Raw genomic sequence first — 46,599 nt, 5'->3', positions numbered from 1 at the left:
CACCAAAACTCACATCGCCCATAGTGATGAAGGGGTTAAGTTCCTGGGCGTGGTGATACATAGCAAGTACACCCGCATACAGGGAAAGAAGGTGGTCAGGCTTAAGCAGAAGCTGAAATCACTGACGAAGCGAAACCGGGGCATCGGACTCGCGGCCATTATACGTGAGCTGAATCCGGTGTTGCGGGGCTTTGTCAGCTACTTCCGGGTGGCGAACTGCGCGCGGGTGTTAAAGCAGGTGATGGGTTGGCTAAGGCGGCGCCTGCGCTGCATCCAGCTCAAGCAGTGGAAAAAGCCGAGTCGGGTGCATCGGAGGCTGAAACAGCTGGGTTACCAACCCCCGTTCCGGCATATCAAGATGCAAAGCTGGCGCAATGCAGCATCTCCACTGGCCAGTCTGGCCCTGCCCAACACCTACCTGCACAATGACCTGCAGTTGATGGATCTTGCGAAGGTCAAAACCGGCATCACTGTCCCCGAGTTCGGGGTAAGTTAATGGCATGAGCCGTATACGTGGCCCGTATGTACGGTTCTGTGAGAGGGATGAGGCGGTAACGCCTCACCCTACTCGCTGTTGGAACTGAGAATCTCTATCGATAACCAAAAGCTTTCGTGAAGTTATTATTAATCAATTTCAGCTAATGATATTGGTGGCGTATGGTTGAGTTGTTCCAGAAAACCAGGGAGTTGCGCCATGTCAGTATTGAGAAATATGACCCTTGTAGGATGGGATGAGTCTCTTGGCATTCTTGCGCTGTATTGCTGCGAGTATGCCATCGCCCAGTAACGGGCAGAGGCTGATTTGGCAATAAGGAACGCGGTGGACCTCTTATAGTCAGTCACTATGCTGCCATTAGGAAAGATTCAAGCAGGCAACTGAGAGTGATCTATATTAAGTGATGCCCTGGTCAGAAAATACCAAATGTGCTAACGACGCGAAGAACAGGAGAGTGCTATGACAGCTAATACGTCTGGTGGTAAGTGCCCGGTAATGCACGGGGCAAACTCCACCGAAAACCGCGATGTAATGAATTGGTGGCCGGAAGCCCTCAACCTCGACATCCTGCACCAGCACGACCGCAAGACCAATCCCCTCGGTGAAGATTTCGACTACCGGGAAGAAGTCAAAAAACTCGATTTTGAAGCCGTCAAGAAAGACCTGCACGCCCTGATGACAGACAGCCAGGACTGGTGGCCGGCAGACTGGGGTCACTACGGTGGTCTGATGATTCGTATGTCGTGGCACGCCGCTGGTACCTACCGTATCCAGGACGGCCGTGGTGGCGGTGGTACGGGTAACCAGCGCTTTGCCCCGCTGAACTCATGGCCCGATAACGTCAGCCTCGACAAGGCCCGCCGTTTGCTGTGGCCGATCAAGAAAAAGTACGGCAATAAACTGAGCTGGGCAGACCTGATTATCCTGGCTGGTACGGTGGCCTATGAGTCTATGGGCCTGCCGTCTTACGGCTTCTCCTTCGGCCGTGAGGACATCTGGCACCCGGAAAAAGACATCTACTGGGGTAACGAGAAAGAGTGGCTGGCACCGTCTGACGAGCGCTACGGCGACGTCGATAAGCCAGACACCATGGAAAACCCGCTGGCGGCCGTTCAGATGGGCCTGATCTACGTGAACCCGGAAGGCGTGAACGGTAAGCCGGATCCGCTGAAAACCGCCGAGCAGGTGCGTGAAACCTTCGCCCGTATGGCGATGAACGACGAAGAAACCGCGGCACTGACAGCCGGTGGCCACACCGTTGGTAAAACCCATGGTAATGGCGATGCCTCTGCCCTTGGCGCCGAGCCGGAGTCCGCTGACGTAGAGGAACAAGGCCTGGGCTGGAGCAACCCGAACATGAAGGGTAAGGCGGCCAACGCCGTGACCTCTGGCCTTGAAGGTGCCTGGACGACGCATCCGACCAAGTTCGACATGGGCTTCTTCGAGATGTTGTTTGGCCACGAATGGGAGCTGAAGAAGAGCCCGGCCGGTGCCTGGCAGTGGGAGCCGGTTGATATCAAAGAGGAAGACAAGCCGGTGGATGCTTCGGACCCGTCCAAGCGTCACAACCCGATGATGACCGACGCCGACATGGCCATGAAGATGGATCCGAAGTACCGCGCCATCTGCGAGAAGTTCATGGCAGATCCGGAATACTTCAAGGATTGCTTCGCCCGTGCCTGGTTCAAGCTGACTCACCGGGATCTGGGCCCGAAGAGCCGTTATATCGGCCCGGAAGCGCCGGCAGAAGACCTGATCTGGCAGGATCCGGTACCGGCAGGAAGCATCGACTACTGTGAAGAGGTGGTCAAAGAGAAGATTGCAGACAGCGGACTGAGCATCAGCGAGATGGTCAGCACTGCCTGGGACAGCGCCCGTACTTTCCGTGGCTCTGACATGCGCGGCGGTGCCAACGGTGCCCGCATTCGCCTGGCCCCGCAGAAAGATTGGGAAGGCAACGAGCCGGCCCGTCTGAGCAAGGTACTTAAGGTGTACGAGCAGATCTCTGCCGAAACCGGTGCCAGCGTGGCCGATGTGATCGTACTGGCTGGTAGCGTGGGTATCGAGAAGGCTGCAAAAGCTGCCGGTTATGATGTACGCGTACCCTTCCTGAAGGGCCGGGGCGACGCAACCGACGAGATGACCGATGCACCGTCTTTCGAGTATCTGGAGCCGGTAGCCGACGGCTTCCGTAACTGGCAGAAGAAAGACTACGTCGTGAAGCCGGAAGAGTTGCTGCTCGACCGCGCCCAACTGATGGGGCTGACGGCACCGGAAATGACCGTTCTGATCGGCGGCATGCGGGTGCTCGGCACCAACCACGGTGGCACCAAGCACGGTGTGTTCACAGACCGTGAAGGCCAGCTCACGAACGACTTCTTCGTGAACCTGACCGACATGGCCTACAGCTGGAAGCCGGTGGGTAACGGAACCTACGAGATCCGTGACCGCAAGACCGACCAGGCCAAGTGGACCGCAAGCCGCGTAGACCTGGTGTTCGGCTCCAACTCCATCCTGCGTTCCTACGCAGAGGTGTACGCCCAGGACGATAACGGTGAGAAGTTCGTGAAGGACTTTATCGCTGCCTGGACCAAGGTCATGAACAACGACCGCTTCGACGTACAGGCATAATCTGCCGGTAACGTTGTAAAACCCGCCGGGCATCCTGTTTCGGGATGCCCGGCTACCTATTTCCCCCCGAATTCCTTACAATCCGCTCCGCCTGATTTTTGATCAGCCGCATTCTGATTCACTTCTCTCAGTTTCTGGAGCTTTCATGCGAATCATCCTTGCCCCGATGGAAGGGCTGGTCGACGCACCCATTCGTGAAACCCTGACCAAGGTCGGCGGGATTGACCGGTGCGTGACGGAATTTATTCGCGTGACCCACGGCATGCTGCCGCCCCGGATTTTCTACAAGTACGCCCCGGAACTTCACAACAACGCGCTGACGGAAGTGGGCACGCCAGTGGCCGTTCAACTACTGGGCTCCAACGCTGAAATGATGGGCCGTCATGGTGCCAAGGCCGCCGAGCTGGGAGCCGGGCAGGTGGACATCAACTTTGGCTGCCCGGCCAAGACCGTGAACAAGCACAAGGGCGGTTGCGTCCTGATGCGCGAGCCGGAGCTGATGTATGAAATCACCGCGGCCGTTCGCAAAGCGGTGCCTGCGGATATTCCGGTCACCGCCAAGATGCGCCTGGGCTATGACGACCGCTCTATGGGCGTGGCCTGTGGCCAGGCGCTGGAGGCGGCCGGTGCCTCCGAGATTGTTATTCACGCCCGCAGCAAGGTGGATGGTTACAAGCCGCCCGCTTACTGGGAAGAAATCGCCAGGGTACGCGAAGCGGTCAAAAGCCACGTAATCGCCAATGGCGAAATCTGGACCGTGGACGATTACTGGCGCTGCCGGAAAGTCTCCGGTTGCGACGATGTCATGATCGGCCGGGGCCTGATCGCCCGGCCGGACCTGGCGGCACAGATCAAAGCCTCCCAGAACGGTGAAACACTGGAACCCATGACCTGGGCCGAGGCCGTTGTTCTGGTGCGGGAATACGCTGCTGCCCTGCAAACCCGCCTGGAAGACAAATACGTGACCGGCCGCATCAAGCAATGGCTCAACTACCTGCGCCAGGGTTTTGCCGAAGCCGAAGCCCTGTGGCCCCAGGCCCGTAAAATCCGGAAAGTGGCGCCGATGCTGGCTTGCCTGGATCAGCCGGTAGACCTCTCGCAACGCAGCACTAACGCCGCCTAGCCCTCGTTCTCCATCATGGGCGTGTAATCACCGGAACGGGCCAGGCCATTGAGTCTCGCCCGTTTTTTCATGGCCGCCTGTGATGCCCCGGCGTTCTCCAGTCTTCCGGCCCAAGCTTTCTGGGCGGGCTCCTGCAGCGCCCGGCCGTAGGAGAAGCTCAGCTCCCACGGGTGGTAGCCCAGGCTGTTCAGAGCGTTGAGGTTTTCGGTGGATTCTTCAGGTGTCTGGCCTCCGGAGAGAAAAAATATCCCGGGGACGGCCGCTGGCACCACTCGCCGGAAAACGCTGAGCGTCGCTTCGGCAACCTGTTCAGGTGTGGCTTTGCCGGATTCCTTGCCCGGTGTCACCATGCTGGGCTTCAGCACCGTGCATTCCAGGTTCACCCGGTGCCGATGCAGGGCCTTGAACACTTCAAGCAACACATCCTCGCTCACCTCTGACGCCCGTTCGATGGTGTGGTTGCCGTCAATCAGTACCTCCGGCTCGACGATCGGCACAATACCCATGGACTGACACACGGCGGCATAGCGGGCCAGCACCTCGGCATTGGATTTGATGGCCTGGAACGAGGGCAGGCTATCCGAGATATGGAACACATCCCGCCACTTGGCAAACCGGGCACCCATAGATTTGTAATGCTCCAGCCTTGCAGCCAGGCCATCCAGCCCATAGGTAATCTCGTCCCCCGGGGCATTCACCAGCGGGCCTTTACCCTGATCAACCTTGATGCCGGGCACAATGCCCTGACTGGCAAGCAGATTGGGGATGGCGACGTCATCCAGGCTCAGTTGTTCCAGGGTTTCGTCGTACAGAATCACGCCGCTGATGTGCTCGCCAAGGCCGGGCGTGGAGAAAATAATGCTGCGGTATTCCCGCCGTGTGGCTTCCGTGGATTCCACGCCGACCGCCTTGAAGCGCTTGGCGATGGTAGGGGTGCTCTCGTCGGCAGCCAGTATGCCTTTGCCGGGCTGCACCAGGTCGGCAATGGTGGTAATAAGGTCGCCCTGAATGGTCATGGTACCTCCGTGGAAGGATGTGGTGATCAAACGTGCTTTTCAGTGTAGCCGGTAATTTGCGCGGTGGTATTTGATCTGGGCTAAGGCAGCATAAGGCCCCAGCTTCTAGACTTGAGAAAGAACAAAACAACAGGGACAAAAACAGGGACAAGGCGCCATGAAAACCGTTGTCAGTGTCAGCCAGGGCTCATCCGAGTACGACTACGAGCTTGAAACCCGTTTTCTGGGCCAGGACTTCCGGGTGATCAGGGTGGGGAGCGATGGTAACCTGGACCGTGCCGAGGCCGTTCTGGATTCGGTGCGTGAACAGGCAGATGCCATTGGTCTGAGTATGATCCACGACCATTACCAGGTAGGGCGGGAGCAGCTTCAACACCCGGATACCTCACGGCTGGAAGCCTGTGTGCCGGACAAGCCCGTCACCACCGGTGCTGGCCTGCGGGGTATTCTGCAGGAATGGGCGGTGCGCCATACCCAGACCGAACTGGGCCATTTCTTCGACAATGCCCGCGTTTTGTTCCTCAACGGCCAGGCCGGTTTCCGCATTGCCAAGGCGCTGTCGGAACATACAGACAACCTGCTGTTCGCTGATCCTTACCTGGATTTCGGCGTGCCACGTCTGCTGACTTCCCTGAGCCAGCTGGAAGCCTACGCCAAGCTCACCGCACCGGTGATGTTCAGCCCCAATGCCGTCAAGGTCATCGAGCGACTACACCGCACTCCTATTTACCGGATGGGGGAGAAACTGATCAGCGGTTCCCTGCATGAATCGGTCAGGGACTGCCATGTGATTGTCGGGGCGATGGGGGATCTGGAGGCCTTCACGGAGAAAGAGCTGGATGGCAAAACCGTGATCACCTCCCGGGTGAGCGAATCTGCCCTGGACTGGTTCCGTTCCCGGAAAGTCGCCATGGTGGTGGACTACAGCCCCTGGCTGGAAGGTCGGCCACTGGGGGTGAACGTTATGGAGGCGATGATCAGCGCAGCGTTGTCACGAACTCCGGAGCAGCTGGGTGCGGATGACTTTCTCGATGTGATCGAGCGGCTCGGGGTGGAACCCCGGATTCTGTACCCCAATGGCTACCGCCGTATAAACCGGTTCGCCTTTGTAATCCATCCGCTGTCGCAACAGTATCTGACCAAAACCCCGCCCCTGGACTGGGTCGCCAGCGTATCGCCGCCGGCGGTGATGAACCTGGTGGAAAAAGCCATCGCCTATACGCCGCCATTTGTGTACTCGAAGGTCTCCGGCATTCAGTCACCCACTGGTGATGAAGTGGAAGGCTGGCTGATTACCGTGGGCGGCACCCCGAAAGAAATCATGGCCCACGACCCGGAGTTTACCTACAGCCGCTTGCTGGCTGCGGCAAAGCTGGCCAGGAAACTGGGCGCCCAGATTATGGGCCTGGGCGCGTTTACCAAGGTAGTCGGAGATGCCGGGATTACGGTGGCCAAGCGGGCACCGCTGCCGATTACTACCGGCAACAGCTACAGCGCATCTGGCGCCCTTTGGGCCGCCCATGACGCGGCGCAACGTATTGGCAGGGTGAGTATTGGCAAAAGCGGCAAGATGGCTGGCAAGGCCATGGTTGTGGGCGCTACCGGAGCCATTGGTTCCGTGTGTGCCCGGTTGCTGGCCAAGGCCGTGGATGAAATCTATATGGTGGCTCCGGAAGCGGCCAAGCTGCTGGCCCTGAAGGAAAGCATCGAACTGGAAACCCCGGGCGCTATCGTGCACGTGGCAGCCACCACCGATCGCGATCTTCCGGATATGGATATGGTGGTAACGGCCACCTCCGGGGCCGGCAAGCGCATCCTGGATATCATGAAGGTAAAGCCTGGCTGCGTGATTACCGACGTGGCCCGGCCGCTGGATATTCCGGCAGAAGATGTGGCCCGGCGGCCGGATGTGTTAGTCATCGAATCCGGTGAAATCCAGCTTCCCGGGCCGGTAAAGATGAAAGACATCGGCCTGCCCAAAGGCATCGCCTATGCCTGCCTGGCCGAAACCATCGTACTGGCGCTGGAAGCCCGGTTCGAGAACTTCACCCTGGGCCGTAATATCGAATGGGAGAAGGTGCGGGAAATCTACAAACTCGGCCTGAAGCACGGCATGCAGCTGGCGGCAGTGTCCGGGGTTAACGGTGTGTTCACCGAGGAGGACTTCGAACGGGTACGGGCGCTTGCTGCAGAGGCCACAGAGCCCGCCTGATTAGGAAATTGGCCCGCAATAACCTGACGCCCCCGCAAAAGGGGGCGTAGTCTGTAGGAAAGTATTCGAGCCCACAGGTTCAGGAGAGTTTGCTATGAACGCGCCAGCGACACAAATCAAGAAGTCCGCAAGGGGCTACCGGAGTGCGACACCGCCGGGGCTGGTACCGGAAGTGCGCAGTCCGGGTTTCGAGTTTCCGGAGGATCTCCCAAAATACTGGTGGGATAACGACCCGGTAAAAACCTTGTTGCTGGGGGCGTTGTCTGCCAGCTTCCCGCCCGGAGAAAAATTCTTCATTGATTCGGTCCGTCACTACCAGGACCAGATTACGGACCCGGAGATGAAGAAGGCGATCCGGGCATTTATCGGCCAGGAGGCTCATCACTCGAAAGAGCACAAACTGATGAACGGCTTCCTGGAGGAGCGGGGCGTTGGTCTGGGCCGGCTCGAGCGTGAAGTGCAGTGGTTCATGAACAAGCTGCGCAGGAACTTCACTCCGGAGCGCCAGCTGGCCCATACCGTGGCGGTTGAGCACTTTACGGCCCTGATGGCAGAGGAGTTTCTGCTCAAGTTTGATGCGCTCGAGGAAATGGACCCGAGGATCGCGCCAGTCTGGGCCTGGCACGCTATTGAAGAGTCAGAGCACAAGGCGGTGGCCTTTGATGTTTATAAGAGTATCGGCGGCAGCGAGTTTATCCGGGTGACGGAAATGATGGTTGTGAGTGTGATCTTCCCGTTCTTCAGCACGCTGCACGTGATTCAGCTGATGAAGGAAGACGGCCAGCTGGGGAACCTGAAATCCTGGGCCGGGGCCTTTAATTATATGTGGGGCAAGCCGGGTGTGTTCCGCAAGTTGATACCGTCTTACCTGAAGTATTACAGCCCGAACTTCCACCCCTGGAACAACGACGCCCGGGATCTTGTGGAGAAGGCTAAGAAGCGCTGGCTGCCAGCGTCACTTCAAGGTTGAGCAGGGCCCGTTTACGCTCGATGCCCCAGCGGTAGCCCCCGAGGCTGCCGTCAGACCGGACAACCCGGTGGCAGGGTATTACCACCGCCAGTTTATTGGCTGCGCAGGCCGTAGCAACGGCGCGCGTGGCTTTCGGGCGGCCCAGCATCCGGGCAAGTTCGCTGTAACTGACGGTGGTGCCTGCCGGAATTCGCAGAAGGGCTTGCCAGACTTCTTTCTGGAAGACAGTGCCTTTTGGTGACAGGGGTATCGGTAGGCTGCCAGCGGGGGTGTCGACAAACTGCCGCACGGGCTCAAGGATGTCGGCGTTGCCGGCGGTTGCGGGCTTGAGAGCCTGGCCGGGGAAATGGGCGTGAAGCAGGGCGACAAGTTCTTCATCTGTGTCGCCCAGCTCGATGGCGCAGAGGCCTTCTTCAGACCAGCTGGCCAGCAGCTGGCCCTGTGAGCATGGGGTGATGCCATAGTGCATCACCGCATTATCCTTCCAGTGCTTTGCGCATGTTATAGCGCAGGAACTGGGCCCCACGAACCGTGCCCCGCTGCTCGTCGACCACTTCAAAGCCGTGCCGCTCAAAGAACGGCCGTGCGACCACGCTGGATTCGGTTTTCAGCTCTTTCACACCCATGCCGATCAGTTGCTTTTCCGCCTCATGGTAGAGGGTGGAGGCAATGCCCCGGCGGGCAAAGTTGGGCGCGGTGAACACCAGGTCAATGGTGCCGTCCTTGTCGTAGGAAATGAACCCAGCCAGGTCGTCGCCTTCCTCGGCGACCAGGGTTTCCAGCGAGTCCAGCCGAGCGCGCCAGACATCCAGGTGAGGCGTACGGGAGGCCCAGGCATAGCGCTGGGTTTCATCATAGGCCCCAGCGGTCAGCTCATGTACGGAATCCGTAAACAGCCGAACCACCGGGCTCAGATCCTGAATCTGGTACTTGCGAATCGTGATAGACGTGATTGTGTTCATGTCAGCTCAGTGTGCACCTGTGTTGGATAGCAGGTTAAAACCGTTATTCCACTATACCCGCAGCATACCCCGTACAGCAGGAAAATCCAGCATTCATACCCACTCAAATTGCTTGACCCCATTCCCGGCACCCTTTAACATTCATTTAAAATGAATGTTAAGAAACCTTGATAGAGGAATACCTGATGGCATTGTCATTTCTGAACATTTTCAAGAAAGAAGAGAAAGAAACTGAAACCGCAAAGGTTGAAGGGTTTGACCCGAAAGCCAACGCGGAAGAGAAGAAGGAAGAAACCAGCAAAGGCGGCCATGGCGGTGGCACCTGCTGTGGTTCCTGTTCCTGAGACGCCTGGCGTTTATCTGTAATTGCCTGTAAAAAAGCCCGGTTGCTTGCGCAACCGGGCTTTTTTCAATTCGTCAGCTGATTACTTCAGCCGCACTTGCTGTCGCCGCAGGACAGGCAGGTAGCACAGCCATCCATCACGATCACAGCCTTGGTGTTGCACTTGCCGCACATAGTGGCGTTGGCAGGGTAGTCGCTGCCAGTGTCGTCGTTGGTGGCCTTGTCCTGACTGGCTTCAAACTCCGCACGCTTCTCGGCGAGGATGCGCTTGGTGGTTTCGCTCAGCTCGTCACTTTCCAGAAGGCCGATGGCTTTCAGGTGTTTCTCGATCACGGCTCCGATTTCGGCCACCAGTGATGGCATGAACACGCCGCCCTTCTTGAAGTAACCACCGTTCGGGTCATACACGCTGCGCAGCTCTTCCACCAGGAAGGTTACGTCGCCACCTTTGCGGAATACCGCCGAGATAACGCGGGTGAGGGCGATAACCCACTGGAAATGCTCCATCGACTTGGAGTTGATGAACACCTCATAGGGCTGGCGGCTCTCGTGGTCAGTGCCTTCGTTGAGCAGGATGTCATTGATTGTGATGTACATCGCGTGCTCGGCCACGGGCGGCTTAATCTTGTAGGTGGTGCCCAACAGGAAATCCGGCCGCTCGATGTACTCATTCATCTCAACCGGCTTGGTTTCAGCCTGTACCGGTGCCTGGTGTTCGTTCGGGGTTTCCGCATCGGCTTTCTTGACCCGGTAGCCGACGATTTTGTTGCTGATTTTGACTGTCATTTTGCTGTTCCTGTCTGTCGGTTTCCGGACTCAGTATTTTCCGTAGGTGCCTTCTTTGAGGGCGTCGAAAAGGTTGGCGGCGGTATGGACTTCGCCGTCGTACTCTACCTGTTCGTTGCCCTTCAGGGTGACTTTGCTGCCATCGTCCAGGGTGAACTCATACAGGGTATTCTCAAGGTCTTTTTCTTTAACCAGTACACCCTGGAACGCCTCCGGGTTGAAGCGGAAAGTGGTGCAACCCTTAAGGCCCATGTCGTAGGCGTACAGGTAGATGCCCTTGAAGTCCTGGTACTTGAAGTCCTGCGGTACGTTGGCGGTCTTGGAAATGGAGGAATCAACCCACTTCTGGGCGGCCGCCTGAATGTCTACGTGCTGCTTCGGTGATACATCATCGGATGTGGTGAAGTAGCCGGGCAGCTTCTTGTCGTCGTCATCGGAGAACGGCATGGCGCCCGGGTTGACCAGGTGGCGGTAGGCCAGCAGTTCGAAGCTGAACACGTCCACTTTCTCTTTGGTTTTCCGGCCTTCACGGATGATGTTCCGGGCATAGTGGTGCGAGAAGCTCGGCTCAATACCGTTACTGGCGTTGTTGGCCAGGGACAGGCTGATGGTGCCGGTCGGAGCAATGGAGGTGTGGTGGGTAAAACGGCCACCTTTCTCGGCCAGTTGCTTGACCAGCTCAGGCTCTACGTGGCCGATCTGCTGCATGTAGCGGCTGTACTTCGCGTGCAGCAGCTTGCCCTTGAGGATGTCGCCCACCTTATAGCCGTCTTTGGCCAGCTCGGGGCACTTGCTCATCATCTTCGGAGTCACTTCGAACTCGTCTTCCATGATCGGAGCCGGGCCTTTCTCTTCGGCCAGGGCCAGGGACTGGCGCCAGCCTTCAACGGCCATCTCCCGAACCACTTCTTCGGTGAACTCCACGGATTCATCTGAACCGTAAGGCATGCGCAGCATAGCCAGGGTAGAGCCGAGGCCCAGAATGCCCATGCCATGACGACGCTTGTAGGTAATCTCGTGGCGCTGTTCAGCCAGCGGCAGGCCGTTGATTTCCACTACGTTATCGAGCATACGGGTGAAGGTGCCAACGACCTTGCGGTATTTCTCGTAGTTGAAGCTGGCCTTGTCGGTGAGCGGGTAGTCCACGAACTTGGTCAGGTTGACCGAACCCAGCAGGCAGCTGCCATAAGGGGGCAGGGGCTGCTCGCCACAGGGGTTGGTGGCACGGATGTCTTCGCAGAACCAGTTGTTGTTCATCTGGTTGACCTTGTCAATCAGGATGAAGCCCGGCTCGGCGTAGTCGTAGGTGCTGGTCATGATGGTGTCCCAGATGAACTGGGCTTTCACCGTCTTGTAGATGCGGCAGGCGACCTTGCCTTCATCGTTAATAACGTAGCTGTCCTGAACCGGGAAGTCGCGGTACAGGAACTTGCTGATGTCTGTCAGGTCCAGGCCCTCTTCTTCCACTTCCTTTTTGGTGACCGGGAAGGAAAGGTGCCAGTCGTCGCCGTTACGCACGGCTTCGATGAAATCTTCGGTGATCAGCAGAGACAGGTTGAACTGGCGCAGGCGGCCATCTTCACGCTTGGCCTGGATGAACTCGATGACGTCCGGGTGGTGAACATCAAAGGTGGCCATCTGTGCACCGCGGCGGCCACCGGCAGACGACACGGTGAAGCACATGCGGTCGAAGATATCCATGAATGACAGCGGGCCGGAAGTAGTGGCGCCGGCGCCGGCCACATAGGCACCACGGGGGCGCAGGGTGGAGAATTCATAGCCGATGCCGCAGCCGGCCTTGAGGGTAAGGCCTGCTTCGTGGTTTTTCTCCAGAATGTCATTCATGGAGTCGTGGATGCTGCCGGACACGGTGCAGTTGATGGTCGAGGTCGCCGGCTTGTGAGCCTCGGCTCCGGCATTGGAGGTGATACGGCCCGCCGGAATGGCGCCGTTCTGCAGGGCCCACAGGAATTCTTTCATGTACTTGTCGCGTACATTCTTTTTCTCGACTTCGGCAAGGGCGCGGGCAACCCGTTCGTAGGTTGCGTTGATGTCCTTGTCGACCGGCTCGCCAGTCTTGGTTTTCAGCTGGTACTTGCTGCTCCAGATGTCGAGCGAAGCTTCCTGCATCGGAATCGTTGTGATTACTGCCTGTGCCTTAGCGTTCATTGCCACCCTCGGTTTCCAGTCTGTCTTTGGCTTTAACCCTATATATGGGCTTATTTTGAATGGAGTATAACAGGATATAGTGTTCTGTGAATAAGGTACGAACTATTGCCGGAGCGATGCCCCGCAAAGAAATTCAATGGAAAAAGGCTTGAAACTCCGCAACCCCGCATGAAACCTGCGTTTGCGGAGATCACTAGATGTAGTGGTTAAAAGGTGATCCTTGCCACAATTAACAAAACAAAAAAGCGGGGCCAGGCCCCGCTTTTCAGGTCAGGCTCTGGTTCGAATCAGCCGAGTAACAGGCTGTCGTCGTCTACCTGAAGCCCGCGCTGTTTCTCGAACAGTCCCAGAAGGTCTTTCACCTCCAGGCCTTCCCGATCCTTACCGGCAATGTCGAACACCACCTGGCCCTGATGCAACATCACTGTGCGACTGCCGACTTCCAGTGCCTGTTTCATGCTGTGGGTGACCATCAGTGCGGTCAGCTTCTGCTCTTCGATGATCTGTTCGGTGAGATCCAGCACAAAGGCCGCGGTTTTGGGGTCCAGCGCCGCGGTATGTTCGTCCAGCAGCAGGATGCTGGACGGGGTCAGGCTTGCCATCAGCAGGCTCACAGCCTGGCGTTGGCCGCCGGAAAGCAGGCCCATCGTGTCACCAAGGCGGCTTTCCAGGCCCAGATTCAGGGAAGACAGGCTCTCCCGGAACTGGCCCAGATACTGTCTCTTTACCGCAGAAGTGAGGCCACGACGCTGGCCGCGCTTGATGGCCAGAGCCAGGTTTTCTTCGATGGACAGGTTTTCACAGGTGCCCGCCAGGGGATCCTGGAAAACCCGGGCCACCCGCGCAGCGCGTTTGTAGGTCGGCAGCCGGGTTACGTCCTGGTTGTCCACGATAATCTGGCCGCTGTCGACCATCACCTCGCCGGCCAGGGCGTTCAGGAAGGTGGACTTGCCGGCACCGTTACTGCCGATAACCGTGACAAATTCACCCTGGTTTACAGTCAGGCTCATGCCCCGCAAGGCCGGGTTCTCCAGGGGAGTACCCTTACCAAAGGTGAGCCTCAGATCGGTTGCGCTGATCATAGTGCCTCCTCAGGCTTTCTTGCGGGTGAAGCGGTTGGCGATATTGGTGCGCACGCCCGGCAGAACAATGGCCAGGGTTACCAGCACTGCGGTGATCAGGTTCAGGTCCTGTGCCTGCAATCCCAGAATGTCGGCATTCAGGGCAAAGGCGATCGCGAGGCGGTAGATGATGGCACCAATCACGCAGGCCAGCAGGGCCCGGATAACCGTAGACGGTGTGATAACCGCTTCGCCGCCAATCAGCGAGGCCAGGCCGATAACGATCACACCAACGCCCATGGTCACATCTGCCGCGCCCTGGCTCTGGGCGAACAGGGCGCCGGCCAGGCCAACCAGGCCGTTAGAGAGAGCAACGCCGAGAATGATCATGCCGCCAGTCGCGATGCCCTGGGCGCGAGCCATTCGGGCGTTGGCGCCGGTGGCGCGCATGGCCAGGCCGGTTTCGGATTTCATGAAACGCCAGAGCAGGATCAGTGACACAAAAACCACGATCACGAACAGCAGTACCGGAACCTGGTGGTAATCCAGCCCCAGATCGTACCAGGGGGTCAGCACGGTTTCTTCGGTAAGCAGCGCAATATTGGGCCGCCCCATGATGCGCAGGTTCACCGAATAAAGCGCAATCATGGTCAGGATGGAGGCCAGCAGGTTAAGAATGTTCAGTTTAACGTTCAGGATGGCAGTCACCGCACCGGCGGCCATGCCTGCCAGGACGGCACAGCCTGTGGCCAGCCAGGGGTTCCAGCCTTCCAGCAGCAGTACGGCCGCTACAGCAGCGCCAAGGGGAAAGCTGCCGTCTACCGTCAGGTCGGGAAAGTCCAGAACGCGGAAAGAGAGATAGATACCAAAAGCAACCAGGCCATAAATGAGGCCGGTTTCGAGTGCGCCGTAAAAAGCAATTTCGCTGAGCATGGGTATGGATTCACCGTGAAAGAAAACGGGCGGGCCCTTTTGGGGTCCGCCCGTGTTGGTCAGGCGTTACTTGTCGTTCTTGACGACTTTTACTGCTTCCTGGATGAGGTCTTCAGACAGGGTAATGCCCATGCGCTCACCAGCTTCAGGATTCACATACAGGTCCAGCTCTTCCATGATTTCCACCGGCATGTCTGCGGTGGTGGCACCTTCAAGTACGCGGGCTACCATGGCGCCGGTCTGGCGGCCGTGGTTGTAGTAGTTGAAGCCCAGGGCTGCAACCGCGCCACGCTCTACGCTAGCGGTATCAGCGGCAAAGACCGGGATCTTGGCGCGCTCGCCCACGGAAATAACCGCTTCAGCTGCACTGATAACGGTGTTGTCGGTGGTCAGGTAGATGGCATCGGCCTTGCCAACCAGGGAGCGGGCAGCGCCCAGTACTTCGGAAGTCTTGGTGGCGGCACCTTTAACCAGCTCCAGTCCACGGGCACTCAGGCGCTCTTCCAGCAGTTCCACCAGGGCAGCAGCGTTGGCTTCGCCCGGGTTGTATACGGTACCGATACGCTTGGCATCCGGCATTACACGCTGGAGCATATCCAGGTGTTTTTCGATCGGCAGCATGTCGCTTACGCCGGTGATGTTAGCGCCAGGTGCTTCCCAGCTCTTAACCAGCTTGGCTGCAACCGGGTCGGTTACGGCAGAGAAGACAACAGGAATCTCCCGGGCGGCTGCGGCAACTGTCTGGGCAGACGGTGTGGCAATGGCCACGATGACGTCAGGGCTTTCACCCACAAACTTGCGTGCGATCTGGGATGCGATAGCCGAGTTGCCCTGGGCACTTTCGTGCATAAGGCGCAGGTTTTCGCCTTCACGGTAACCACGTTCGGCCAGCTCGTCCACCACGCCCTGATGGACGGCATCCAGTGCCGGGTGTTCAACAATCTGGGTGATGGCAACTACACGAGTGTCTTCTGCCTGAACCAGGCTTGCAGCGGCGAGCAGCGACGCGCCGATCAGCGTACGCAGAGTTTTCTTGGCCATATGCCGATCTCCGGGTCTTTTGCAGGTTTCCCCTTGGAACGGGGTGGAAAATTTTCAAAGTTCGCAAGTTTACCACAGGGTTGCGGGGTTCGGGGTAGCGATTGCGATGAACTTTATCGGTTGTTTTTCCTCAATGTATTGAACTGCAGATAATTTTGCATTCATCACGTTTTGACGAGTGAAGGTGTGTTCAAATAGGCTACTAAAGTCGTAATGGCTATTCAGGCCACGGATAACACTAAAAACGCAACTCTGAAAACTATAAAGACAAAGCAGGAAGGTCCATGGACACAGCAAAGAAACTTCCCCTGGAAATGGTTTACCACCGGGAGGCCACAATGGCGGACTCCCTTTATATGACCCAGCCCATCGGCGATGGCAAGGTGGTGCAATACACCTGGGGCCGGGCGGTAGACGAAGCCCGCCGGATGGCATCGTACCTGAAGTCTCTTAACCTGCCGGAAAAAAGCCGTATCGGCCTGATTTCCAAGAACTGTGCCCAATGGGTGATGACCGACTGGGCAATCTGGATGGCCGGCCATATCTCCGTGCCACTGTATCCCACCCTGAATGCCGATACCGTCAACTACATCCTCGACCATGCCGGGTGTGAAGTCCTGTTTGTAGGCAAGCTGGACGACTGGGACATGATGAAGCCCGGCGTGCCGGATTCCGTGCGCTGCATTTCCTACCCCCTCAGCCCGCCCAATGATTTTGAAACCTGGGACGATATCGTTGCCAAGTATCCGCCGCTGGAGGGCAAGACCGAGCGTGAGCCCGAAGAGCTGGCCACCATTGTTTACACTTCCGGCAGTACCGGCCGGCCAAAAGGTGTGATGCTGAGCTTCAATAACATGGCCTTTGCTGCCGCCGGTGGCATCGAAACCCTGGGCGTGGGCCCGGGTGAGCGGATGTTGTCTTACCTGCCGCTTGCCCACGTGTTCGAGCGGACCTTTGTGGAGCTTGGCTCACTGTACGCCGGGTTCGAGCTGTATTTTGCCGAGTCACTGGATACCTTTGTCCAGGACCTGCAGCGTGCACAGCCGACCCTGTTCCTGTCTGTACCCCGCCTGTGGGTGAAGTTCCAGCATGGCGTGCTGCAGAAGGTGCCGAAGCAGAAGCTCGAGCGTTTGCTGAAGATCCCCGTGGTCAGCAAGCTGATCAAGAAAAAAGTGCTCAAGGGGCTGGGACTCGACAAGGTCAAGCTGGCAGGCTCCGGTTCTGCGCCGCTGTCCAACGATGTGCTCGACTGGTACCGCAACTTCGGGCTGGAGCTGCTGGAAGGCTACGGCATGTCCGAGAACTTTGCCTACTCCCACATGAACAAGCCCGGCCGTACCCGGACCGGTTATGTTGGCGAGGCGCTGCCCGGCGTTGAAGTTAGAATCAGCGAGCAGGGCGAGGTGCTGGTGAAGAGCCCGGCCACCATGATGGGCTATTACAAGGACGAGGAGAAAACCCGGGAAACCTTCACCGAGGACGGCTTCCTGAAAACCGGTGACAAGGGCGAAATCGACGAAATGGGTCGTCTCAAGCTGACCGGCCGCATCAAGGAGATCTTCAAAACCAGCAAAGGCAAGTACATTGCCCCGGCACCGATCGAGAACCGCCTGATGGCTCACGATGCCATTGAGATGGTGTGCGTTTCTGGTGCCAACCAGACCCAGCCCCATGCGCTGGTGCTGCTGGGCGAGGAAATCCGTCCTCAGATGGCCGACGCCGGTTTCCGGAAGGAAATCGAGGAAAGCTTCAAGAAGCTGATTGCCGACGTGAACAAGACGGTGGATCCCCACGAGCAGCTGGCGTTCATCACGGTTGTCAGCGATGAATGGTCCATCGAGAACAGCTTCCTGACACCCACGCTGAAGCTCAAGCGTAACGTGGTGGAGGATGCCTACCAGGCGAAGGTGGATAACTGGTATGCCCAGAAGCAGCCGGTGATCTGGCAGTAACGGCTGCAGGATTGATGGTGAACGACAAAGGCCCGGCATATTGCCGGGCCTTTGTTTTTTGCGCCAGTTGAAAGCGGGCTCTAAGCCATGGAGCGGGAATTGGAGATGGAGCGGTTCATCAGAATAATCGGGATGATACCGGCCAGCACAATGATCAGCGCGGGCAGTGCGCTATGGTACAGCTGCTCGTCAGACGCAAACTGATACACGTAGGTGGCCAGGGTCTCATAGTTGAAAGGCCGCAGTATCAGCGTTGCCGGCAGCTCCTTCATGCAGTCCACGAAGACCACCAGTGCCGCCGTAATCAGTGTACCCCTGAGCATCGGCAGGTGGACTTTCACAAGGGTTTTGCCGGGGCTGTGGCCCAGTGAACGGGACGCCATATCCATGCTTGGGGTTACTTTCTGCAGGGCGCTTTCCACGCTGCCGGCTGATACTGCCAGAAAGCGGACGGTGTAGGCGAAGATCAGGGCAAAGGCACTGCCGCTGAGCAGCAGGCCGGTACTGACTCCCAGGTAATCCCGCATCAGGGAATCCAGCCAGTTATCAAACCCGGCCAGGGGGACGATCACACCGACTGCCAATACGGCACCGGGCATGGCATACCCCAATGAGGACAGGCGCATCAGCACCTGCATGCCACGGGTGTTGTGCAGCCGGCGGCTGTAGGCCAGGGTTACCCCGATTACCAGCGTGGTCAGGGCGGCCGAGCCGGACAGGAACAGGCTGTTCATGGTGTTGCGCAGGAAGTCGGGGTTCCAGCTTACATCGAAATATTCCCAGGCGTAGTAGCCGAGCGTTGCACCGGGAATGACAAAGCCCAGCACCAGTGGCACGGCACATACCACCACGCAAATCATCTGGCGCGGGAAAGACATGGTGAACCGGTGCAGCGGCTCACGGTTGTCCCGGGCGGCAAACTGTTGCTGCCGGCGGCGGGAATAGCGTTCCAGCGTTACCAGCAGTACCACGAACATCAGCATGGTGGTGGCAATCTGCGCGGCTCCCCCCAGATTGCCCAGGTTCATCCAGGTATCGAACAGGCCTGCGGTGAGCGTTTGTACCGCAAAGAAGTCCACGGTGCCGAAGTCGTTCAGGGTTTCCATCAACACCAGCGACAAGCCTACGGCGATGGCCGGGCGCGCAATGGGCAACACTACCTTGAAGAAGGTGCTCAGGGCAGAATGGCCAAGGCTGCGGCTGACCGCAAACAGCGATGGGGACTGTTCAAGAAACGCTGCGCGGCCGAGCAGGTACACGTAGGGGTACAGCACCAGCCCGATCATGATGGTCGCGCCGCCCAGGCTGCGTATTTCCGGAAACCAGTAGTCGGCGGCGCTTTGCCAGCCAAACCAGTCCCGCAGGGCAATCTGAACCGGGCCCGCGTAATCCAGCAGGCTGGTATACACATAGGCGATCACGTAGGCGGGCACCGCAAAGGGCAGCATCAGCGCCCATTCGAAAAATTTACGGCCGGGAAATTCGCACATGGTGACCGCCCAGGCCGTTGCCAGCCCGATGGCCAGTGTAATTACGCCCACACCGATCATCAGCTTGATGGTAGTCACCAGGTAGCGGGGCAGTGTGGTTTCCAGGAGGTGCGGCCAGATGTTCTCTTCCGGGAACAGGGCCAGGACAATCACCGACAGAACGGGTAAGGCTACGATGGCAGTGGTGACCAGTGCGCTGATCATCCATCGTTTGGAGGTTCGTTTGGCCAGCAATGGTTGCGATAGACCCGGGTTGGCGCTGGTAACGACCTCTGTCATGAGTGATCCGTTCTGATAGTGGTGATGAGAAGTGTTCCGATTTTAGATACTGAGCATGCTCCCTGCAATGATGCGGGTCATTTCCTTTTGTCCTGCTAAAAGAAAAGGTGCCCCGGAACCCTCCGGAGCACCTTTCGAGTCAGCTATAAAAGCTATCGATCAGTTACTGATGGATCAGCCGTCGTAATCCACGGTGTCGACCAGTTTTACTGCAGCGTTCCGGTTGTTGGCAATCTCCTGGAGAGACAGGCCATCAGGGTTGATCTCACCCCATTCAGCCACCAGTCCGGTGGGCTTCACCTCCGGGTTAGCCGGGTACTCGGTGTTTGCCTCGGCGTAGATACGCTGGGCGCTCGGCGATGACAGGAACTCCATCAGTTTGATGGCGTTGTCCTTGTTGGGAGCGCTCTTGGTCAGGGAGATACCGCTGATATTAACGTGGGTGCCGCGGCCTTCAGCGTTCGGGAATACCAGGTTCACCTGTTCGGCAATCGGGCGCTGGTTTTCATCCATCAGCATGTTGCCATAGTAGTAGCTGTTACCAATGGCTACGTCACATACGCCTTCGGCGATGGCTTTTATCTGGTCGCGGTCGCCACCTTGCGGTTTGCGGGCCAGGTTCTCTTTAACGCCTTCCAGCCATTCCCGGGTGGCTTCCTCTCCATGGTGGGCAATCATCGAAGAAATCAGGGCGATGTTGTACGGGTGCTTGCCACTGCGGGTACAGATGCGGCCTTCCCACTTGTCATCGGCCAGGTCTTCATAGCTGGCGATTTCACCGGCTTCCACGCGCTCTTTGGAGGTGAAAATCAGGCGACCACGGGTAGTCAGTGCATACCACTTGCCTTCCGGGTGGCGCAGGTTTTTCGGAATGTTCTTGTTCAGCGTGTCTGACTCAACACCGGCAACCAGGTCTTTCTCGACCAGCTCGTTAATGCGGGAGATATCGACCGTCATTACGATATCTGCCGGGCTGTTTCGGCCTTCACGCTCCAGGCGCTCTGCAAGGCCCTGCTTGGCGAAAACCACGTTGGTTTTGACGCCGGTTTCGTCAGTAAAGGCATTCAACAGAGGTTCAAGCAGGTAAGCCTGGCGGTAAGAATAGATATTCACTTCGCCGTCTGCAGAAGCGGTCAGGGGCAGGGCCGTCAGGGCGATGGCAGCGGTAGCGGCAAGTTTCATTCGCATAGTTTCGTTCCTTTGGACTTTGAGCCTGTATGGGGATGAATCTTACAAGCAACTATAAACGGCAACCATTCTCATTACTATCAGCATCGGAGTCAATAACCCTTTTGGAATAATTTGGTGCCGCAGAATGATGAGTAGTACGTAGATAAAAAAGGCAGGCCGTTGATAATGGAGTCAGTCAAGCAAGGAAGGTTTTTACTGATGAAATGCCCGTCGATCGCCCGAAGTGTTGTGATTTTTGGACTGCCACTCCTGCCCCTGCTCGGTTTGTCGGGGTGTGCCAGTTATTACACTCACTACGCCATGTTTCCAGCGGAGAATTCGGCCGGCGAAAGCCGCCAGGTAAGGGTGCACTGGGATAGCGCCGACTATCCTGACTGGTGGTTGCTGTCTGACAAGTCCACCACCATGAAGGTGGAAACGGAGTGCAGCGAGCGGGTCTGGCGGCTGGCTGATGACAGTCATGACCAGGCAGGGGAGTGCGGAGATGGCATCCGGGCCTGTGCAGATCCGGCCCGGGACACTGTGGCGGGTTCAGGCCAGCCGGCATCCGGCACCACCGCGTGTATGACAGTTTCATCCCCGGACGGAGCCGGGCGCATTGCGGAGCTGGGCGGCCAGTTTTCTTTGCAGGTTTCCTGCGAGCCTGCGCAGCGGCAAATAGTACGGGGTGACGAAGAAGTTAACGTCGATTACATCCGCTCCTCAGCGGTGGCTTATACCGTGTTCGCCAGGCGGGTACCCAGAGGCTCTTTGAGTGCGCGCTTGCCGGCCTTTGATGAATCGCTGTGTAAGGAGGAGTGATCAGCCAGGTGTAACCTGTGATGGCTGTCCCGCTGATACAGTTTGTTGCACAAAGATAAACTGCGTTACCTGAGGGCGATTTACAGTGACGGTTGGCTACTAAATTAAAGTGACGTTTATTTGTGCAAGTGACAAACTGTAAAATAGTGTCAAAAGCTTGAGCCGAGGTGCGTGGTGGGCGTAAGTCAGAGAAAAATAATGGTCCATGACCTCGAGATCGGCATGTTTGTGTCGGATCTCGATCGTCCATGGCACCAGACGCCATTCCCCATTCAGGGGTTCTACATTCGTTCCCAGAGTGATATCCGGACCCTGCATTCCCATTGCAAGTGGGTCAAGGTAGACGTTGCCGAAGCGCGGCAGAAGGTTGACCAGGAAGAGGGCAATGTCCGTCTGTTCAGCCAGCGGGCTTCCGGGCGGGGTAATGGCCGGAACGAGCTGAAACTGCCGCCACTGAGTATCCGCGAGCCGGTCAGCCACCAGGTTACGGTACCTCTGCGTAAAGAAATAAAGGCTTCGCGGGAACTTCTCGACGATGGCGAGGCGGCTCTTCAGAAGGTTTTTAATGCTATTCGCTCCGCCAAGGCCCCTGATTTGCGGCCGGTAGCCAATCTCACCCGCAAGATGGTCGCCAGTGTCGTTCGTCAGCCCAGTGCTCTGCTGTGGCTCAGCCGCACTCGCCACTATGATGATTTTCTTTACCAGCACGCCCTGAATACAGCGGTGTGGGCGTTGGTTTGTGGCCGTCAACTGGGCTTGAATGAAGGTTTGCTCAACCACCTGGCGATGGGCTGCCTGTTGTCCCAGGTAGGCAAGACTGCGCTGCCCAAAGACCTGGTTGAGCGTGAGCAACAGCTTTCCGCGGAAGAGTACGCGCAATACCGCAGTTATATCGAACGTGGTGCGGCGCTTTTGGAAAACTCGGGGCTGTCCCGGGCGGTGATGACGGTGGTTCAGAACCATCGAGAGCGCCATAACGGTTCCGGTTTCCCTCAAGGGCTGAAAGGCGACAGAATTCCGTTGCTGGCCAAGGTCGCCGGTATTGCCGAGTTTTTCGAATCGCTGATTACGCCCCGCGAAACCCGCGATTCACTGACGCCGGCGAAAGCGGTGTCGATGCTTTACGAAATGCGTAACATCGAGTTTCAGGATGACCTGGTCGAGGCCTTCATCAAGGCAATCGGGGTTTACCCCACCGGCAGCCTGGTGGAGTTGTCAGACGGGCAGCGGGGCATTGTGATTTCCCATTCGCCGGAACGGCGGCTGTGGCCCAGTGTCATGGTGATGCAGGATGCCGGTCGCCAGTCCCGTAAAACGGCAAAGATTATCGACCTGGCCAGCTATAACGAATCGAAATCCGGAGAGGCAATGCTTTCTGTCAGGGAGTGTCTGCCCCATGGTACGGAAGGGCTGGACCCGGCCGGCTATGATGTGACCGGAGCCGAGTCCCGCTGGTCGCTGGGCAAGCTGCTCAGTCGATAATTACCCGGATATCCTTGGTAATCCACCGGTAGGTGTCTTCGGGCCTGAAGTTGATCCGGATGTCGGATTCACCACCGGTGTCGCCCGCCACATAGTACTCTACTTCCGCCGTCTGCCAGCTCCAGGAGTGCACCGCGATATCATTCGGGCGGGCGCTGACTGCCTCGATTTCGGCTAACGCCGCCTCACCACCGATTTTTCGTACTTCAATGGTTTTGATGCCAGTGTCGCTGGCGGGATGGCGGGCAAGGTAGTCTTTCAGGAAGTAACGGCGGCCATAATGGTTGGAAATGCTCGCCAGCTCCCGCTCAAGGTAGTTTTCAGCCTGCTCACTGTCGACATCTTCCAGGGTTCTGACAGCTTCGCGGATTCGGTCGGCCAGGGATTGCAGGTCTTCTTTATAAACGGTGTTCGGGTCCAGGTCCTCGTCGTTTTCAGGGCGAGACGGTGCTGCCTCAATTTTCCGCTGGCTGGGCGGCTCGCCACAGAGGCGGTCATCCTCAGGGTAGAAGCAGATACTTTGCAGAATGCGGTTCGCTGGCGAATCTGCCGCGGAAAAATCCTGGGCGCTCACTTTGAAATCGAGGGTGTCAGGGATATCCGGATCGTTAATCGCTTCGTTAATCGCTGCATTCAGCTGCTCGATCACTCTCGGGCGAATGTCGATGCCTTCGCCTTCGCTCACGTTGCCGGACCAGTCCAGCGCCAGCAGGAACCGTGTGCGGTTTTGCAGCTCGGTGTTGTTCGGGATCAATCTGGCTTCCACCGGCCGGTGATCTTTCAGGCCGCGATCGTTCACGCTGGCGGTTTTCAGGGCTTCCCGCAGTTCCGGCTGGAAATCCAGGAAGCTGACAAAATCCTGTGCCGGAACGTTATTGATGACCAGTAACTTGCCCACTTTCAGTGACAGGGTTTCACCGGGATAGTAGCGGAACTCGCCGGCTTCGTTGGTTTCACCGCTCTGGCTGTTGGTGATGTAGGTCAGTCCGCTGAGGCCCTGGTAATTGATTCGCCCGATGCGGGTGTCGTCAGAGCCGGAGCCGCCGCTGTCCAGGCAGCCGGTGCAAACCACGGCAGCGGAAAGTGGAAGAAACAGGCGGGTAAGGTGAACGAGTTTCATGGTATGTCGTACAATCCCTTCGCGTTGACCTGATGCACCCGATGCCTGGTGACAGGTGTCTTGTAAGTTGTTGTAACGGCATTATAGGGACGGTGCCTGGAGTATATCGGGAATCCTGTCGCAGTTTGGGGGTTTGGCCTGCTGCCCGGGTTGTAATCCCCGGCCTTGAAATACCGCCTTTTGCCACAATTCAATAGCTCTCTACTTTTTAGCCTGGCTTGCCAGGCAAATTTCGGAAACGGTACGGTTTATGACCTTTGCACTCGAAATCGAAGGGCTGGAGAAAAGCTATGGCGATGGCTTCCGGGCCCTCAAGGGAATCGATCTGAAAGTCAGGGAAGGGGACTTTTTCGCCCTGCTGGGCCCCAATGGTGCCGGCAAATCCACGACCCTGGGCATAGTGTCGTCCCTGGTGAACAAGAGTGGCGGCAAGGTGAGGGTGTTTGGCCACGATATCGATACGGATCTCTCGGGCGCCAAGCTGAACCTTGGTGTGGTGCCACAGGAGTTCAACTTCAACCAGTTCGAGAAAGTCATTGATATCGTCACTACCCAGGCCGGGTATTACGGCATTCCCCTGAAGCAGGCCAGGGCTTCTGCCGAAAAATACCTGCGCAAGCTTGGTTTGTGGGACAAGCGTGACACCCCGTCCCGCATGCTGTCCGGCGGTATGAAGCGGCGCCTGATGATTGCCCGGGCCCTGGTGCATGAACCCAGGTTGCTGATTCTTGACGAGCCGACCGCCGGTGTCGACATCGAATTACGGCGCTCTATGTGGCAGTTCCTGGAAGAGATGAACCGCCAGGGCACCACCATTATCCTGACCACCCATTACCTCGAAGAGGCGGAAGCCCTGTGCCGTAACATCGCCATTATCGACCACGGCGAGATTATCCGGCACACCAGCAAGCGGGAACTGCTGCAGCAGCTGAACGTGGAAACCTTTGTTCTGGATACAGAACAATTGATGGATTCCGCGCCGGAACTGGACGGCTTCCGTAGCAGTCTTAACGAAGACGGCGCCCTGGAAGTCGATGTGGAGAAAGGTCAGAGCCTGAACTCCCTGTTTGTCGAACTGGAACGTCAAGGAATCAAAGTGGTGAGTATGCGTACCAAGGCCAACCGGCTGGAGGAGCTGTTTGTGCGAATGGTCGAAGACAATGCCCGGGCAGCCGAAAACGGTGCGGGGGTGAAAGCATGACCATTCAGGCCCTCTGGATCGCGTTCCAGACCATTGTCCTGCGGGAAATCCGCCGTTTCACCCGCATCTGGCCGCAGACGCTGTTGCCGCCGGCGGTCACCATGACCCTGTACTTCATCATCTTCGGTAACCTGATTGGTTCCCGGATCGGCGACATGGGCGGCTACGACTATATGCAGTTCATCGTGCCCGGTCTGATCATGATGGCGGTGATCACCAACTCCTACGCTAACGTGGTGTCGTCATTCTTTTCGATGAAGTTCCAGCGCAGCATCGAGGAGTTGCTGGTGTCGCCGGTACCCAACTGGACGATTCTGGCAGGTTATGTGGCGGGTGGTATGGCCCGGGGCCTGAGCATCGGACTGATTGTTACCCTCTTGTCCCTGGCGTTTACCCAGCTGTCTATCCACAACCTGCCCATGGTGGTGATTACGGTGTTCCTGACCTCGGCACTGTTCTCCCTTGGTGGCTTTATCAATGCCATGCTGGCCACCAAGTTTGATGACATCTCCATTGTGCCGACGTTCGTGCTCACGCCTCTGACCTATCTCGGTGGTGTTTTCTACAGCATCGACCTGCTGCCGGCGTTCTGGCAGGGGGCGTCGATGATCAACCCGATTCTGTACATGGTGAACGGGTTCCGCTACGGCATACTGGGTGTTTCGGACGTTAATCCGTTCATCTCCCTTGGTATGATTGTCGTCTTTATTGTCCTGTTGGCTGCCGTTGCACTGCGCATGCTGGCCCGGGGCAAAGGCATCCGTCACTGATCGGGGAATCTTTACGACATGGCATTGCATAACGCTCCGCTGGGTAAATCCAGCGTATACCCGGATCAGTATGATCCTTCGTTACTGTTTCCGGTCGCACGGGAAGAGAATCGGCGTCGCATCGGCCTGGAAGACGGTCGCTGGCCCTGGTTCGGGGAAGATCTCTGGCAAGCCTGGGAAATCTCCTGGCTTCGGCCTGGTGGCGTGCCGGCGGTCGCCTGGGCGGAGATCCGCTTTCCTGCCGCGTCACCGTCCATCATTGAAAGCAAATCGCTCAAGCTGTACCTGAATTCCCTCAACCAGGCCGTGTTCTCCACCGTCGAACAGGTGGAGGAAACCATTACTGCCGACCTGTCCAGTGCCTGTGGAGCGTCTGTGGATGTGCGTCTGCTCAGTGTGGATGAATCGGCGCCGGCTATCGGGCGCCCGGAAGGTTATGAGCTGATTGATGACGAGCCGGTAGATGATGTGGTGTACGAGTACTCGGCGGAGTCCCTGGCGGTGTCCGGTGAGGAGGTCAGCGAGCAGCTGTGTTCGCACCTGCTGAAAAGCAACTGCCCGGTCACCGGCCAGCCGGACTGGGCAACGGTGCTGATCCGCTATCAGGGCAAGAAGATAGATCGATCCGGCCTGTTGCGCTACATCGTCAGCTTTCGCCAGAAGCAGGACTTTCACGAGCACTGCGTGGAAACGGTGTTTACAGACCTGATGGCCCGCTGTAAACCGGAACACCTGACGGTGTGTGCACGCTATACCCGCAGGGGTGGGCTGGATATCAATCCGTGGCGCAGCACCAGCTCTGAGCAGGGTCCGGGGCCGCGGCTGGTACGGCAGTAAAGGCGGGGGTTATTCGCTGTCTCCCTCGATGCGCAGCCGGTCGGCGGCGTCTTCGAGGGCGGCCAGTATGGCCTTGCGCTCTCTCTCGGTAATCTTTTCCGAATCCATATACATGGCAAATCCGCTGTGCTCGTGTTCCATGAAGCTGCGGTGCGGGCCCATGTCCCGGCGGAAGTCCACCACTTCATAGATCGGCACCGGCTTGGCAAAGCCTTTTACCGTGATCTCGCCCTTGTCGCGGCACATGATGCGATCTTTCACCAGCGAGAAGGTTTCGTAGGAAATCAGGATTTCGCCGGAATCCGCCAGGGACTCCAGGCGGCTGGCGAGGTTCACTTCCTTGCCGATGATGGTGTAATCCATGCGATTTTCGGCGCCGAAGTTGCCTACGGTGGTGTAGCCGGTGCTGATGCCCATACGGATCTGTAACGGTGTCTTGATGCCCTGGCTTCGCCACTTCTGGCGCATGATCTTCATGTGCTTGCGCATCTTGATGGCCATGGATACGCAGGCAAAGGCATCTTCTCTCTGGCCCCGGCTGGTGGGGTCGCCGAAAAAGACCATGATGGAATCGCCAACGAATTTGTCGATGGTGCCGCCGTATTTCAGGGCCACTTCCGACATTTCGTTGAAGTAATGGTTGAGCAGTTCGGTCAGCGCTTCCGGCTCCATTTCTTCGGAGAGTTCGGTAAAGCCCTTGATGTCCGAGAAGAAAATAGCGAGCTTCTTGCGCTGGGTTTCAAGCCGGACATCCCGCTCGCCGGTAAAGATGGATTGCCAGACCTGGGGCGACAGGTATTTGGAAAGCTTGTGCGACAGGGCAATGGATTGCTCCCGCTGGTTCTGGATCTGGGTTTTGGCCAGGAGCAGGGCGCGGGCTTGCTGGTGGGAATAGTACGCGGTAACGCAAATGTAGGTGCCGGTTGCCAACACCGAGATCAGGCTGGTCAGCAGTGGCGACTGGAAGCTTTCGGCAACACCGAAGCTGGCAACCGACACAGCCGTGGCCGCGCCCATCAACAAGGTGCCTACCAGCCATTGGCGTGTGCCACCAACAATCAGGCAGCTGAACATCAGCATAAGCACGGTGGATACCGCAGGAATGGCGACTAATCCGATCATTCCGATAAAGCCACCGCCGATCACGCAATCCAGGAACAGCATTTTCTGCCGGATGCGGGGAGATCGTCTCAGAAAGGTGCGACGGGATATCAGGTGTGCGGCGTGGGGCCAGAGCATGGTGCCTGCGACCAGCCAGAGCATCCAGCCCGGGAAGACATCTTGCAGTACGCCGGTGATGATAATGGCAGTGTTAACGCCATACCCGAGAATCCGGTCGCTGTAATCCGGCATAGGCGGAATAGCCACGGTTTCGTGGCTGGAGAGGTCGCCATGCACAACTTTTCCGGCGGACCCGGTAGCGTTGCGTAATTCTGCCGGTGCGTTCATCATTTCAGAGCCTGGCCCCAAGCACAGATTCAGACACGGAGTTGCTAAAATTCTTTTGGTCGCTCATTGTGTGCTGCCGGTTTTTTGTAGTTTTGAAGTGAGCTAACACTGAAGGTTAGCAGTATTACGTATAAGCCACAATTCTTACAGGTGTCTATGAGCTCTGTTACCCGCTTTCTGCTTGACCGTGCCTCCGAGCCCCGCCTGGAGGCTCCGGCTCCGCCCAGGGATGTTCTCGAGCAGGCTTTCCAGTGTGCAGCAAGGGCTCCGGACCATGCCTTGTTGCGCCCCTGGCGCTACCTGGTGATAGAGGGTGAGGCGCTGGCAGCCCTTGGCGAGCTGTTCGCCTCTGCGTGCCCGGAAACCGCCAGTGAGCAGGAAGTCGAAAAATCCCGTAAAGCACCGCTGAGGGCTCCGATGGTGATTGTCGGGATTGCCTCACCGCAACATCATCCCAAGGTACCGGAAGTAGAGCAGGTGATGTCTGCTGCTGCCGGCATGGCATTCATCGGTCTGGCATTGCGCGATGCGGGTTACGGCGGCATGTGGCGCACCGGCCCGGTTACCTACCATGCACAGGTGCATCGTGGCCTTGGGCTGGCGGAAGGCGAATCGATAGTCGGTTTTCTGTATACGGGTACTGTGGTGCAGGAAAAGCCACCCGTGCCGCGGCCGGAAACCCGTGAATTTGTTGAAAATTGGCAAGCGCCGGGGCAGCTTGCATCCTGGGATGAATGATCGGTTGCTTTCAGAATCAGGGTCAGTATAATCCTCCCACTCTCCGATGGCGGCGTGGTGAAATTGGTAGACACGACGGATTCAAAATCCGTTGGGGTAAAACCCGTGGCGGTTCGAGTCCGCCCGCCGCTACCACTTATTGGCCGCAACCTGCGGCGTCGTGAATAGCCCGGCCCATGAACGTCTCTGATTTCCACTTTGACCTGCCGGACGAGCTCATCGCCCGTTACCCGCTCAAACAACGCAGTGCATCCCGTTTACTGAATCTCGATGGCCCTACCGGCCACACCCGGCACCTTCGTTTTACTGACCTGCCTGATCTGCTTCAGCCTGGCGACCTTCTGGTGTTCAACAATACCCGTGTTATTCCAGCGCGCCTGTTCGGCCAGAAGGAAACCGGTGGCCGGGTAGAGGTGCTGGTTGAGCGAGTGGTCGGTGAACACGAAATCCTGGCCCACACCCGTTCTTCAAAGTCTCCCAAGCCGGGGCAGCGGGTGTTGCTTGAGGATGGTACGGCCCTGCGCATGACCGGCCGGGATGATGCCCTGTTCCGCTTTGTCTGCGAGAGCGAAGAACCCATTCTTGATGTGCTCGAGCGCATTGGCCACATGCCGTTGCCTCCTTATATGGAGCGGGATGATGATCAGTCAGACCGGGAGCGTTACCAGACCGTCTACGCCAGGGAGGCGGGTGCCGTGGCGGCGCCTACCGCCGGGCTTCACTTTGACGACGATCTGCTGGGGCTACTGAAAGAAAAGGGTGTTGAGTTTGCCTACGTCACCTTGCACGTAGGCGCCGGTACCTTTCAGCCGGTTCGGGTGGATAACGTCAAAGACCACGTGATGCACAGTGAGGTTGCCCACGTTCCCCGGGAAACGGTAGATGCCGTGAACCAGGCCCGCGCCAGGGGCGGTCGGGTAGTGGCAGTGGGCACCACCTCGGTACGGTCGCTGGAATCCGCCAGTCACAACGGCGTGCTGTCGGCCTTTCGGGGTGAAACCGATATCTTTATCTATCCCGGCTACCGTTTTCAGACGGTGGACGCGATGGTCACCAATTTCCATCTGCCGGAGTCCACGCTGATCATGCTGGTCAGTGCGTTTTCCGGCTATGAACATATTATGTCTGCTTATCGTAAGGCGGTTCAGGAGCGTTACCGGTTTTTCAGCTACGGTGATGCCATGTTCCTGACCGGCCAGCAGTCAAGCCTTGGGCGCCAGGCTGCGTCTGGCCAAGCCGATACTGATCAACCGGAATCCCGTGGAGAATCCCTGTGAGTAATTCCTGTTTCATGAGCTTCGAGAAACTTGGAGAAGATGGCAAGGCCCGGCGTGGCCGCCTGACCTTCCCCCGGGGAACGGTCGAGACGCCGGCGTTCATGCCGGTGGGTACCTACGGTACCGTCAAGGGCATGCTGCCCCGGGACATCAAGGAAATCGGTGCGGAAATCATTCTGGGCAACACCTTCCACCTGATGCTCCGGCCGGGTACGGAAGTGGTCAAGGCCCATGGTGACCTGCACGACTTCACCCAGTGGCAGGGGCCGATCCTCACGGATTCCGGCGGTTTCCAGGTGTTCAGCCTGGGCGAAATGCGCAAGATCACCGAGCAGGGCGTAACCTTCCGTTCACCGGTGGATGGCTCGAAAGTGGAGTTGTCGCCGGAGATTGCCATTGGCGTGCAGCGGGACCTGGGATCCGATATCGTCATGATTTTTGACGAGTGTACGCCGTATCCTGCCACCGAGAAGCAGGCGAAGGAATCCATGGAGTTGTCCCTGCGCTGGGCAGAAAGAAGCAAGAATGCCCATGAGGGTAATCCTGCGGCACTGTTCGGAATCGTTCAGGGCGGCATGTATGAATCCCTGCGGGACCGCTCGCTGGAAGGGCTGACTAATATCGGGTTTGACGGCTATGCCATTGGTGGCCTGTCGGTAGGGGAGCCGAAGGAAGACATGATCCGCATTCTGGATCATCTGCCGCCCAAGATGCCGGAAGACAAGCCCCGCTACCTGATGGGCGTGGGTCGCCCGGAAGATATTGTTGAGGCCGTGCGCCGCGGTGTCGATATGTTCGACTGTGTAATGCCCACCCGGAATGCCCGTAACGGTTACCTGTTCACCTCAACCGGTATCGTGAAGATTCGCAATGCCAGGAACCGGCACGACACCGGGCCCCTGGACGAACGGTGTGACTGCTACACCTGCCAGAATTTCTCGAAGAGTTACCTGCACCATCTGGACAAGTGTGGTGAAATGCTGGGCTCCCAGCTCAATACCATCCACAATCTGCGCTTTTACCAGAACCTGATGAGCGGATTGCGTGGCGCCATTGAAGCAGGTACATTGTCCGACTTTGTAAGCGAATTCTATGCCTTACGCGGCGAAAGTGTGCCGCCGCTGGGCGATTCCTGATCAAGTTTTACACCTAGACAAGTCAATAAACGGAGAACCTGAATGAAATCAATCAAACTGCTCATCGCCGGTCTGCTGTCTCTGATGCCTGCATTGGCCATGGCTCAGGATCCGAGCGCCCAGGGTATGAGCGTGATGGGTCAGATCATCTTCTTCGCAGGCTTTATCCTGATCTTCTACTTCCTGATCTGGCGCCCGCAGTCCAAGCGTGCAAAAGAGCACAAAGCTCTGATGTCCGGCCTGAACAAGGGTGACGAAGTTGTTACTTCCGGCGGCGTAGCCGGTCGCATTACCAAGGTTGCGGACGACTTCATCGTTCTGGAAGTGTCCGATAACGTAGAAATCAAGGTTCAGAAAGTAGCTGTAGCAGCCGCCCTGCCGAAGGGTACGCTGAAGGATATCTGAGCTGGTCAGGCGCCGGCGCCCTGTGGCGCCGGCTGATTCATACTGGCTGACACACCAAGACCGGCGACCAGTCGGCTCAAAGGGATCCCATGCTGAACAAGTATCCTCTCTGGAAAAATCTGGTGATCGTGTTTGCACTGGTCATCGGGTTTATTTACGCCTTACCCAATTTTTTCCCCGACGATTACGCCATCCAGATCACCGGCGCCCGTGGTAGCACCGAGGTAGACCAGCGTGTGCTCGACCGCGCACTTGGCGAACTCGAAAGCCGCGGTATCGAAGTCAAATCCAGCCTCCTCGAAGAGCGGGACGCCCTGATTCGCCTGACCAGTTCCGATGACCAGTTGCGGGCGAGGCCGGCAGTGCAGGCGGCCCTGGGTCGGGAATACCTGGTGGCCCTGAACATGGCTCCGTCGACTCCCGGTTGGCTGCAGAGTCTGGGCGCCGGCCCCATGAAGTTGGGCCTGGATCTTCGCGGCGGTGTTCACTTCCTGCTGGAAGTGGATATGGAGACGGCGGTTAACCAGCGCCTTGAGGCCCTGTCAGGCCAGATCAAGCGCGATATGCGTGAAGAGCGCATCCGCTACCGGGGCGGTGATGTGGGCGAGAACCGCAACATCATCCTGAGTTTCCGCGATTCGGAGACCCGCGCCGAAGCATTCACGCTGATTCGTGACAACTACAACGAATTCCTGCTCGACGAGAGCACCGAGGGTGGTGAATTCCTGATTTCGCTCGCCCTTTCTGAAGCCGAAGTTCGTAATATCCAGGAATACGCCCTGGAGCAGAACCTGACCACTATCCGTAACCGGGTAAACGAACTGGGTGTTGCCGAACCACTGGTACAGCGCCAGGGCGCGAGCCGGATTATTGTGGAGCTGCCGGGCGTGCAGGATACGGCACAGGCCAAGCGGGTTCTGGGGGCTACGGCCAACCTGGAATTCCGGATGGAAGCCCGCCAGGACACCGCATCTGCCGAAACCGAGCAGTTCAGCTTCCGGGATGAGCCTAATCGTTCAGCCCGCCTGGAGCGGGACGTTATTGCGACCGGTAACAATGTGGCAAATGCCCAGCAGGCGTTCGACGAGAACGGCCAGCCGCAGGTTAACATCACCATGGATTCTGTGGGTGGTGACCTGATGAACCGCGCTACCCGCAATAACATCGGTCGCCGGATGGCGGTGCTGTTTATCGAGTACCGTACCGAGACCGAAACCCGCGAAGTCGATGGCGAGATTGTCGAGACCGAAAAGCGCGTAGTAGAGAAGGGCTTGATCAGCCTGGCAACGGTGCAGTCTGCCCTGGGCAGCAGCTTCCGTATCACCGGCCTGGATTCCATTCCCGAAGCTGCGGAACTCGCACTGCTGCTGCGTGCCGGTGCACTGGCTGCGCCGATGTACTTTGTGCAGGAGCGGACCATCGGGCCAAGCCTGGGTCAGAAGAACATCGACGCCGGCCTGATGTCGGTAATGATCGGCTTCAGTCTGGTTCTGATCTACATGGCGTTCTTCTATCGTGGCTTCGGCATGATGGCCAACGTGGCGCTGACCCTCAACCTGATGTTGCTGGTGGCGTGTATGTCGATACTGTCGGCCACCCTGACGCTGCCGGGTATTGCCGGTATCGTTCTGACAGTGGGTATGGCCGTCGATGCCAATGTGCTTATCTTTGAGCGCATAAAAGAGGAGCTTAAATCGGGCGCGCCGCCACAAAGTGCGATCAACTCCGGTTACAGTCGCGCCTTTGTATCCATTTTCGATGCCAACATCACCACGCTGCTGGTGGCGGTGATTCTGTTCGCCATGGGCTCCGGCCCGGTCAAGGGCTTCGCCGTTACCCTGTGTATCGGTATCCTGACCTCCATGTTTACCGGCCTGATGGTCGGGCGCAGCATGGTGAACCTGGTGTATGGCGGCCGCAGGGTCGAGAAACTTTCGATCGGAGGGAAGCTGGCCAATGGCTGATACCGAAAAGCAACCGTTTGACTTCATGGGCTTCCGAAAGATTGCTTCGGTGCTCTCTATCGCCCTGGTAATTGCGTCTATTGCGTTGCTGGGCATTCGCGGCCTCAATCTCGGCATGGACTTTACCGGCGGCACCTCCGTCGAGTTCGAATATGCCGAGGCTCCGAGCCTTGATGAAATCCGTACCCAGCTGACGGAAGCCGGCTACGAGCAGTTCTCGGTGCAGAACTTCGGGGCTGACACCATCGTGCTGATCCGCATGGCGGAAGCAGGTAACGATGAGCTGGCGAACGAGGTGACCGAGGTGCTGTCACGCACGGGCGCCGAGCTGGAACTGGTGAGTTCCGAGTTTGTCGGCTCCCAGGTGGGTGACGAGCTGAAAGAAGACAGTGGCCTTGGGCTGTTGATTGCGCTGGCCGTAGTACTGATCTACGTCGGCATGCGTTTCCAGTTCAAGTTCGGTATCGCCTCGGTGATTCCGCTGGCCCACGATGTGTTGATTGTGCTGGGTGTGTTCGCCCTGTTCCAGTGGACCTTTGACCTGACTGTTCTGGCAGCCTTGCTGGCCATTATCGGTTACTCCCTGAACGACACCATCGTCGTGGCGGACCGTATCCGGGAGAATTTCCGGAAAATGCGGGTAGGGGAGCCGTGGGATATCATCAACCAGTCCATCCATGAGACCATCACTCGTACGATCAACACCTCCGGCACGACGCTGGTGGTGCTGATTGCGCTCTATTTCCTCGGGGGTGAGGCGATCAACAACTTCGCCCTGGCCCTGATGATCGGTGTGGTTGTGGGTACCTATTCCTCCATCTATGTGTCTGCGAACATGCTGATGGTGATGGGTGTAACCCGCGAAGACCTGATGGTACCTGCAAAGGAAGGTGCCGGAGACGAGGCGGAGGAAGAGCAGCCGCCCGAGTGGTTGAATCGTATGTAATGTTTGCCTGTCGGGCCTTGTGGCCCGGTATAAAAAAACCGCCAACCCGAAAGGATGGCGGTTTTTTTGTGCCCGGTAAATTTACCGTGGCAGGCGACCCCGGAAGGGGTGCAGTACTTTCAGGACTTCGCGGAACAGTTTCGGGTTCGCCACAATCAGCTGACGGGCGTTGCCAGCCGAGGGATTGCCGGAAAAGTCGCCGGTCAGTGCGCCGGATTCCATAGCCAGAGTAACCCCGAGGTCGAGGTCAGCTGCGGCAGGGCGGAAGATAACGGCTGCATCCAGCAGGCCGGCGGAAACCCGGGCAATATCCAGGACCACGCAGCCCGAGGTGCGGAACATGGCGGTTTCGCTGGCCAGTGTTGCGGCCATTTCGCCCCATACCATCGGATCATCGCCCTGACGGGTCTGGTCCAGAAGGTTGGTGGAGATTGCAGCCTTGGCCGGCAGTTTTACATCGGAAGCCCGCACGCGGCGGCTGTTCAGGGCAGCACCATGGCCGCGACTTGCGGAGTATTCCTCGCCGGTCACCGGGTTAACCAGTAGCAGGTTCTCGGTGCGGTTGTTCTTTTTCTGGGACAGGGCCAGGGCGAACTCGGGAATGCCCCGTACAAAGTTCTCACGCCCCAGAACCGGGAAAATGTGCCAGCTTTTATCGCTACCGTTGGCATCAGCCTCGCCCATCGGAGCGATGGTGTGGTCTTTGTAGGCCTTTTCAAGCTGTTCGGCAAAGTTGTCGTAAATGGACTGCTCAACCCGTTCCAGCTGGCGCAGGCGGTCAGACTCATCTTTACCGTTAGGTTCCTGGCGCTCGAAGTGGGCTTTCAGGTAGTCGGATCCCTGGCGGGCAACGCGCAGGGCCATTTTGATTGCTGGTTGCATCTGAGTGTTCATTATCCGGGTGTGTTAAGGCCGGCTATCATAGCAAAAACTCCCTTCGCTTGTACGTTTTTTGGCTCAGGAAATCCACGGATACCATGGGGTTCGGGCGAAGTTGCGGGATTTCCGGAGAGCGGAAACGGTCGGGTTTCTGCTATCATGCGGCTCTTTTTCGCGAATGTACGACCAGTCACAGGCCCCACGAACATGCACAAGCACGCAATGCCGCAGGAAGGAAGCGACACTTTCAATGATCAGGTCCGGATTGTTCTGGTTGAAACCTCCCACTCCGGAAATATCGGTGCGGTAGCCCGGGCGATGAAGAATATGGGGCTGGGGAATCTCTGGTTGGTGAATCCTTCGTCTTTCCCCGATGAAGCCTCCTACGCTCGTTCGGCCGGTGCTTCGGATGTGCTTGACCGGGCCCGGGTGGTTTCTTCGCTGGATGAAGCCCTGGCGGACTCCATCCTGGTGATGGGTACCAGCGCCCGCGGCCGCAAGGTACCCTGGCCGGTGATGGCGCCGCCGCAGGCGGCGGCCATGGCATCAGAGCACAGTGCGAAGGGGCGGGTGGCCCTGGTATTTGGCAGGGAGAATCACGGGCTGTCGAACGACGAACTTCAGCGTTGCCACTATCATATCCATATTCCCTCGAACCCTGATTACAGTTCGCTGAACCTGGCCATGGCGGTTCAGGTGGTCTGCTATGAACTGCGCATGCAGTACCTGCGGGGCCTTGAAGAGGGCGAGTCCAGCCCCTACCTTGAGGCTATGGTGGCGCCGGGTGATGCCGGCTGGGATGTGCCGCCGGCAACAGTGAATGATGTGGAAGGGTTCTTTGGCCACCTGGAGCAGGTGCTGGTGGATGTGAATTTCCATCGCCGTGACAATCCGCGTCAGTTAATGAGCAGGTTAAGGCGCCTGTTCCAGCGGGCACGGATGGATGAAATGGAAATAAACATCCTGAGAGGCGTACTCTCTGCAGTCCAGAAGGCCGCCGGAACCCAACAAGGTGGTATGAAGCATAAACCGACGGCGGAATCCTCCGCAGACGAAGGGCGGGAATAAAGTCATGTTCGAGCGTTTAAGGGAAGACATCAACAGCGTATTCCATCGGGATCCGGCGGCACGGAACACCTTCGAGGTGCTTACCAACTATCCCGGGTTGCATGCCTTGTTGCTCCACCGGCTGGCTCACTGGCTCTGGAACCTGGGGCTGAAGTGGCTGGCCCGAACCCTGTCTACCCTGGCCCGCTGGTTTACCGGTATCGAGATTCATCCGGGCGCAACCATTGGCCGGCGATTCTTTATTGATCATGGTATGGGCGTGGTTATCGGCGAAACCACTGTTATCGGTGACGACGTCACCCTGTATCAGGGGGTTACGCTGGGCGGTACCAGCTGGAATAAAGGCAAACGCCATCCCACCATCGGAAATGGTGTGGTGGTTGGTGCCGGTGCCAAGATCCTGGGGCCGTTTGAAGTGGGAGAGGGCGCCAAGGTGGGGTCCAATTCCGTGGTGACCAAGGCGGTGCCTGCGGGCGCGACCGTCGTCGGTATTCCTGGCCGGGTGATTGTGAAGCGTCAGGGCGAAGATGATGTCCGTCGCAAGCAGATGGAAGAGCGGATGGGCTTCGATGCCTACGGGGTTACCGAAGAAATGCCGGATCCTGTGGCCAGGGCCATGCGTTCGCTGCTGGATCACATGCACGCGGTGGACGATCGCATCGAAAACATGTGCAAGGCCATTCGCAAGGTGAACAGCGAATACCAGAACGGCGAGTTGCCACCTTTGCACGAGGAAGATTTTGACTGCGTGCGGGATGAAACCGACACCGACGGAAAAGGCTGAATACTTGACTGTTTTAGTTGGTCAATTCATACTTCCGCATGCATATCGCGATTCATTCCCATTAACGGGGCTGAAATTATGAAGCTGACCACCAAAGGCCGCTACGCTGTAACGGCGATGCTTGACCTGGCTCTGCACGGAGCCCAGGGGCCGGTAAGCCTTGCAGATATTTCAGCCCGGCAGGAAATCTCCCTCTCGTATCTCGAGCAGCTGTTCTCCCGCTTGCGCCGTCATAGCCTGGTGGTGAGCGTGCGGGGCCCGGGTGGTGGCTATCGTCTGAGCCGCTCTGCCGATGACGTTTATGTCGCGGAAGTGGTGGATGCGGTCAGCGAATCCCTGGATACCACCCGTTGCGGTAATAAAGGCGACTGCCAGAATGGCGAAAAGTGCCTTACCCACCATTTGTGGTCAGACCTGAGCAGCCAGATTCATCAGTTTCTCAGCGAAATCAGCCTGGGCGACCTGATGCGAAAACACGAAATCCGCCAGGTGGCGGACCGCCAGAACCGTAAACAGTCTGATGGCGATCCGGATACCATCAATACCCGGCGTTTGATTGACCAGGCTCCGGCCTGATAACCGACACTTCCTTTGACTATGAAAACACCCGTATATCTTGATTATGCGGCGACGACGCCCGTTGATCCTGCCGTTGCCGATGAGATGGTCAAATATCTGACCATTGATGGAGTTTTTGGCAACCCCGCGTCTCGCTCCCACGGATACGGCTGGCAAGCCGAGGCCGCTGTTGAAGGTGCCCGCCGCCAGGTAGCCGACCTTATCCATGCCGACCCCAGGGAGATTGTCTGGACCTCCGGGGCAACGGAATCGGACAACCTTGCCATTAAAGGTGCCGTAGCCGGCCGGGCCAGTGCCCACGTGATTACATCGACGATCGAGCACAAGGCAGTTATTGATACCTGCAAGTGGCTGGAGCAACAGGGCGTAGAGGTTACCTGGCTGGCGCCGGAAGCCGACGGGCGTATTTCGGTTGAGGCGGTGGCGGGTGCACTCAGGGAAAACACCGTACTGGTGAGCCTGATGCTGGTGAACAATGAGCTGGGTTGTATTACCGATACGGCTGCAATCGGCGAACTGTTGCGTAACCGTGGCGTGTTGTTTCACGTGGACGCCGCGCAGGCCGCCGGAAAGATGCCGGTCGATGTCGCCGCACTGAATGTCGACCTGATGTCGCTTTCCGGACATAAGGTTTACGGCCCGAAAGGTGTTGGTGCGTTGTATGTGCGTCGGTCTCCAGAGGTCAGCATCGAGGCCCAGATGCATGGTGGCGGCCACGAGCGGGGCATGCGCTCCGGTACTTTACCTACCCACCAGATTGCCGGCATGGGGAAGGCTTTCGAGCTGGCCGGGCAAGGACTGTCTGACGAACTTATGCGCCTTGAAGCCCTGCGCGAGCGCTTTCTGGGCGGGCTGGAGTCGCTTTCCGGCGTTCATTTCAACGGCAGCCGGGAACATCGGGTGCCGGGCATTGTCAATCTGTCCTTTGAGGGTGTTGAAGCCGAGTCCCTGATGCTGGGCTTGCGGCAGGTGGCGGTGTCATCCGGTTCTGCCTGTGCTTCGGCTACGGTAGAGCCCTCGTTTGTGCTGCGTGGCATTGGTGTGAGTGACGAACTGGCCCATCGGGCATTGAGATTTTCCTTCGGGCGGTTCACCACCGATGAAGAAATCGACTTTGCCGTGGAGCAGATTGTGCAGGTTGTGTCCCGACTTCGTACGGTGCGGTAGGCAGTTGCACTCGGACTGCGTATAATCGCACCCCTGAATTTTTACCCTAACCAGACTGGAGAAACATCATGGCAAACGAGCGCACGCTCTCTATCATCAAGCCCGACGCGGTCGCCAAGAACGTTATCGGCGAAATCTACAGCCGTTTTGAAAAAGCCGACCTGAAAATCGTTGCGGCCAAAATGATGCACCTGACCCAGGAGCAGGCCGAAGGTTTCTATGCCGAGCACAAAGAGCGCCCGTTCTTTAACGACCTGGTTGCTTTCATGACTTCCGGTCCGGTTGTTGTGCAGGTTCTGGAAGGCGAAGGCGCCATCCTGAAGAACCGTGAGCTGATGGGTGCAACCAACCCGAAAGAAGCCGACGCCGGCACTATCCGTGCAGACTTCGCTTCTTCCATCGACGCAAACGCCGTTCACGGCTCCGACTCTGCAGCTTCTGCCGAGCGCGAAATTGCGTATTTCTTCTCCGACAACGAAATCTGCCCGCGCGGCTGATGTTGTCTGTTCAGGGGCAGCTTACGGCTGCCCCTGAATTGGTTATCTGATCGAGGTTATGTCATGACTGCCCCTGCCGAAAAAATCAATCTTCTGGGGATGCCCAAAGCCAAGCTCGAGGCATTTTTTGAAACCCTGGGGGAAAAACGTTTCCGGGCCCAGCAGGTGCTGCAGTGGATCCACCAGCGTGGCGTTGATGACTTCGATCAAATGACCAATATGAGCCGCGTTCTGCGCGAAAGGCTCAAGGAAATTGCTGAAGTGCGTGGCCCCGAGGTGGTTTACGACGAAACCTCGAAAGACGGCACCCGCAAGTGGGTTATGCGCATGGATAACGGCAACAGTGTTGAAACTGTGCTTATTCCTGATGGGGAACGTGGCACCTTGTGTGTGTCGTCCCAGATTGGCTGCAGCCTGGACTGTACTTTCTGTTCGACGGGAAAGCGGGGCTTTAACCGTAACCTGACAGCGGCAGAAATCATTGGCCAGGTGTGGGTGGCGCGCCGCGCTTTCATGCCGTTTGATCCCACCGATCGGCCGATTACCAACGTGGTCATGATGGGCATGGGAGAGCCCCTGCTCAACTTCGATAACGTGGTTGACGCCATGAACCTGATGATGGAAGACCTGGCTTACGGTATTTCCAAGCGTCGGGTTACCCTGAGTACCTCCGGTGTTGTTCCGGCCCTTGACCGGCTGGGTGAGGTTACCGATGTTTCACTGGCCATCTCTCTGCATGCCCCTAATGATGAACTTCGTAACACGCTGGTGCCGCTGAATAAAAAGTACCCGATTGCCGAGTTGCTGGCAGCGACCCGCCGCTACCTGGCGCGCCTGCCAGACAAGCGTAAGGCCACTATCGAGTACACGGTCATAGAAGGTGTGAACGACCAGCCAGAGCACGCCCGGGAGCTGTCCGTAATCTTGAAGGGGTTGCCCTGCAAGATTAACCTGATACCGTTTAATCCATTCCCGGAAAGCGACTTCCGCCGGCCCAGCATGAACGCAACCCGGCGCTTCCAGAATGTGCTGAACGAAGCCGGCTTCGTGACCACCATTCGAACCACCCGCGGTGATGACATCGACGCTGCCTGCGGGCAGTTGGTAGGCCGGGTGGAAGACCGGACGCGCAGAAGCCAGCGCTATATTGCCGTTCAGCAAGTTAATCCCTGAATACAGGGGAGCGGAAACAACCAAGGTAAGGTGTTTGTTGATGGTTAGAAATTCCAAGGTAAAACTGGCTGTATTGGCCCTGATTTTTTCAGGGATGCTGGTGTCCGGATGCGTAACCACCACAGACAGCCGTTTCAGCCGGGAGGCTGACCGCGACAAGGCCTTGAGCAGCTACGTTCAGCTGGCAACCGCCTACATCGGGCAGGGCAACCTGGAGCGGGCTCGGCACCACCTTGATCGCGCCCTGGAAATTGACAGCGGAAATGCCGAGGCATTGGCTGCCATGGGACTGGTGTACAGCTATGAAGGCGAAGAGCAGCTGTCCGAAGAAAGTTTCCGCAAGGCTGTGTCAGCGGACGGAAGCTATACCCGTGGGCGCGTCTATTACGGTGCCTTCTTGTACGGCCAAAAAGAATACGAAGGTGCCCGTAACCAGTTTTCCGTTGCGTCCCGGGATACCGGGTACAGAGAGCGCGGAGGTGTCTTTTACAATCTGGGCATGACAGAAGAGCGCCTGGATAACCTCGAAGGCGCAGAGGCAGCCTACCGCAGAGCCGTAGAGCTGACCCGCGGCGAAGCTCGCTCGTTGCTGTCTCTTTCACGTGTGCTGGTGGAACAGGACAATTACACCGAAGCGTCCCGGTATTACAGCCGCCTTCAGACCATGATTCAGGGCAATACACGACTGACCCATTCCGCAGAAAGCCTTTACACAGGCATCCGCATTGCCCGTTATTTCGGGGACAAAGACCAGGAAGCCAGTATGGCTTTGTTATTGCGGAACGAATTCCCGGAATCCACAGAGTATCAACAATACAAGGTGCTGATTGCCAATGACCGGTGACGAGCAGCTGAATAACGTATCCGCAGAACCTGTCGGACAGCAGCTCCGGCGGGCACGGGAGAAGGCAGGGCTGAGTCTGGCAGCGGTTGCAGACCAACAGCACCTTCGGGTGTCCGTGATTCAGGCGATTGAAAGCGGTGATTACAGCAAAATTGATACCGAGCTGTTCCTGAAGGGGTATGTCCGTGCCTATGCGCGGCAGGTAGGCCTGGATGCAGACTCGATTATCCGTGACCTGGACACCGAGCTTGAGCCTCGCCGCCAGGAGCGGGAGCAGGCGCTGCAGGCTAACCCGCTGGTAAATATCGAACGACGCCGGCGCCAGAAGCGTCGGGCCGCCAAGCTGATTCTCGTGCTGGTGGCCGCAGCTTTGATTGGCTTTCTGGCCTTTACTTATCTCGGCAGCAAAGACTCCGCGCTGCCAGCGACACCGCAACCGCAACCGGAAGCAGAGCAGCCCGAAGCCATCGAAGACCCTGTCGGGTTTCAGCCGGACCGCACTGCAACTGCTCCTCTGATTGAAGCTGACGAGCCCGCTGTGGTGGTACCAGAGCCTCAAGAACCTGGTGATGAACCCGTCTCAGAGGCAGGGCAGGTTGTAGCCGAAGAAAGCGCGACCATGGAACCTGGCACGGCCCCTGCAGCCGCCGCTGAGGCTGAGGACCAAGCCCTTGAAACCGCGCCGGTGGACGTTGCAGCTGTCGCTGAGCCGGTTACGGAAGAAACGGTTGCGGCTAACGAGCCGTCGGCAGCGGCCCGTCTGCAAATGACGTTCAGTGATGATTGCTGGATTCAGGTTACTGATGGCGCTGGTAACCGTCTGGCTGCCGGTCTACGTAACCGCGGCAACCAGCTGGACGTGTCCGGTGAGGCGCCACTGAGAGTGGTAGTTGGCGCAATGAGTGCCGTTGAAACCATCCAGTTCCGGGGCGAGACCCTGGACCCTGGCCGTTTCCGCGTAGTGAATAACCGAGCAGAGTTCACCCTAGAACCCTGAACGACCGCCTGAACAGATTGTTGGTTCCAGACCATGAAGCAAGATTCCCCGATCAAGAGACGTAAATCCCGCCAGATCATGGTGGGCAATGTGCCAGTGGGCGGAGATGCGCCCATTTCGGTACAGAGCATGACCAACACCAATACCTGTGATGTTGATGCCACCGTCGGCCAGATCAAGGCCCTTGAAGAGGCCGGTGCGGATATTGTCCGTGTGTCTGTGCCGTCTATGGAGGCGGCCGAGGCATTCGGCAAGATTCGTGAGCGGGTCTCGGTGCCGTTGGTTTCGGATATCCATTTCGACTACAAGATTGCGTTGCGGGTTGCCGAGCTGGGTGTTGATTGTTTGCGGATCAACCCCGGCAACATTGGCCGGGACGACCGGGTGAGTGCGGTGATCAACGCTGCCAAGGATCGCAATATTCCGATCCGCATCGGGGTGAATGCCGGGTCACTGGAAAAGGCATTGCAACGCAAGTATGGCGAACCGACCCCCGAGGCGCTTGTGGAATCTGCCATGCGCCACATCGATATTCTGGACAAGCACGACTTCCAGAACTTCAAGGTCAGCTTGAAGGCGTCCGACGTATTCATGACCGTCGCAGCCTATCGCCAGATTGCCTCACAGATCGAGCAGCCCTTGCACCTGGGCATTACCGAGGCGGGCGGTTTCCGGTCAGGTACCGTGAAATCCGCCATCGGCCTCGGCATGTTGCTGATGGATGGCATTGGCGACACCATACGGGTCTCACTGGCGGCAGACCCGGTACAGGAAATCAAGGTAGGCTTCGACATCCTCAAGAGCCTGCGTTTGCGTAGCCGCGGCATCAATTTCATTGCCTGCCCGAGTTGTTCACGCCAGAACTTCGACGTCATCCAGACCATGAACGACCTGGAAGCCCGTCTTGAAGATGTGAACACCTCACTGGATGTAGCCATCATTGGCTGTATCGTTAACGGGCCGGGTGAAGCCAAGGAAGCAGACCTGGGGCTGACCGGCGGCAGCCCGAAACACCTGCTGTATGTGGGCGGAAAGCCGAACCAGAAACTGGACAACACGGCACTGGCTGATGACCTCGAGCGGCTGATCCGCGAACAGGTTGCCAAGCGCCAGGAGCAGGAAGAAGCCGTTATCGCCCGGTCTTCAGACTGAGCGTTACAAAGACACCATTCAAAGATTTTCAGGGTTTAAACTTGGCTAAAATTCAGGCAATCCGGGGGATGAATGACATCCTCCCGGACCAGACCCCGGTCTGGCAGTATGTAGAGTCCACGGTAAGACAAGTGCTCGGCCAGTACGGCTATCAGGAAATCCGTATGCCGGTGGTAGAGCACACCGAGCTGTTCAAGCGCTCGATCGGTGAAGTGACCGATATCGTCGAAAAAGAAATGTATACATTCGACGACCGCAATGGCGACAGCCTGACTCTGCGCCCTGAAGGTACAGCCGGTTGCGTGCGGGCCGCAGAAGAGCATGGCCTGCTGTTCAACCAGACACGCCGTTTGTGGTACACCGGCCCGATGTTCCGCCATGAGCGGCCCCAGAAAGGACGGTATCGCCAGTTTCACCAAATCGGTGTCGAGTGCTTCGGCATGGCCGGCCCTGACATCGACGCGGAACTGCTGGTCCTGACCGCCCGCCTGTGGAAGGCGTTCGGGCTGACCGAGCATGCCCGGCTGGAAATCAATTCCATCGGTACCAGCGAATCCCGCAAGGTGTATCGGGAGGCGCTGGTTCGTTATCTCGAGCAGTATAAAGACCAGCTCGATGACGACAGCAAGCGTCGTCTTGGCACCAATCCGCTTCGCATCCTGGACAGCAAAGACCCGGCCACCCGTGAAATCCTGAACGGGGCACCGTTGCTGGATGATTACCTGGACGACGAATCCCGTGCCCATTTCGAGCAACTGAAAGCACTGCTGGATGCGGCCGGTGTAAGCTACACCGTCAATCCGGCACTGGTTCGGGGCCTGGATTACTACGGTAAAACCGTGTTCGAGTGGATCACTGACAGCCTTGGCGCCCAGGGCACCATCTGTGCCGGTGGCCGTTATGATGGACTGGTTCAGCAACTTGGCGGCAAGCCCACCGATGCGGTAGGTTTTGCCATGGGTCTGGAGCGGCTGATTCTGCTGCTTGAAACCCTCGACCTGGTGCCGGAGCAGGTCAACAACAACGCCGACGTATACGTAACCGCCATGGGCGAGCAGGCCGTTGCACCAGCCATGGCGGTGGCCGAATGTCTGCGTAATGAGTTGCCCGGAGTGGTGGTGGTCAGCCATTGTGGTGGCGGAAGTTTCAAGAGCCAGATGAAAAAGGCTGACCGGAGCAATGCTCGCTATGCAGTCATTCTGGGAGAGAACGAAATTGCCAGCGGCACGGTGGCCCTGAAACCACTTCGAAATGACGATCCCCAGCAGGAAGTTAACCAGTCCGAACTGGCTTCAGTCCTGAAGGGTTTGCTTTAAGTTTTCTTGATAACGCATTGTATTTTAATAATTAATCAGGAGTTTTCATGGCCGAGTTGCGCACAGAAGAAGAACAGGTCCAGGCGATCAAGGATTGGTGGAAAAAGAACGGCAGTTCGCTGCTGATCGGTATCGGCGCGGCACTCGCCATTGTCTTCGGCTGGCAAGCCTGGCAGAACCACCAGGCCCAGCAACGGGCGGAAGCAGCCAACCAGTTCGCCAATCTGCTGAACGCCTTTTCGGGTGAGCAGGGAGAATCTGACACAGACACCATGGCCTTTGTCGCCGAAACCCTGCGTGAAGAGCACTCCGACAGCGCCTATGCCATCTACGGCAACCTGGTGATGGCGCGCCAGCAACTGGCCGAACAGAACGATCCAGCCGCTGCAGTAGAATCTCTCAGCTGGGCGCTGGACAAGGCTGCTGATGACAAGGCGCTTTCCCTGGTCGTGCGCAACCGCCTGGCTCGGGCCCAGTTTGCCGCCGGCAACCACGACGATGCCCTGGCCACGCTTGATGGTGCTGGCGAAGCGGATGCCTTCAATGCCATTTTCTCCGAACTTCGGGGCGATATCCTGTTGGCCAAAGGCGACCAGGATGGTGCCCGGGAAGCCTATCTGACCGCCCGGGAACAGAACCAACAGGGCCGAAGCGGTGTCCTGGAACTGAAACTGTCTGACCTGGGCGTCGGGGAGGACGCCTGATGCCGGTATCCAGAAGCATCCGCTCGGGTTTCCTGGCGGCGGCATCCATTGCGGCAATGGCCCTGGCCGGATGCAGCACCACCGATACCTTTGAACAGCCTGCCCCCTTGCCGGAAATCGACGAGCGTGTGGAGTTCGACCGGGTGTGGTCCATGTCGGTTGGCGATGGCCACGACGGTGAGTTCCTGCACATGGCGCCGCTGTATGCGGGTGACACCTTGTATGCTGCCTCTGCAGACGGCGAGGTTGTCGCGGTCCAAAGCGAAAACGGCGAGCTGATCTGGGAGCAGGACCTGGACGAGCGTTTGTTTGCGGGCCCGGGTGCTGATGCCCGGCAACTGTACCTGGCAAGCCGGAATGCCGAACTGATCGCCCTGTCCAGTGAGGATGGCAGTGAACAATGGCGCGCGAGCCTGCCAACGGAAGTGGTAGCCGCGCCGCAGTCTAACGGTTCCCTGGTCGTGGCGCAGACCACCGATGGCCGGGTGATCGGTTTTGACGCCGGAAACGGTGACCAGCTCTGGCAGTACGATGCCCAGGTTCCGGTTCTGACCATGCGCACTGGCGCTGCTCCGCTGGTGGGTGGAGACGTGGTGATCGCGTCCTTTGCCAATGGCCGGGTCATTGCGTTGACGGCAGCCGCCGGGCAGCCGGTCTG

General features: G+C 57.8%; 43 protein-coding genes and 1 tRNA gene (1 of these 44 cut by a window edge). 31 read left to right on the top strand and 13 right to left on the bottom strand.

Translation table 11 applies throughout. The annotated features are described in order from the left end of the window. The 3 genes from AC13DJ_RS04670 to AC13DJ_RS04660 all read left to right on the top strand — a co-directional run. The coding region (locus AC13DJ_RS04670) for a group II intron maturase-specific domain-containing protein (protein ID WP_482936971.1) at nucleotides 1-496 on the top strand (496 nt) is incomplete at its 5' end. Between the two features lie 459 nt (nucleotides 497-955). After that, a complete protein-coding gene (katG, locus tag AC13DJ_RS04665; RefSeq protein ID WP_482933989.1) occupies nucleotides 956-3,127 on the top strand; it encodes a catalase/peroxidase HPI in 2,172 nt (723 codons plus the stop codon). A 145-nt stretch (nucleotides 3,128-3,272) separates the two neighbouring features. Beyond that, nucleotides 3,273-4,250 carry a tRNA dihydrouridine synthase gene (locus AC13DJ_RS04660; RefSeq protein WP_474539311.1) on the top strand — a complete coding sequence of 326 codons (978 nt, stop codon included), beginning with the start codon at nucleotides 3,273-3,275 and terminating at the stop codon, nucleotides 4,248-4,250. On the opposite strand, the gene AC13DJ_RS04655 is transcribed toward AC13DJ_RS04660, so the two are convergent. Then, on the bottom strand, nucleotides 4,247-5,266 hold the full coding sequence (locus AC13DJ_RS04655) for a class I fructose-bisphosphate aldolase (protein ID WP_474544161.1): 1,020 nt from the start codon (nucleotides 5,264-5,266) through the stop codon (nucleotides 4,247-4,249). The two genes, AC13DJ_RS04660 and AC13DJ_RS04655, sit on opposite strands and share 4 nt — an antisense overlap. A gap of 157 nt (nucleotides 5,267-5,423) precedes the next feature. On the opposite strand from AC13DJ_RS04655, the gene AC13DJ_RS04650 reads away from it, so the two are divergent. Beyond that, a complete protein-coding gene (locus AC13DJ_RS04650) occupies nucleotides 5,424-7,478 on the top strand; it encodes a dehydrogenase (RefSeq protein ID WP_474544159.1) in 2,055 nt (684 codons plus the stop codon). Nucleotides 7,479-7,572: 94 nt separating this feature from the next. Beyond that, nucleotides 7,573-8,448, top strand: coding sequence for a metal-dependent hydrolase (locus tag AC13DJ_RS04645; protein ID WP_474539305.1), 876 nt, complete (start codon nucleotides 7,573-7,575; stop codon nucleotides 8,446-8,448). Here AC13DJ_RS04645 and AC13DJ_RS04640 read toward each other — a convergent pair. Continuing rightward, nucleotides 8,411-8,917: a methylated-DNA--[protein]-cysteine S-methyltransferase gene (locus AC13DJ_RS04640; protein WP_474539303.1), complete on the bottom strand. Its 507-nt coding sequence runs from the start codon at nucleotides 8,915-8,917 to the stop codon at nucleotides 8,411-8,413. The genes AC13DJ_RS04645 and AC13DJ_RS04640 overlap by 38 nt on opposite strands. Before the next feature lie 7 nt (nucleotides 8,918-8,924). Continuing rightward, a complete protein-coding gene (locus AC13DJ_RS04635) occupies nucleotides 8,925-9,410 on the bottom strand; it encodes a GNAT family N-acetyltransferase (protein WP_288370042.1) in 486 nt (161 codons plus the stop codon). 185 nt (nucleotides 9,411-9,595) lie between these two features. Between AC13DJ_RS04635 and AC13DJ_RS04630 the strand changes: the two genes are divergently transcribed. Then, complete coding sequence (locus AC13DJ_RS04630; RefSeq protein ID WP_082640900.1) at nucleotides 9,596-9,754, top strand: CCGSCS motif protein; 159 nt, start codon at nucleotides 9,596-9,598, stop codon at nucleotides 9,752-9,754. Nucleotides 9,755-9,840: 86 nt separating this feature from the next. On the opposite strand, the gene AC13DJ_RS04625 is transcribed toward AC13DJ_RS04630, so the two are convergent. From AC13DJ_RS04625 to AC13DJ_RS04605, 5 genes are all read right to left on the bottom strand, one after another. Continuing rightward, nucleotides 9,841-10,539 carry a TSCPD domain-containing protein gene (locus tag AC13DJ_RS04625; RefSeq protein ID WP_022989178.1) on the bottom strand — a complete coding sequence of 233 codons (699 nt, stop codon included), beginning with the start codon at nucleotides 10,537-10,539 and terminating at the stop codon, nucleotides 9,841-9,843. Nucleotides 10,540-10,569: 30 nt separating this feature from the next. Next, entirely contained in the window at nucleotides 10,570-12,708 is a 2,139-nt protein-coding gene (locus AC13DJ_RS04620) for an adenosylcobalamin-dependent ribonucleoside-diphosphate reductase (protein WP_474539301.1), read from the bottom strand. A 287-nt stretch (nucleotides 12,709-12,995) separates the two neighbouring features. Beyond that, the gene (locus tag AC13DJ_RS04615; RefSeq protein WP_474539299.1) at nucleotides 12,996-13,790 is read right to left on the bottom strand and encodes an ABC transporter ATP-binding protein; all 795 of its coding nucleotides are present in this window, start codon (nucleotides 13,788-13,790) and stop codon (nucleotides 12,996-12,998) included. Between the two features lie 9 nt (nucleotides 13,791-13,799). Further along, nucleotides 13,800-14,702, bottom strand: coding sequence for an ABC transporter permease (locus AC13DJ_RS04610; RefSeq protein WP_058340514.1), 903 nt, complete (start codon nucleotides 14,700-14,702; stop codon nucleotides 13,800-13,802). 66 nt (nucleotides 14,703-14,768) lie between these two features. Beyond that, nucleotides 14,769-15,743: an ABC transporter substrate-binding protein gene (locus AC13DJ_RS04605; protein WP_482933990.1), complete on the bottom strand. Its 975-nt coding sequence runs from the start codon at nucleotides 15,741-15,743 to the stop codon at nucleotides 14,769-14,771. Nucleotides 15,744-16,027: 284 nt separating this feature from the next. Between AC13DJ_RS04605 and AC13DJ_RS04600 the strand changes: the two genes are divergently transcribed. Further along, nucleotides 16,028-17,695 carry an AMP-binding protein gene (locus tag AC13DJ_RS04600; protein WP_474539297.1) on the top strand — a complete coding sequence of 556 codons (1,668 nt, stop codon included), beginning with the start codon at nucleotides 16,028-16,030 and terminating at the stop codon, nucleotides 17,693-17,695. 80 nt (nucleotides 17,696-17,775) lie between these two features. On the opposite strand, the gene AC13DJ_RS04595 is transcribed toward AC13DJ_RS04600, so the two are convergent. Beyond that, nucleotides 17,776-19,464: an ABC transporter permease gene (locus tag AC13DJ_RS04595; RefSeq protein ID WP_022989184.1), complete on the bottom strand. Its 1,689-nt coding sequence runs from the start codon at nucleotides 19,462-19,464 to the stop codon at nucleotides 17,776-17,778. Nucleotides 19,465-19,638: 174 nt separating this feature from the next. Beyond that, on the bottom strand, nucleotides 19,639-20,652 hold the full coding sequence (locus tag AC13DJ_RS04590) for a Fe(3+) ABC transporter substrate-binding protein (RefSeq protein ID WP_482933991.1): 1,014 nt from the start codon (nucleotides 20,650-20,652) through the stop codon (nucleotides 19,639-19,641). A 201-nt stretch (nucleotides 20,653-20,853) separates the two neighbouring features. Here AC13DJ_RS04590 and AC13DJ_RS04585 point away from each other — a divergent pair, with 201 nt between their 5' ends. Continuing rightward, complete coding sequence (locus tag AC13DJ_RS04585; RefSeq protein WP_482933992.1) at nucleotides 20,854-21,456, top strand: hypothetical protein; 603 nt, start codon at nucleotides 20,854-20,856, stop codon at nucleotides 21,454-21,456. A gap of 174 nt (nucleotides 21,457-21,630) precedes the next feature. Beyond that, nucleotides 21,631-22,938: a cyclic di-GMP phosphodiesterase gene (locus AC13DJ_RS04580; protein WP_482933993.1), complete on the top strand. Its 1,308-nt coding sequence runs from the start codon at nucleotides 21,631-21,633 to the stop codon at nucleotides 22,936-22,938. On the opposite strand, the gene AC13DJ_RS04575 is transcribed toward AC13DJ_RS04580, so the two are convergent. After that, nucleotides 22,928-24,058, bottom strand: a complete 1,131-nt coding sequence (locus tag AC13DJ_RS04575) for an organic solvent ABC transporter permease (RefSeq protein ID WP_482933994.1) — start codon at nucleotides 24,056-24,058, stop codon at nucleotides 22,928-22,930. The two genes, AC13DJ_RS04580 and AC13DJ_RS04575, sit on opposite strands and share 11 nt — an antisense overlap. 250 nt (nucleotides 24,059-24,308) lie before the next feature. Here AC13DJ_RS04575 and AC13DJ_RS04570 point away from each other — a divergent pair, with 250 nt between their 5' ends. The 3 genes from AC13DJ_RS04570 to queF are packed head-to-tail and all read left to right on the top strand — an operon-like array spanning nucleotide 24,309 to nucleotide 26,866. Beyond that, nucleotides 24,309-25,259 carry an ABC transporter ATP-binding protein gene (locus AC13DJ_RS04570; protein ID WP_286815300.1) on the top strand — a complete coding sequence of 317 codons (951 nt, stop codon included), beginning with the start codon at nucleotides 24,309-24,311 and terminating at the stop codon, nucleotides 25,257-25,259. Then, nucleotides 25,256-26,029 carry an ABC transporter permease gene (locus tag AC13DJ_RS04565; RefSeq protein WP_022989190.1) on the top strand — a complete coding sequence of 258 codons (774 nt, stop codon included), beginning with the start codon at nucleotides 25,256-25,258 and terminating at the stop codon, nucleotides 26,027-26,029. Before AC13DJ_RS04570 ends, AC13DJ_RS04565 begins: the two co-directional genes overlap by 4 nt. Before the next feature lie 18 nt (nucleotides 26,030-26,047). Then, on the top strand, nucleotides 26,048-26,866 hold the full coding sequence (queF, locus tag AC13DJ_RS04560) for an NADPH-dependent 7-cyano-7-deazaguanine reductase QueF (RefSeq protein WP_482933995.1): 819 nt from the start codon (nucleotides 26,048-26,050) through the stop codon (nucleotides 26,864-26,866). A gap of 9 nt (nucleotides 26,867-26,875) precedes the next feature. Here the strand turns inward: queF and AC13DJ_RS04555 are convergent, their stop codons facing one another. Next, entirely contained in the window at nucleotides 26,876-28,318 is a 1,443-nt protein-coding gene (locus AC13DJ_RS04555) for an adenylate/guanylate cyclase domain-containing protein (RefSeq protein ID WP_482933996.1), read from the bottom strand. Nucleotides 28,319-28,471: 153 nt separating this feature from the next. On the opposite strand from AC13DJ_RS04555, the gene AC13DJ_RS04550 reads away from it, so the two are divergent. The 7 genes from AC13DJ_RS04550 to secF all read left to right on the top strand — a co-directional run bounded on the left by AC13DJ_RS04550 (nucleotide 28,472) and on the right by secF (nucleotide 34,781). Beyond that, a complete protein-coding gene (locus tag AC13DJ_RS04550; protein ID WP_482933997.1) occupies nucleotides 28,472-29,053 on the top strand; it encodes a nitroreductase family protein in 582 nt (193 codons plus the stop codon). A gap of 48 nt (nucleotides 29,054-29,101) precedes the next feature. Next, nucleotides 29,102-29,188: transfer RNA gene (locus AC13DJ_RS04545), tRNA-Leu, on the top strand. A gap of 41 nt (nucleotides 29,189-29,229) precedes the next feature. Next, the gene (queA, locus tag AC13DJ_RS04540) at nucleotides 29,230-30,330 is read left to right on the top strand and encodes a tRNA preQ1(34) S-adenosylmethionine ribosyltransferase-isomerase QueA (protein WP_482933998.1); all 1,101 of its coding nucleotides are present in this window, start codon (nucleotides 29,230-29,232) and stop codon (nucleotides 30,328-30,330) included. A gap of 14 nt (nucleotides 30,331-30,344) precedes the next feature. Next, nucleotides 30,345-31,466: a tRNA guanosine(34) transglycosylase Tgt gene (gene tgt, locus AC13DJ_RS04535; protein ID WP_036219564.1), complete on the top strand. Its 1,122-nt coding sequence runs from the start codon at nucleotides 30,345-30,347 to the stop codon at nucleotides 31,464-31,466. A gap of 99 nt (nucleotides 31,467-31,565) precedes the next feature. Further along, nucleotides 31,566-31,871 (top strand): preprotein translocase subunit YajC, encoded by a 306-nt coding sequence (gene yajC, locus AC13DJ_RS04530; protein WP_482934014.1) that lies wholly within the window; start codon nucleotides 31,566-31,568, stop codon nucleotides 31,869-31,871. A gap of 89 nt (nucleotides 31,872-31,960) precedes the next feature. Next, complete coding sequence (secD, locus tag AC13DJ_RS04525; RefSeq protein WP_288370063.1) at nucleotides 31,961-33,835, top strand: protein translocase subunit SecD; 1,875 nt, start codon at nucleotides 31,961-31,963, stop codon at nucleotides 33,833-33,835. Then, nucleotides 33,828-34,781, top strand: coding sequence for a protein translocase subunit SecF (secF, locus tag AC13DJ_RS04520; protein ID WP_094625051.1), 954 nt, complete (start codon nucleotides 33,828-33,830; stop codon nucleotides 34,779-34,781). The genes secD and secF overlap by 8 nt, the downstream gene beginning before the upstream one ends. 81 nt (nucleotides 34,782-34,862) lie before the next feature. Here secF and AC13DJ_RS04515 read toward each other — a convergent pair whose 3' ends face one another. Next, the gene (locus AC13DJ_RS04515; RefSeq protein WP_036219547.1) at nucleotides 34,863-35,663 is read right to left on the bottom strand and encodes an inositol monophosphatase family protein; all 801 of its coding nucleotides are present in this window, start codon (nucleotides 35,661-35,663) and stop codon (nucleotides 34,863-34,865) included. 204 nt (nucleotides 35,664-35,867) lie between these two features. On the opposite strand from AC13DJ_RS04515, the gene trmJ reads away from it, so the two are divergent. The 12 genes from trmJ to bamB form a co-directional block, all read left to right on the top strand. After that, on the top strand, nucleotides 35,868-36,728 hold the full coding sequence (gene trmJ, locus AC13DJ_RS04510) for a tRNA (cytosine(32)/uridine(32)-2'-O)-methyltransferase TrmJ (protein ID WP_482933999.1): 861 nt from the start codon (nucleotides 35,868-35,870) through the stop codon (nucleotides 36,726-36,728). Nucleotides 36,729-36,732: 4 nt separating this feature from the next. Continuing rightward, nucleotides 36,733-37,512: a serine O-acetyltransferase gene (cysE, locus tag AC13DJ_RS04505; protein WP_058340527.1), complete on the top strand. Its 780-nt coding sequence runs from the start codon at nucleotides 36,733-36,735 to the stop codon at nucleotides 37,510-37,512. Between the two features lie 78 nt (nucleotides 37,513-37,590). Continuing rightward, nucleotides 37,591-38,088: a Fe-S cluster assembly transcriptional regulator IscR gene (gene iscR, locus AC13DJ_RS04500; RefSeq protein ID WP_022989203.1), complete on the top strand. Its 498-nt coding sequence runs from the start codon at nucleotides 37,591-37,593 to the stop codon at nucleotides 38,086-38,088. Between the two features lie 21 nt (nucleotides 38,089-38,109). Continuing rightward, the gene (locus AC13DJ_RS04495) at nucleotides 38,110-39,258 is read left to right on the top strand and encodes an IscS subfamily cysteine desulfurase (protein ID WP_058340528.1); all 1,149 of its coding nucleotides are present in this window, start codon (nucleotides 38,110-38,112) and stop codon (nucleotides 39,256-39,258) included. 68 nt (nucleotides 39,259-39,326) lie between these two features. Then, nucleotides 39,327-39,755, top strand: coding sequence for a nucleoside-diphosphate kinase (gene ndk, locus AC13DJ_RS04490; protein WP_022989205.1), 429 nt, complete (start codon nucleotides 39,327-39,329; stop codon nucleotides 39,753-39,755). A 63-nt stretch (nucleotides 39,756-39,818) separates the two neighbouring features. Beyond that, complete coding sequence (rlmN, locus tag AC13DJ_RS04485) at nucleotides 39,819-40,928, top strand: dual-specificity RNA methyltransferase RlmN (RefSeq protein WP_022989206.1); 1,110 nt, start codon at nucleotides 39,819-39,821, stop codon at nucleotides 40,926-40,928. A 40-nt stretch (nucleotides 40,929-40,968) separates the two neighbouring features. Further along, nucleotides 40,969-41,772, top strand: coding sequence for a type IV pilus biogenesis/stability protein PilW (gene pilW, locus AC13DJ_RS04480; protein WP_199457324.1), 804 nt, complete (start codon nucleotides 40,969-40,971; stop codon nucleotides 41,770-41,772). After that, the gene (locus AC13DJ_RS04475) at nucleotides 41,762-42,769 is read left to right on the top strand and encodes a RodZ domain-containing protein (RefSeq protein WP_199457325.1); all 1,008 of its coding nucleotides are present in this window, start codon (nucleotides 41,762-41,764) and stop codon (nucleotides 42,767-42,769) included. The genes pilW and AC13DJ_RS04475 overlap by 11 nt, the downstream gene beginning before the upstream one ends. 33 nt (nucleotides 42,770-42,802) lie before the next feature. Further along, the gene (gene ispG / locus AC13DJ_RS04470; RefSeq protein ID WP_022989209.1) at nucleotides 42,803-43,921 is read left to right on the top strand and encodes a flavodoxin-dependent (E)-4-hydroxy-3-methylbut-2-enyl-diphosphate synthase; all 1,119 of its coding nucleotides are present in this window, start codon (nucleotides 42,803-42,805) and stop codon (nucleotides 43,919-43,921) included. Between the two features lie 41 nt (nucleotides 43,922-43,962). After that, complete coding sequence (gene hisS / locus AC13DJ_RS04465; RefSeq protein ID WP_474539276.1) at nucleotides 43,963-45,237, top strand: histidine--tRNA ligase; 1,275 nt, start codon at nucleotides 43,963-43,965, stop codon at nucleotides 45,235-45,237. 47 nt (nucleotides 45,238-45,284) lie between these two features. Beyond that, nucleotides 45,285-45,941, top strand: coding sequence for a YfgM family protein (locus AC13DJ_RS04460; protein ID WP_022989211.1), 657 nt, complete (start codon nucleotides 45,285-45,287; stop codon nucleotides 45,939-45,941). After that, a protein-coding gene (gene bamB, locus AC13DJ_RS04455) for an outer membrane protein assembly factor BamB (protein WP_199457327.1) crosses the window boundary here: on the top strand, nucleotides 45,941-46,599 show its 5' portion. Its footprint extends 511 nt past the window's final position; only the first 659 of its 1,170 coding nucleotides appear in the window; its start codon is at nucleotides 45,941-45,943; the stop codon falls past the right edge of the window. Before AC13DJ_RS04460 ends, bamB begins: the two co-directional genes overlap by 1 nt.

It is taken from the genome of Marinobacter sp. L-46 (genome assembly GCF_056859535.1).
This window is presented reverse-complemented; position numbering and strand designations above follow the sequence as displayed.

Excerpts from the sequence above, each read along its gene's own strand:
- AC13DJ_RS04515 (WP_036219547.1), bottom strand. The coding sequence starts at position 35,663 with ATGCAACCAGCAATCAAAATGGCCCTGCGCGTTGCCCGCCAGGGATCC.
- katG (WP_482933989.1), top strand. The coding sequence starts at position 956 with ATGACAGCTAATACGTCTGGTGGTAAGTGCCCGGTAATGCACGGGGCA.
- secD (WP_288370063.1), top strand. The coding sequence starts at position 31,961 with ATGCTGAACAAGTATCCTCTCTGGAAAAATCTGGTGATCGTGTTTGCA.
- yajC (WP_482934014.1), top strand. The coding sequence starts at position 31,566 with ATGGCTCAGGATCCGAGCGCCCAGGGTATGAGCGTGATGGGTCAGATC.
- AC13DJ_RS04650 (WP_474544159.1), top strand. The coding sequence starts at position 5,424 with ATGAAAACCGTTGTCAGTGTCAGCCAGGGCTCATCCGAGTACGACTAC.
- AC13DJ_RS04565 (WP_022989190.1), top strand. The coding sequence starts at position 25,256 with ATGACCATTCAGGCCCTCTGGATCGCGTTCCAGACCATTGTCCTGCGG.
- AC13DJ_RS04600 (WP_474539297.1), top strand. The coding sequence starts at position 16,028 with ATGGACACAGCAAAGAAACTTCCCCTGGAAATGGTTTACCACCGGGAG.
- AC13DJ_RS04475 (WP_199457325.1), top strand. The coding sequence starts at position 41,762 with ATGACCGGTGACGAGCAGCTGAATAACGTATCCGCAGAACCTGTCGGA.
- AC13DJ_RS04660 (WP_474539311.1), top strand. The coding sequence starts at position 3,273 with ATGCGAATCATCCTTGCCCCGATGGAAGGGCTGGTCGACGCACCCATT.
- AC13DJ_RS04620 (WP_474539301.1), bottom strand. The coding sequence starts at position 12,708 with ATGAACGCTAAGGCACAGGCAGTAATCACAACGATTCCGATGCAGGAA.
- pilW (WP_199457324.1), top strand. The coding sequence starts at position 40,969 with ATGGTTAGAAATTCCAAGGTAAAACTGGCTGTATTGGCCCTGATTTTT.
- AC13DJ_RS04640 (WP_474539303.1), bottom strand. The coding sequence starts at position 8,917 with ATGCACTATGGCATCACCCCATGCTCACAGGGCCAGCTGCTGGCCAGC.
- cysE (WP_058340527.1), top strand. The coding sequence starts at position 36,733 with ATGTTCGAGCGTTTAAGGGAAGACATCAACAGCGTATTCCATCGGGAT.
- AC13DJ_RS04605 (WP_482933990.1), bottom strand. The coding sequence starts at position 15,743 with ATGGCCAAGAAAACTCTGCGTACGCTGATCGGCGCGTCGCTGCTCGCC.
- AC13DJ_RS04575 (WP_482933994.1), bottom strand. The coding sequence starts at position 24,058 with ATGAAACTCGTTCACCTTACCCGCCTGTTTCTTCCACTTTCCGCTGCC.
- AC13DJ_RS04590 (WP_482933991.1), bottom strand. The coding sequence starts at position 20,652 with ATGCGAATGAAACTTGCCGCTACCGCTGCCATCGCCCTGACGGCCCTG.
- trmJ (WP_482933999.1), top strand. The coding sequence starts at position 35,868 with ATGCACAAGCACGCAATGCCGCAGGAAGGAAGCGACACTTTCAATGAT.
- AC13DJ_RS04645 (WP_474539305.1), top strand. The coding sequence starts at position 7,573 with ATGAACGCGCCAGCGACACAAATCAAGAAGTCCGCAAGGGGCTACCGG.
- AC13DJ_RS04555 (WP_482933996.1), bottom strand. The coding sequence starts at position 28,318 with ATGATGAACGCACCGGCAGAATTACGCAACGCTACCGGGTCCGCCGGA.
- AC13DJ_RS04625 (WP_022989178.1), bottom strand. The coding sequence starts at position 10,539 with ATGACAGTCAAAATCAGCAACAAAATCGTCGGCTACCGGGTCAAGAAA.
- ndk (WP_022989205.1), top strand. The coding sequence starts at position 39,327 with ATGGCAAACGAGCGCACGCTCTCTATCATCAAGCCCGACGCGGTCGCC.
- secF (WP_094625051.1), top strand. The coding sequence starts at position 33,828 with ATGGCTGATACCGAAAAGCAACCGTTTGACTTCATGGGCTTCCGAAAG.
- rlmN (WP_022989206.1), top strand. The coding sequence starts at position 39,819 with ATGACTGCCCCTGCCGAAAAAATCAATCTTCTGGGGATGCCCAAAGCC.
- queF (WP_482933995.1), top strand. The coding sequence starts at position 26,048 with ATGGCATTGCATAACGCTCCGCTGGGTAAATCCAGCGTATACCCGGAT.
- AC13DJ_RS04610 (WP_058340514.1), bottom strand. The coding sequence starts at position 14,702 with ATGCTCAGCGAAATTGCTTTTTACGGCGCACTCGAAACCGGCCTCATT.
- ispG (WP_022989209.1), top strand. The coding sequence starts at position 42,803 with ATGAAGCAAGATTCCCCGATCAAGAGACGTAAATCCCGCCAGATCATG.
- iscR (WP_022989203.1), top strand. The coding sequence starts at position 37,591 with ATGAAGCTGACCACCAAAGGCCGCTACGCTGTAACGGCGATGCTTGAC.
- AC13DJ_RS04570 (WP_286815300.1), top strand. The coding sequence starts at position 24,309 with ATGACCTTTGCACTCGAAATCGAAGGGCTGGAGAAAAGCTATGGCGAT.
- AC13DJ_RS04585 (WP_482933992.1), top strand. The coding sequence starts at position 20,854 with ATGAAATGCCCGTCGATCGCCCGAAGTGTTGTGATTTTTGGACTGCCA.
- AC13DJ_RS04635 (WP_288370042.1), bottom strand. The coding sequence starts at position 9,410 with ATGAACACAATCACGTCTATCACGATTCGCAAGTACCAGATTCAGGAT.
- tgt (WP_036219564.1), top strand. The coding sequence starts at position 30,345 with ATGAGCTTCGAGAAACTTGGAGAAGATGGCAAGGCCCGGCGTGGCCGC.
- AC13DJ_RS04615 (WP_474539299.1), bottom strand. The coding sequence starts at position 13,790 with ATGATCAGCGCAACCGATCTGAGGCTCACCTTTGGTAAGGGTACTCCC.
- AC13DJ_RS04655 (WP_474544161.1), bottom strand. The coding sequence starts at position 5,266 with ATGACCATTCAGGGCGACCTTATTACCACCATTGCCGACCTGGTGCAG.
- AC13DJ_RS04630 (WP_082640900.1), top strand. The coding sequence starts at position 9,596 with ATGGCATTGTCATTTCTGAACATTTTCAAGAAAGAAGAGAAAGAAACT.
- AC13DJ_RS04460 (WP_022989211.1), top strand. The coding sequence starts at position 45,285 with ATGGCCGAGTTGCGCACAGAAGAAGAACAGGTCCAGGCGATCAAGGAT.
- AC13DJ_RS04495 (WP_058340528.1), top strand. The coding sequence starts at position 38,110 with ATGAAAACACCCGTATATCTTGATTATGCGGCGACGACGCCCGTTGAT.
- queA (WP_482933998.1), top strand. The coding sequence starts at position 29,230 with ATGAACGTCTCTGATTTCCACTTTGACCTGCCGGACGAGCTCATCGCC.
- AC13DJ_RS04550 (WP_482933997.1), top strand. The coding sequence starts at position 28,472 with ATGAGCTCTGTTACCCGCTTTCTGCTTGACCGTGCCTCCGAGCCCCGC.
- AC13DJ_RS04595 (WP_022989184.1), bottom strand. The coding sequence starts at position 19,464 with ATGACAGAGGTCGTTACCAGCGCCAACCCGGGTCTATCGCAACCATTG.